Below are 57,671 nucleotides of genomic sequence, written 5' to 3'. Positions count from 1 at the left end.
GTGGCCGAAGGTCACGCTAAACCACTACTTCACGTAGTAGAAAAGCGGGTCGACGGTGACCGGTCGACGTGGTCCAGCCCACTGTCGAGACGGTGACGGTGGTAGTAAGCGCTGTGCTTGGCTCCCGCTCCGGGCATCTGGGTCTTCGCCACAGGGAGTGGGGGCCGGTGGGCGATCCGGCCGTCGAGGGAAGAGGTTCGGCTCGATGAATTACTACGTGGTGCAGTAGATGGCGAGGGCTGGCAGTCTGCAGGACGGTCACGGGCCGGGAGGAGACGGGGCCCCGGTCGCCTCTGGGCATGAGGCGATGGGCCACGGTGGGCACGGCGACCTGTCGATGGCCGCGATGGTCGCCGACATGCGCCGCCGGTTCCTGGTGGCCGCGGTCCTCTCGGTCCCGATCCTGCTGTGGTCGGCGATCGGCAGGGACGTGCTCGGCTTCGACGTCCCTGCCCCGTTCGGGCTGCGCGACGACGTGTTCCAGCTGATCCTGAGCCTGCCAGTGATCTTCTGGGCTTCGTGGATCTTCTTCGGTGGGGCGTTCAGAGCGCTACGTGCGCGGACCCTGGACATGATGGTCCTCGTCGCCGTCGCGATCGGTACCGGCTGGACGTACTCCCTGGTCGTCACCCTCACCGGTGGCGGCGAGGTCTTCTACGAGGCGGCCACCGTGCTCGCCGCCTTCGTGCTGCTGGGCCACTGGTTCGAGATGCGTGCCCGCGGCGGAGCCAACGACGCGATCCGCTCGTTGCTGGAGCTGGCGCCGGAGAAGGCGCTGGTGCTGCGGGACGGCGAGCCTGTCGAGGTGCCGACCGCGCAGGTGGTCGTCGGGGATCTGGTGCTGGTCCGGCCGGGCGGCCGGATCCCGGTCGACGCGGTGGTCGTCGCCGGCGAGTCCGACATCGACGAGTCGATGGTCACCGGCGAGAGCCTGCCCGTCCACAAGGCGCCGGGGTCCGAGGTGATCGGTGCCACCATCAACACCACCGGCATCCTGCGGGTCCGGGCCGTGAAGGTCGGCGCCGACACCGCCCTGGCGCAGATCGTCTCCCTGGTCCAGCAGGCGCAGAACAGCCGCGCTCCCGGCCAGCGGCTGGCCGACCGGGCCGCCTTCTGGCTTGTCCTGGTAGCCCTCGTGGGCGGGCTCGCCACTGGGCTGGTGTGGCTTCTCGCCACCGACCGGCCGACGCAGGAGGCGGTGTTGTTCGCGATCACCGTCGTCGTCATCACCTGCCCGGACGCCCTCGGTCTGGCCACCCCGACAGCGATCATGGTCGGCACCGGCCTGGGTGCCGGCCGGGGCGTCCTGTTCAAGAACGCGACCGCGCTGGAGACCGCTGCCGGTGTCACCACGGTCGTCATGGACAAGACCGGCACGCTGACGAAGGGCGAGCCCGAGGTCACCGGCTTCGAGACACTCAGTCTCCCCGAGGAGGACCTGGTGCCGCTGGTCGCTGCGGTCGAACGGGAATCCGAGCATCCGCTCGCGGCGGCGATCGCCCGCCACGCCGACGTGCGCGGCGTGCCCCGGCGGCCTGCCGAGGCGTTCAGCAACGTCCCGGGGCAGGGCGCGGTGGCCACCGTCGACGGGTATCGGGTCGCGGTCGGCAACAGCCGGCTGATGCGGGCCGAGGGTGTCGCTCTCGGCGAGGCCGCCCGCCGGCTCGACGCCCTCGCCGCTGACGGGCGCACGGCCGTGCTGGTGGCGGTCGACGGGCGGATCGCCGGCCTCGTCGGTCTCGCCGACACGCCGCGGCCGAGCGCCGCGGCGGCGGTCACCGCCCTGCACGACGCGGGCGTCGAGGTCGTGATGCTCACCGGCGACAACGCGGGTACGGCGCAACGGATCGGGAGGGAACTCGGCATCGACACGGTGATCGCCGAGGTCCTGCCAGGTGACAAGGCGGCGGAGATCGCACGGTTGCAGGGCGGCGGCCGGCGGGTGGCGATGGTCGGCGACGGCGTCAACGACGCCCCGGCGCTGGCGCAGGCCGACCTCGGCATCGCGATCGGCGCCGGCACCGATGTGGCGATCGAGACCGCGGACGTCGTGCTCATGCGCTCCGACCCGCTGGACGTGCCCACCGCTCTGCTCGTCGGCCGCGCCACCGTCCGCAAAATGCGCCAGAACCTGGCCTGGGCCGTCGGCTACAACACGGTCGCCCTGCCGATCGCCGCCGGTGTCTTCGCACCCCTCGTCGGCCTCACGCTACGACCTGAGATCGCCGCGCTGACGATGTCCGGGTCCAGCTTCCTGGTCGCGGTGAACGCCCTGCTGCTCAAACGGCAGAAGCTGCCCCGAACGCCGACAGGGCCGCACGCGGACTAGCACCGCAGCGCAGGGGCCGCCGCCAGGGCCGACACCGCGTACCAGGGTGCCGACCTGCCCGAACCGGTCGGCGAGCCCATGGCCCGATAAAAACCTACTACTTCAAATAGTAGGTTCTCGTAGATGCTCGGCGCATGTGCGGCCCTGTCGTCGCCTGCGGGCATGATCCGTTGGTGGTGGGATCCGGAGAAAAGCTGATAAAGCCGTCCTGGATGGCGCGTCGTGTCCGCCCGTGGGCGAAAGGGGCGCGACGTCGAGTACTAGCTTCCGTAGTAGTATCCCGGCTGGCGGAAGCGGAGAGGGTGACGTGACGCGCTGCGAGGCAACGGCACGACACGGCGCACTCTGGGCCCGACTCGTGCTCGTGTCAGCCGTCCTGCTCGGGCTGCTGGCGATGCACGCAGGCCTGGCCGCGCAGGTGCACGCACTCGGCTCGCCGCTCTGCGCCGAGGGAACCGGCCGTGACGTTCACCAGCACTGCTTCCACCCGCACCAGCCCGGCGGTGGAGACCACGGCCACCAGGGCACGCTCTGTTCGGCGGTGCTCCGTGACGACACTGAGCCGGTCGCTCGCCACGGCGAACGGTACGACCTGGCAATCATGCGTGCCACCGCTGACGCTTCCTCCTTCCTCGGGACGCGACGGACGCGGGGCGATCCGCCGCCGACGCCACCACCTCGGTACCTGACCGACCTGTCCGTCTACTGCGTGTGGCGGCTGTGAGCGGCCCGGCGTCGGACGTCGCGCACGCCTGCCGGCGCGCTCGGCGGCTCCGGCCTCAGCTCCGTTGGCACCCCGACACCGAGGACGACCTGTGCGAAGAAGACACCACCTTGGACTCGCCGCGGCAGGACTGGCTCTGGCGGCCACGCTTGTGGCCTGCGGGAGCGGCGACGCCCCCGCGCCATCCTCGTCCACCACGGCAGGAAGCGGCAGCGCCGTCAGCGCCGGCGACCACAACGCCGCGGACGTGATGTTCGCCCAGATGATGATCCCGCACCATCAGCAGGCCGTGGAGATGGCGGAGCTGGCACCCGGGCGGGCCACCGACCCGGCGGTGCTCACGCTGGCCCAGCAGATCGGGACGGCGCAGGCACCGGAGATCGCGACGATGACCGGCTGGCTTGACGCGTGGGGCGAACCCACCGCCATGCCCGGCGGGGGTCACGGCGGTGGGGGGCATGGCACCGAGGGCATGGGAATGATGTCGGAGAGCGACATGGCCGCTCTCCGGGGGGCGTCCGGTCCGGCCTTCGACCGGATGTTCTGCGAGATGATGATCCGGCACCACGAGGGTGCGATCGAGATGGCGCGCACCGAGCAGCGGGACGGGCGGTTCCCCGACGCCGTCGCTCTGGCGGGGACGATCGTGTCCACGCAGACCGCAGAGGTCGCGACCATGAAGGGGCTGCTCGGTACCGGATAGCCGACCAGGTCCCTGGGGTGCCGGCCGCATGCCGGCGCCCCAGGGGCACCTCGGATCCCGGACGCGACGGTCAGGCGCAGTGGTATCCGAGATCATGCAGCGCCGGAACCACGGTCACCGCGAGTGGCAGGAGCAGCAGCGCGGCGGCGAGGAGGCCGCGAGTGGCAACGGCGGAGCGGGGCAGCGGCGGATCCGCGGCCAGCAGGCGCAGTACCCGTTGCCGGACCGCGGTGTTCGCCATGCCCAGCACGGGGGCCGGGGGAGCAGCGAGCCTCAGCACGGCTTCGGCGACGACGTGGGGAGCGCTGCGCCGAGCCGCGCTGTCGTCGGCGGTGAGCTCCAGGAGCCGGCGCAGCTCCTCGTGGCCTGCGACGAAGAGCGGCACGATCGGGAACGCCCTGGCCAGGATGGCCGTCGTGGCGAGGATGAGGTGGTGCCTGCCGGCGAGATGGGCGCGTTCGTGCGCGATGACGGCGTCGAGTTCGGTGGGGCGCAGAGCCCGTAGCGCGCCTTCGGTGATGACGACGCCCCCGCTGCGGCCCGGGAGGCAGAACGCACTGCGACCAGCGTGATCCAGGACGTAGATCCGCAGCGCGGGATGGAACCGCCCCAGCAGGCGGACGTCGTGGCGGTGGCGGACGCGCGACCGACGTCCGCCGACGGCGACAGCGACAGCGACCTGGAGGAGGCGGAGCGCCGCGGCGGCACCCACGACGACGCCGGCCACCCACGGAGCCGTCCATCGGATGGAGACCGTAAGGCTGTGGTCGCCCCAACCACACCACTGGACGAGCAGGACCAGCGTGTCCCCGATCGCGTGCAGCGGTACGAACAGGAGCGCCGCGGCCAACGCCGCCACGGACACCACGGAGATCATCGCGGCGAGCCACATGACGACGGCGAGCCGGGGCGCGCGGGAGGACCAGGAAGCGTCGCGGAGGGAGCAGGGCAGGCCGCAGGCGACGACGGCCGCGTACACCGCGAGAACACCGAAGATCACGGGGCGGGTTCCTCGCCGCCGCGACCACGGCTGGCGGAGTGCCACTGCACCGCCTCGCGCAACGTCTCGTACTCCGTGGCATCCATGGCCTGCACGAAGTGGAGCAGTGCCAGGCCTCGGTCGTCCGCCCCGGAGAGCACCGACCTCATCAGCTGGGCGGTGTAGGCGCTTCGGCTCAACGCGGGCTGGTAGCGGTAGGAACGCCCGGCGCGTTCCCGGGTCAGCCACCCTTTGTGGAACAGCCGGTCCATCACCGTCATCACCGTCGTGTAGGCCAACGGGCGCTCCGGCGCGAGCAGTGCCCGGACATCACGGACGGCCACCGGGCCGCGTGCGGACCACACCCGGTCCATGATGTCGGCCTCCAGATCGCCGAGTTGTTCCACGACTCCCCCTCGCACGGCACCTGACAAGCACCGCATCCATCTCATCCCACGCCGACGAGAGCGGTCCTGCCTGCCTCGGTCGCCGCCATCGGCTGCCTCTGGACATCGCCGCGGCCGGTGACGTGCGTCCAGCTCCGCAGTCTTGCCGGTCGCGGGACGGACTGGTGCGGCCCGACCCGTTCGCCACTGGTATCTACTACCAATCGTAGTTGTTACGGCTGGCTCCGTGGGATGCCATCCATCCCGACCTGGGTGGACGGATCCCATGGTTTCCAGGTGAAGTGTCCCATCTGGTGGCCGTTCCTGTGGAGTCCAGGCGTCGATTGGATGCCGATCTGCTACATGGCATAGTAGATACGTCGTATTGGGGGCACGAAGGGACGTATGGGTGGATCGTGCGAGAAGGCGCGGCTACCGGGTTCGTGAGGAACCTGCACCGCCGCAGGGGCGCCATCCGCGAGCGAGGGTCACGGAACGCACAGGCGGAATGTCGCCCCGTGCATCGGCGTCGCAGCGCCGCGTAGCGACGCTCGCTCTGATGACGACGGGCAGCCTGGCCACCGCGTCGACTGGCTTCGCGCTCGCCACCACCGGCGACGCTGCCACCGCGGCATCGCCGACGCCCCCCGTCCGCACGGCTGGCGTCCTGAACGCGGGTCCTCGGCCCGCGGTGACGGACAGCGCGGCCGCGGCACTGGCCACCGCCGTCGCTGATCCGTCGCGGAACTTCACCGCTGTCGCCTTCTCCTCCGATCGGGCGACCGTCGCGCCCAACGGCGAGGTGATGTTCACCATCCGTGCGGCCGATGCCGATGGTGATCCACTCGTCGGGTCCGCCGTCCGGATCGTGGCTGTCGACGGACCGAGATGGACCACCACGGCCACGCTCCGCACGGACGCCGCCGGCGAGGCGCGGATATCCACTCGACTGCTGTCCACGACCACCCTCACCGCCGTGTTCGACGGCTCCGGTGCGCTGCGCCCCTCGATCGCCGGAGCGGCGACAGTCACGGTCCAGGCCTCACCCTCGGCGGCGAGGCCCGCTCGCACCGGAGGGGGGCAGTCCGGCGCCGCGTCCACACCGGCCTACGACTCGGTCCCGGCAAGCGAGATCGGCGCGAAGGCGGTCTACCTCGCGTCCCTGCAGAACGGCAAACCGTACGTCTACGGCGCCGCGGGACCCTACGCCTTCGACTGCTCGGGATACGCCCAGTACGTCTACCGGCAGCTTGGGCGGAACCTGCCGCGTACCGCCCAGCAGCAGTTCCAGGCCACGACACGTATACCGAAGGCCGGAAAACAGCCCGGAGACCTCATCTTCTTCGGCAGCCCGTCAAACATCACCCACATGGGCATCTACGCCGGAAACGGCTATATGTGGGCGGCGCCAAGGACCGGAAGCAATGTCAGGCTGCAACCCATTTACAGCTCCACTTATTATGTCGGTCGGGTTCGGTAGTGCGGGCTCCCGTGTACACCAGAAGGCCCTGCCGGTGGTGCGTCATCTGAACCGTTCACAGTGGCGACAGGAAAAGCTCTCTCGGTGGCGGGTGGCTTACCCGGCGGTCAACCCGCCGTCACTGGCGAGGATGGCGCCGTTGATGTTCGCGGCCTCGTCGCTGGCCACGAAGGCGAACAGAGCCGCTATCTGCTCCGGGGTGGCCAGGGGCTTCGGCAGGCTGTAGCGCCCGATCAGCTCCCAGTCGGTGTCGGCGGGGAACTCGGCCGTGCGGACGATGTTCGTCTGTGTTCCACCGGGTGCGATGGCATTGACTCGGAGGTCCGTCTTGAGGAACTCCATGGCGAGCGCACGGGTAAGCTGGATGACCGCGCCCTTCGTCATGCAGTAGACCACCGTGTAGGCGCCCCCCATGACTCCGGCGTTGGAGGCGATGTTCACGATGTTTCCGCGGCTGGCGAGAAGATGGGGAATAGCGGCCTGGCACAGAAAGAAATAGCCGTCGGTGTTCACCGCGAACATGGACCGGTACTCCTGCTCGCTGACATCGGCCACGTTGTTGAAACGCAGGATCCCGGCGACGTTTCCGAGTACGTGAAGGCTGCCGAACGCCTCGACGGCGGCCGAGACCGCCGCCCGGCATTCGGCCGGATCACGCACGTCCGTGACGCGGGTGCGCACCGTTCCGTCGCTGTCCGTGGCCAGCTTCTCAGTCTCCGCCAGTCCGGCCGCGTCGACGTCGCAGGCCAGTACCGAGGCGCCCTCCGCGGCGAGGCGGAGAACAACGGAGCGGCCGATTCCGGACGCGGCGCCTGTGACGAGTGCGTTGCGTCCGATGAATCGCCGGCCGGTCAGGGTGGGTGACATCACGATCTCCGTCGTCGAGTCGGGGCGGGCGGGGCGTGCTGGCAGCGGCGGGCCGCCGGCACCGGGAGATCGCCGGTGGGCTCGGCGATCATCTACGCGCCGGCCGAATGCAGCTGATGGAACCGGCTGGACTGGAAGACCAGTGGGGGGATCCGAAGGTCGGCGTTCAGATCGAGCACCCGCATCAGCACGACGTTGTGGTCCCCGACCGGGACCTCCTGCTCGATGGAGCACTCCAACCACGCGCTCGCCTGGTTCATCAGCACCGCGCCGCCGGGAGTGGCCTGCCAGGAGAGGGCGGCGAACCGGTCACCGGCACGGGAACCAAGCTGCCGGCAGGCCTGCTCCTGGCTGGCGCTGAGCACGCTGACACCGAACCGGCCGGCCGTCCGCAGCACCGGCCAGGTGGTGGAGCTGTGTGCGACACAGATCGAGACGTAGGCCGGGCACAGCGACACCGAGGTGAACGAACTGGCGGCGATGCCGACCGGGGACCCGTCCACGAGCGCGGCGACCGCGGTCACCCCGCTGGGGAAGGCGCTGAAGACGCGACGTAGATGATCGGTGTCGTCGACGCGGGCCGTCCCGCGGTTGATGTCGCGCTCCGCCGCGCCGGGCTGCGAGCTCATGGCCTGCCACCCGTCTGCGCCGGCACGTCCGCGACCGGTTCGGGGCCACGCGGGGAACGACGCTGCCGGAAGAGGAAGCCCGCACCATTGCTGATCTTCGCCAGCCTCACTTCCGGGGCCTCGGGCGCTTCCGGCGCGGCCGGGTCGACCTCGATCTCGTAGGCGAGCACCTCGTCCGGCCGCAGGCGCGCGGCACCCACCCTGGCCCGGGCGTCAACGCCGCGTACCAGCGCGGCTATCTGGGCAAGGCTGCCCGCATCGTGGCCCAGGCGGGCGAACCAGGTGCGGCCGTCGGGTTCCGAGGTCACCGGACTCTCCCGAAGGGCGAATCTCACCCGGGTGGCGTCCACGAGTTCGATCCGTGTCCTCACATAGCCGGCGGGCGCCAGCATCGGGTGCAGCCGCAGGACCCTGGCCACGCTTTCCGCGCCGCCCGGCAGACGCATCGAGCGCCGTAGCCGTTCCGAGGTCAGCCCACCGAGGCCGGCGAAGACCCGGGGCACGACCTGGGCCACCCGCTCCGTACCGAAGTGGTCCTCGACGGCGAGCTGGTAGGAGCGGAACAACAGGTGGCTCTGCAGCGCCACCTCGCGCAGCGCGATCACCAGCGCGGAACGGGACAGGTCCTCGAGCGCGAAGTCCGCCGCGAACGGGCCGCTGTAGTCAGCCCACCCCCCGGGCTCGGCGCCAGGCACATCTCGTGGCGCCGGCAGCGTCACCGTCGCCGCGAGTGACGCGGCCACGAGTGCCTCGTTGCGGTGAGGTGCGACGGGCGGGCCGTCGTCGATGTGGACCGTCCAGTGGCAGTGCGGTTCGCGGCCGGCCGGTGTGCGGGGCGGTCGATGCAGCGGCCGAACCCGGGCCCGTGGGTTGCCCGCGCCGGCGGTCGCGTCGAAGGTGGGGTCCTCGATCGTGTGGCACATACCGTGGACGAACTCCTCGCCCATCGGCTCCACATCCAACAGCGCGCCGCAGTGGGCGAGGAAGAACTCTCCGCGGTCGGGCCCGAGGAGGCGGTACCGGACGTCGAGGTACTGGTGCGGAGTGCCGATGTCGAGCTGGAGGTTCTTGAATATCGACTCGACGGTGGGAGCGCCGAACCCGAGCGCCCGCTGAACCCGCCGGGAATAGACCGGGCTGGCCGCCATCCACTGGTCGATGGCGGCCTTCTCCATCGTCTCCCGGTCGCTGTTCTCCAGTACCAGCGGCATTCCTATGCGGTCCTGGAGGTGGCCGTGCAGCAGCCATTCACGGCCGAGGGAGCACAGCTCTCGGCGTTCGAGGCCGCCGAAGGGATCCTCGTCGAGTTCTTCGACGAGGGCCTCGCTGGTCTCTCCTGATTCGGTCATCGCACCGTCTACCGCCTTTGTGAAATGAAACTAGAACCAGTTCTAATCTAGAAAATGTGCTGGTTGGGATCAAGCTGTTCCGGGTTCCGGGTGGGTGATGCACGCGACGACCCCCATCGGGGCGCGTCGGGCGACGGCCCCGACGAGCCCGCCGCGTGACATCGCGGTCGCCGCGACGGCCTGTGGCGGAAGTGGAAGGTCGGTCGAGGCTCCCGCGAGCCGCGCGTAGCGCTCGAAGCGCTCGACCGCCACCGGCACCTGCATGGTCGTGGCGACCCGCATGGTCGAGCCGGTCTCGGCCTGCACGAGTGGTACGAGCTCGCTCGCCTGCCTGGCGAGCAGGAGGGCGATGCGGTCCAGAATCTCGGCGCGGTGTGCCGGCGGGGCGGCCGACCAGTCGTCGAAGGCCGCGCGAGCGGCCGCCGCGGCGGCCTCCACCTGCGCTGATCCAGCCTCCGGTGCCGCACCGACGACCTGCTCCGTCGCGGGATCAAGCACCGGGTAGTGGCCCTGATCGGGCTCCCACCATTCGCCGTGGACGTAGATCTTCGTGTCGGGCTCACTCATGTACCCCGTCCTCTCTCGCAGCGCTTCGGCGTCCCGTGGACTGTGGTGATCGCTGCGCGCCAGACGAGTGATAAGCGGGCAGCACCCTCATACTAGAACCGGTTCTATGATCAGGTATAGATGGCTGGCATTGCTTGCCGGATGGTGTCGGCATGCTACGCTCTAGAACCAGTTCTAGTCCACTGTTGATCGACATCCAGGCGTCCTGCCGTCGACGTCGGAGAGGGGTGGCACCGCCATGGAGTTCGGGCTCTTTAATTCTCTGCACATGCCGAAGAGGGTCACCGGAGGAGGTCCTCCAGACACGGAACATCAGCGCCTGCGAGCCGAGATCGACCTTGTTTGCGCCGCTGATCGGGTTGGCTTCAAATACACCTGGGCGACGGAGCATCACTTCCTCGAGGAGTACTCGCATCTGTCCTCGAACGAGAGCTTCCTCGCCTATCTCGCCGGCGTCACGGAGCGGATCCACCTGGGTAGCGGGATCTTCAACATCACCCCGCCCGTGAACCATCCGGCACGCATCGCCGAACGTGCCGCCATGCTCGACCACCTCTCCAACGGCCGGTTCGAGCTGGGTATGGGCCGGGGTTCGTCCAGCACCGAGCAGCAGGGGTTCGGCATCACCGACCCGGCGCTGACGCGGGAGATGTTCGACGAGGTCGTGGCCGAGCTCCCGAAGATGTGGCGGGAGGGGCTCTACCAGCACGAGGGCCGGTTCTTCTCGCTGCCGCCGCGGAACGTGCTGCCGAAGCCGTACACCGACCCGCATCCGCCGTTGTGGGTTGCCGCCGGAAATCCCGCGACCTTCGAGAAGGCGGCCCGGATGGGGCTGGGTGTGCTGTGCTTCGGTCACGGCACGCCCGACGAGCTCGCGCCACTCATAGAGGTGTACAAGAAGAACATCGAAAAGGCGGAGCCAGTCGGCGGATACGTTAACAACAATGTCATGGTCACCAGTCAGATGATGTGTCTTCCGGACGGGGCCAGGGCGCGCGAGACCGCCCTCGACATGTCGATGAGCCGCCTGCAGAGCTTGGTGTACCGATATCTCGACACGTTCCCGAAGCCGAAGCACGTGCCCGACTGGCCGGAACTGCTACCGGAAGTCACTCCGGACCTGCTCGAACTGGCGATCACCAACGGGTACGTCATCGTCGGCGACCCGGAGGAATGCGCACGCTCGGTCCAGAGCTACGTCGACATCGGTGCCGACCAGCTGGTGTTCGGTGTCCTCTCGAGTGCGCTGACCCGTGAGCTGGCCATCGAGTCCGTGGAGACGTTCGGCCGCCACGTGCTGCCCCGCTTCGACACGGATCCGGTTCACAGCACCACCCGACAGCGGCAGGCGCAGGTCGGTGGGGCCTGACCCGGTCGGCCGGCCTGAGCATCGGGAGGGGAAGGCGGATGTCGTTACCCGACGAGTTCCACGAACTCGCCCGGAAGGTGAACAACTGGGGCCGATGGGGTGACAGCGATGAGCGGGGGACCGTCAATCTGATCACGCCGGAGGCGGTCCGGCGGGCCGCCGCGACGGTACGCAGTGGCCGCCGGCTGGCTCTGGGGCTTCCGCTGTCGTCTGGCGGGCCGCAGACCGGGGCGTTGCCGGGCAGGATCAACCCACTGCGAACCATGGTATCGCTCAACGAGCCCATCACCGGTGATCCGGCGCAGGCATGCTTCTCGGACGACGTCGTCGTGATGGGGCTGCAGGCCGCCACCCACTGGGACGCCCTCGCGCATGCCTCCTACGACAATCGCATCTACAACGGATTCGGCGCGCAGACGATCACCGCGGCGGGGGCGGGGCGTTGCGGGATCGACAAGATCGGGCCGTTGGTGGGGCGCGGGGTGCTTCTCGACGTCGCCCGCGCGCGCGGCGTCGACGTCCTGCCCGGTGGCCATGCGATCACGGTAGAAGATCTTGAATATGCGGTCGACCTGGCCGGGCTACGGATCGAGGCGGGCGACATCCTGCTCGTCCGTACCGGGCAGATCACCGTTCTGCATCGGGGTGACCGGCTCGGCTACATGGCGCCCGCGGCAGGCCTGTCCATGCTGACGGTCGAATGGCTGCATCGCCACGACATCGCCGCGGTCGCCACCGACACGATGACGTTCGAGGTCTTCCCCGGCGAGCGCCCTGATCTGTATCTCCCCGTCCACCTGCTGCACCTGGTCGAGATGGGGCTCACTCAGGGCCAGAACTTCGACCTCGAGGAACTGGCGGCCGACTGCGCCTCGGACGGTCGTTACGACTTCCTGCTCGAGGCCACGCCGCAGCCCTTCAGCGCCGGACTCGGTGCACCTGTCAACCCGGTCGCCGTGAAGTAACCTCCCGAAGAGAGCTGAGCGCAGATGCGATGACGTACATCAGAGGTCGGCGACCTCCGGTGGTGCGAGGCGGCGCGGCCGGGCGCAAGGCCACCTGCCGGTGGCGGGCAGGGCGCGGAGACGGAGGTCGCGAGAATGTCGGCCGACACTGCCGCGCTCAGATCGGACCGGGCATCCGAGCACGGCGCGGTCGTGGCCAACTCGACCCAGCACGCACGGCGGGAGCGCATCCTGACCGTCGCGGTCGGGCTTGCCGCCGGCGGCGGCTACGAAGCGGTGCAGATGCGCACTGTCGCCGAGAAGGCCGGCGTCGCGCTGGGCACGCTGTACCGCTACTTCCCGTCCAAGGAGCTCCTGCTTTCCGCGGCACTCATCCGCCGCCTGCGCGGTGCCGGCGCGGATCTGCGCTCGGCGCCGCGGATCGGCGACGATCCCGCCACCCGGGTCATCGTGGTGATGAACCTGCTCATCGATGGGCTCGACCGCAATCCCCGCCTCGTCGGAGCTTTCATTCAGGCGATGACGTCGAGTGCCGCTGGTGTCGCCATCGACGAGGCCGAAGCGGCGATGAGAACTGTCATCGGTGCCGCGATCTACGGCCCGGATCACGTCGCCGACGAACGAGACAAGGTCGCCACCGAGATAATCGGGAAGGCCTTCCTCACCGACCTGCACTTCTGGCAGGTCGGCCGGCGCAGCGTGGACGAGCTGCGTGCAGCCGTCGCGGCGACGGTCCAGGTGGTCCTCGCCGGCCAGTACGCCTACCGGCCGGTCGAGGGTGCCCGTTCCGCGGATACGAATGTGGAGACGGGCCGCCCCGAGGGCAGCTGATCCTTTCCCGGCAGCGGGTTCACCGCTCGAGCGGTTTCCCGGCCTGACGATCACCTATGCCGAGAGTCAGGTCGGCTGGATGCCGTACCTGCTCGAGCGGATGGATCTGGTGTGGAAAGGGGGCGTTGGCGGAATCGACCTTCCGCGCCCGCCGAGCAGCTACATCGCCGGCAGGGTTTTCGGCTGCCTGTTCGACGACCAGCACGGCCTCGTCTCCCGGCCGTCGGTCGGCATGGACAACATTCTCTTCGAAACAGAGCCGCCGCAGCGGGGCGGTCGACATCCGGAACGCCGGCGCCGCGCCCGCGGCGGTCAGGGGTGTGCGGGGCCCAGCCGCAGGTGGTGGGCGGCTGTGGCGGCACGCATCGTCGGGAAGATCATTTCAGGCTGGATCTTCGCGGTGAGCCCGTAGGCGGTGAGGTCGTCGAGCAGGTCGTGCTTGGCGTGGGCCAGGCCGAAGGCGATGCCACGGCGGGTCACCTCGGCGCGCAGGTCCTCCAGCGCGTCGAGTGCCGTGATGTCGACCTCGACGATGGCCTCCACGTTGAGGACGAACCAGTCGACGTCCTCGCCGCACGCGTCGAGAGCCGCGAGCGCACGGCGGCGGAAGTTCTCGGCGTTGGCGAAGAACAGCGGCGAGTCGTACCGGTAGGCGAACAGGCCCGGGACGGTGCGGGCGTTCGGGTAGTCGTCCACGTCGTGCATCCCGTCCAGGCCGGGAACCTGGCCCAGCACCGCGTCGTGGGGCCGGGCGACCCGGGCCAGCAGATCCAGCAGCGACACGGCGATGGCCACCAGCACCCCGTACAGGATGTCGAAGACCAGGACGCCCACCGCGGCGGTGAGCGCGAGCGCGAGCTCGCTGCGCCGGAACGAGGCAAGCCGACGGAAGCCGGCGACGTCGATCAGCCTGGTCGCGGCGAAAATGATGATCGCGCCGAGGGTCGCCATCGGGAACATCGCCAGCGCGGGACGTCCGAAGGCGAGGACCAGGACGACCGCGCCGAGCGCGACCAGGGAGTACAGCTGGGTGCGCGCGCCGCTGGAGGCGGCGAGCGCGGTACGGCTCCCGCTGCTGCTGACCGGGAAGCCCTGCCCGACTCCCGCTCCCAGGTTCGCCGCGCCGAGCGCGAACAGCTCCCGGTTGGCGTTGATCTGATGGCTGTCGCGTCCGCCGAAGGCACGGGCGGTGAGCATGTTGTCGGCGAAGCCGACGAAGAGAACGCCGAGCGCGGACGGAGCGAGGTCGACGAGGTCGGACCCCGTCGGCAGCGCCAGGTGCGGGAGGCCGGCGTCGACGTGACCGACCACGCGCACGCCGTGCTCGTCGAGGCCGAACGCCCAGACCGCGACCGTCGCGATCATGATCACGATCAGCGGGCTCGGCAGACGGGGCGTCCACCGGTGCAGCGCGACGAGCAGCGCGAGCGAGGCGGCCGAAACCGCGAGGGTCTTCCCGTGCAGGTGGTGCAGTGAGGTGGCGAACGAGTGGAGCTCCCCGTACAGGCTGTCGCCGTCGACCGGGACTCCGGTCACCTTCTCCAACTGCCCGACGACCATGATGATCGCGACCCCGGCGAGGTAGCCGACCAGGATCGGCCGCGACAGCAGGTGGGCGATGACACCGAGCCGCGCGAACCCGGCGGCCACCGCGAACACCCCGACCCCGACGGCGAGTGTGGCCGCGAGAGCGGCATGCCGGGACGGATCACCGTCCGCCAGCGGGGCGACGGCGGCCGCTGTCATCAGCGCGGTGGTTGATTCCGGGCCGACCGACAGCAGCCTCGACGACCCCAGCAGCGCGTACGCGACCATGGCGGGAGCGATCGCCCACAGGCCCGCGACGGGTGCCACGCCCGCGAGCGCGCCGTAGGCCATGACCTGCGGGATCAGATAGGCGGCCACCGTGAGGCCGCTGGCGACGTCCCCCCGAAGCCACCGGCGGGAGTAGCGCGGCGGGCGCGGGAGACGTGGGTGGAACACGGGGAACGGCGCTCCTGTCCGGCGGCGATGGTGACGACGAATGCCACCCTCGGGAAGAACTACACCACCGGAGCCGATCCCGCAGCAGACGGCTCAGCGGCAGCGCGAGCGCCGCCGCCTGGCCATCGTACCGAGGTGGCCGAGCCGTCCGTCCAGGCCCGCCACGACTTCGGTCATCGTGGCGGGCGCACGCTGGTTTCCCGCGGGGGCCGGGCCCGTGCGGCGTCGAGCAGGATGCGGCGTTCGGCGCCGGCGATGGACCACGCCGCCGCCGTGACGGCGTCCGGGTCGACCGACACGGAGGTGATGCCGAGCCGGACGAGCCGTTCGACGTAGTCGGGTCTGGTGGAGGGGGCCTGACCGCACAGAGACGAGGTGAGGCCGTTGTCCTGGCAGGCGCTGATGATGCGGGCGATGGTGTCCAGCACCGCGGGGTCGGTCTCGTCGAACAGCTCTGCGCAGATCTCGGAGTCGCGGTCGACGCCGAGCACGAGCTGGGTCAGGTCGTTGGAACCGATGGAGACGCCGTCGATCCCGAGCCCGGCGTAGGCGGGGATCCAGTAGGCGGCCGAGGGCACCTCGGCCATCACCCAGCGGAGCATGTCCCGATGTCCGCCGAGCGGACTGGTGTCGACTGCCTTCAGACAGGCTTCGAGCTCCCACGCGGTCCGCACGAACGGGATCATGAGGTGCAGGTTGGGGGTGTGTTCCCGCACGGCGGCGAGTACTTCCAGCTCCGCCGCGAACACGGCGGGGTCGTGGATATAGCGGAAGCAGCCCCGGTAGCCGATCATCGGGTTGGCCTCGATCGGCTCGTGGCGCTCGCCGCCGGTGAGCCCGCGGAACTCGTTGCTGCGGAAGTCCGTGGCCCGGTAGATCACCGGCCGGGGGGCGAACGCGCGGGTGATGCGCAGCAGTGACGCCGTCATCCGTGCTGTGAACTCGGCGCGCCGTCCCAGCTCCAGCAGGTGGCGGGGGTGCATGCCGCCGAGAGCGTCGGTGAGGAGGAACTCCGCGCGCAGCAGGCCCACGCCCCCGACGGGCAGGGCCGCGGCCTGCTCCGCGTGGTCGGTGACGGCGAGGTTCACGTAGAGCCTGGTGGCGGTCGGCTCGATGGCACCCACGGCCGGCGGATGCTGGGCCGGGATCATCGCCGTGCCGGGCTCCGCCCGGTCCGCCACCACGGCCGGCGGGGCGACCATCACCACGGTCCGCGTGGGATTGGCCAGTGTCCCCGCGGCGGCTTCTCCCGTGCCCGCGCTTTCGACCACGCCGAGGGCGCCGTCGACGACGACCTGGTCGCCGGTCCGCAAAGTGGACGTCGCCGTGCTCGTTCCAACGACGCAGGGGACACCGAGCTCGCGGGCGACGATCGCTGCGTGGCAGGTGATGCCGCCGCTGTCGGTGACCACGGCGGCGGCACGGCGGATGACGGGCACCCAGTCCGGGGAGGTCATCGCCGCGACCAGGATCTCGCCGGAGGTGAACGCCGCGGCCTCGTCGGGTGAGGCGAGGACGCGGACCCTTCCACCGGCTCGGCCCGGCGAGCCGCCCCGGCCGGTCAGCAACACCGTGCCGGCGGGTGCCACGCCGGGGCGCGGCAGCACAGCCGGGCCCGGCTCACCGGCGGCCGTGGCCGGACCGGCGATGGGCCGTCCGGCCGCGGCCGCCGCACCCGTGGGCGCGCCGGTGGTGACAGGGCGGGCCTGCACGAGGTGGGTGTGGCTGCCCTCGATCGCCCACTCCATGTCCTGCGGCTCGCCGAAATGCTCTTCGACCTGCAGGGCGAGCCTGGCCAGGCCCAGAATCTCGTCCGCGGACAGGACCTGGCGATGGTCCCGCGCCGGCATGTCGACGGTCAGGTCATGACCGTCGCGGCCACGGACTATCTGATGGCCCTGCGCGCCGGTCCGGGCGTCGACCAGCCGCAGACCGTCCTTGTCCACCACGTAGGTGTCCGGGATGATCTCGCCGCCGACGACGACTTCGCCGAGCCCGAAGGCCGCCTCGATCATGATCCGGGTCCTGTCACCGGTCAGTGGGTCGGCTGAGAACATCACGCCCGACCGCTCGGCGTCGACCATCCGCTGGACCACGACCGCGATCCGCGGTTCGGCCGCCAGGTGGTGGCTGGCCCGGTAGGCGACGACCCGCGGCCCGTACAGCGATGCCCAGCACTCGCGCACCCGCGCGAGGAGTTCCTCCTCACCGCAGACGTTGGTGAACGTGCTGTTCATGCCCGCGAACGAGGTATCGGCCGCGTCCTCGGCCGTCGCCGACGACCGTACCGCCACCGGGCCACCGCCCAGCTTTCGGTAGGCCTCCGATATCGCCTGGCGCAGCGGCTCCGGGACGGGCGCCGCCTCGATGCGCGCTCGTAACTCCCCGGCGACCTGTGCGAGCTGCGCGGTGTCGTCAGGGTCGATCCGCGCGGCGCGGGCGGCGATCTCCGATCGTGTCCGGGCCGCGTCGACGACGTCGAGATAGGCGGCCGCCGTGATCACGAAACCGGGCGGCACAGGCAGCCCCGCACGGGTCAGCTCTCCGAGGTTCGCGCCCTTGCCCCCGACCTGCCCGACGTCGTCCGCACCGATCTCCTCGAACCATGCGATCCACCGACGCTCGCTCACCGGTCCGCCCTCCCTGCCGCTCGCTCCCGTCACGATGCGGACCAGCTCACCCACCGCCGCGGTGGCCTTCGTACCGGTGGTGGCAGGCATCAGGTCCTCCTCGATCGGGATGACCATCAGCATGTCGCCGGACGAACGTCGCTCCGAGTGAGCTACCTCCCGCCACCTATGGGCGGATGGTCCTGGCCCGGACGGGACCGCTGGGCATCGCTGGACCCGCTCGGAGCCAGGGCTGCGCACGGCTGGGCCGACATCCCGCCATCGTCAGCGCCGCGGAGGAGCCAGACCGTCGCGTGCGACGGCGTTCGTCGTCAGATCTCGATGTGCGCGCCCATGATGACGGTGCGGTCCACGAGCTTCGTCAGGTTGGCCGCGCGAACCTGACCCCACCCCTCCCCGCCACTTCACCACCGAACCGGGGATGGGCTACCGCTACCAGCCATAACCGCACCTACCGGCGGACAGCACCCCACGAACCGGTGCGGGCCGCGCGGAGTCCTGCTCTCAGCAGGCCGCGGCGGGCTCTGGCGGGCTGGCGGCCCGCTGTCGCGACACCGGCGAGGGCTGCTGCTGCCGCGGCGCCGCAGGCGATTGTGTAGGGCAGGTTGCCGATGCGCGTTCCCTCGCTGGTCACACCGCCCTTGGCCGCGCGGAACGCAGGCAGGGCCTTTCCCCACAACACACCGAAGGCGGCGAGATAGGCACTGCCGTAGGTGACTCCGAACCACGAGGAGCCTTCGGCCCCGGTTGTCGCGGCGTCAGCGCTGACCGTCGTGGCGCGGGACCGTCGCCAGGCCGCGGCAAGGGTGGGCACGGCGACCACCCAGGGCAGGGCGGAGGACCCGCCCAGTGCGGCGCGCGGCGAGAACCGCTCACCGAGCTTGCCGATGGGCGTGCTGACCAGCGCCACCGCTGCCGGCACCAACGCCCCGATGGCCAGCGACCGGCCGGCGAGGCTTCGGCCGCTGATCGTCTCACCGCGGTCGACCTTGCGGCCGACGATGAGGTGCGCGAGCAGGACGAGTGCAGCCGGCCCGAGCGTGGCGAACTGGAAGACGCTGGTCATGGGTACCGAGCCGAGCGACGGGCTGTTCGTCGGCGCGTCCGTGTTCCAGATCCACCACTTCAGCTGCGGGCCGATGTGGTCGAAGATCTCATAGAAAATCTGGTGGACGAAACCGACGCACACCGCACCGAGCAGGACGTTGTCCGAGAAAACGCCGAACGAATCGACGATCTCGTAGGCCAGCGATGCCACCGCCGGGTACAGAGCGATGATGTAGAGCGGAAGATGTTCGTGCAGGAACTGAACGGAGAAGACGTTGTGGGCGAAAACATCCCGCAGGTACTCGGGCATGTGGAACGCGTCGGGAAAATACAGCGGTGGTTCGATGGCCATCAGGTAGGCGACCGAGCCGGCCCAGACCGCGAGCAGATTCGGGTCGGCGTCGCGGCGCCACCGTTCCAGGGCCCGGAGCAGGCCGAGTCCCGCACCGCCGATCATCACGCCTTCGACGACAGGCAGGGTCCAGTTGGCCAGCTCACCCGGGTGGCGCAGGTGCACCAGACCTTTGATCGGGTCGTCGGCAAACCCGAGCTCCTGCGCGAGGCGACGGAACGCCTCACTGTAGGTGTATGTCATTCGGCAACCTCACAGGGCAGAGTTCGTTGACGAAACGGCGTGGCACGGCGCCCCCGGCCGTCTGTGATCGCCGCGCTCGTCCGGAGCGCGGCACCGGCGTGGGGGCGCGGATCCCGGGCCACCGGGCCTCGAGGTGAAAAGGTCGTCAGCTGCTCGGTGCAGACGACGAATACCAGGCGGCGACGGGCGCTCCGGCGTCGTAACGGCTCAGCCAGGTGTCCACGAAGGCCGGAAGCGGCTGGTGCTCGGGATCGTGGCCAGGCAGTTGGGCCCGCAGAACACGGAAAGCGGCGGCTCGGAGCTCCTGCCTGGGTACGCAGTCGAGGCCACCGGTGCGTCGCTGTGGAGCGTGCCCGCGCTGGAAGGGCCGGCGAACCGCCTGCCGCAGGCCTTCGACCGGGATCAAAGTACGAGCGTCGACCTTCCGGGCGTCGAACGGGACATGCTCGTTGAAGCCGTTCGCCACGGTCGTTATCAGCTGGTTGAGATGGCGCAGCACCGAGGGAAGCGCGCGGAGGCGGTAGGACTCGCTGCCGAACGTACGGTAGACACGCAGGCCGGAGCTGCGATGTTCGACCTCCTCGGTGAAATGCCAGAGGAAGAGCGACGCGACACGCTCGTCGCCGGGCCGGAACAACCTGTCCTCGTTGTCGAGGAAGAGCTTGAAAGTCGGCGTGAACGCGGATTCGAGGTCCGCGATGTAGGCCAGGTGAAATTTCAACGGCCTGGATTCCAGTAGCCCGTCGTACAGGGCTGACGCCGCATCGAGGGTGTTCTGGAGACCAGGATGGGCCCGGATCAGTGCCCTCATGTGCTGGCGGTGGGCACGGGCGTGCTGTGCCTCCTGACGGAGGAACGCGTCTGCCTCGGCGGCGACCTCGGGATCGGTGATCTGGGGAATCGCCTCTTTCATCGCGGCCACGATGTACTTCTCGAACGCGATCGCGATGACGCCGGTGGCGTTCATCTGCAGCGAGAAGTCCGGGTCCAGCGGGTTCCACAGGAAGGGTACGTCGCCGTCGAAATCGAAGGAGACACGCCGGACCTGCAGGGTCGTCATGAGGCCCCCAAGATCGCACGATTTCATACAAGATTTATGATGTTGTATGACTCGCACAGGTCGTTAGGATGCTCGACATCTCAGGTCAGGTCAAGGGAAGCAGCGGCGCCGAGGGGTCGGCCATCGAGGGCCGGGGATGAGCAGGCGTGGTTGGGGTGGCGCGCCGCCCGCTGACGACGACGAGGCCCGCAGGATGATCGTCGACGCGGCGATCCGGTGCATGGACCGCGTCGGCCCGGCCAGGACCCATCGTCGGTCCGGCTTCGGGCCGGTTCGATGCGGGCCATGGCCGAGTCGGGGAACTACGTGACGCTGCTCAAGGACGTCGCGTTGACCGCAGACCTGCTCGGCGACGCGCCCGGCGGTGAACTCGTCGAGGCCGCACTGCGCTTCGCCGCCGCCCTGCGCCGAGCCTGACCGCCATCGGGGCGTCGTTGCCCGCTCCGTCCGAGCCGCTACCGGCTCAGCTCCATCAGCCGGGCGAGCTCCTCGTCCCGGAATCTCGTGCCGGCCATGCTCAGGACCTGGCGGATCGGCATCGAGGAGATCGATTCGAGCAGGTCCGGGTTCTGTTCGAGGGCTTTCCGCGACTGTTCGGTCATTCCCCCACCGAGGGAGCGCCGCAGCTGTGGGCCGACGACCGGGTGGTGCAGCCAGTCGCCGAACGGGGAGTCGAGGCTCAGCGGCCGGTGACCGGAGTCGCCGGTCAGGGCGACCGACTGTTCGGCGACGATGTGCGCGGAGTTCTCGCCGACCTGGATCGTGTAGTCGCCCGGGGCGACCACCCACCGGTGCAGCTCGATGTCGTAGTAGGCGAAGGCACGCCGATCCAGATCGAGGTCGACGGTGCGGGTCTCACCCGGCCGCAGGGTGATCTTCGTGAAGGTGCGAAGCTCCCGGGCGGGGCGGCGGACGGGCCCCGCGGCGGTGGCGACGTAGACCTGGATGACGTGTCTGCCGGTCCGTCCACCGGTGTTCGTCACGGTCACGTGGGCGGTGGCGGTGTCGTCTCCGGTCAGGCTGACCTCGAGAGCATCGGTGGTGAAGGTGGTGTAGCTCAGCCCGTGCCCGAACGGATAGCGGACGGTGCGCTCGACGGTCTGGTAGTAGCGGTAGCCGACCATCACGCCTTCGCCGTAGCGGACATGACCCGCCTCGCCCGGGAAGTTGAGATAGCTGGGAGTGTCCGCGAGACGCAGCGGGATGGTCTCCGCGAGATGCCCGGACGGATTGACCACGCCGAACAGGACATCGGCGATCGCCCCGCCGGCGGCCTGGCCGAGCAGCCAGCCGGCGAGGATCGCGTCGACCTCGTCGTGCCAGCCCTCCAGCGACATGACGCCGCCGCCGGCCAGCACGACGACGGTGCGCGGTGCCGCCGCGGCGACCGCGCGGATGAGTGCCACCTGCTCGGCGGGCAGGGCGATGTGCTCGCGGTCGACGCCCTCGGTCTCCTTGTCGACCCCTGCGAACACGATCGCCACGTCGGCCGCCGCGGCGGTCCGCACGGCTCGTGCGAGCAGGGCCTCCCGATCGTCGCCGGGGCCGTCCGTCCTGTAACCCTGCGCGTAGGTCACGGATTCACCCAGCGCGCGGATGGCGTCCAGCGGGACGTCGACCCTGGTGGGGTTGATGCGGGAGCTGCCGCCGCCCTGGAACCGGGGGCTGGTGGCAAGGTCGCCGATGACCGCGATGCGTGACGGCCGGGCGAGGGGAAGAACACCGTCGGCGTTCCTGAGCAGGACGACGCAGTCAGCGGCCAGCTCCCGGGCCAGGGCATGGTGCTCGTCGACAGGAAGCTCGCCGCCCGCCTCGGTCACCAGGCCGGAGAGGGCGGCTACGCGGCGTGCGCTGGCGTCCACGTGGGCCTCGTCGAGGGCGCCGGCGCGGACCGCGCGCACGATCTCCGCGTCGCTGGCGCCGCCCGTGCCGGGCATCTGCAGGTCCAGCCCCGCCGCCAGGGCGGCGACGCGGTCGTTGACGCCGCCCCAGTCGGACACGACGACCCCCGCGAAGCCCCATTCGCCGCGCAGGACGTCGGTGAGCAGCCAGCGGTGCTGGGACGCGGGCGTCCCGTTGATCCGGTTGTAGGACGTCATCACGGTCGCCGGCCGCGCCTCGGTGACAATCCGTTCGAAGGCGGCGAGGTAGATCTCCCGCAGGGTCCGCTCGTCGACGTCCGCGCTGATCCGCATCCGGTCGGTCTCCTGGTTGTTGGCCGCGAAGTGCTTCACCGACGCGCCCACCCCCTGAGCCTGCAGCCCGCGGACATGCGCGGCGCCGAGCATGCCGGCCAGCAGCGGGTCCTCCGAGTAGTACTCGAAGTTCCGCCCGCACAGCGGCGAGCGTTTGATGTTGACGCCGGGCCCGAGGACGACCGTGACACCGAGAGCGCGGGCCTCGCGGCCGACCGCCGCGCCGAGCCGCCGCGCCACCTCGACGTCCCAGCTCGACCCCACGGCGACCGCCGGCGGCAGGCAGGTGGCGGGCAGGCTGTCGTAGAAGTCCAGATGATCGGTGCCGTCGCGTTGGAGCCGGATGCCGTGCGGGCCGTCGGTGAGCACGATCGGCGCAATCCCGGCCGCCTCGACTGGTTTGGTCGTCCAGAAGTCACGGCCCGACAGCAGCGACACCTTCTGTTCCAGGGGCAGGCCGGCGGGATCGATCGACGGCATCATCTGACCTCTCGAGGATGTCTCGGCGACGGAGTCGCAGGCCCGTGACCTACGGCGACTGATGGGACTGTAAGCGGTCGAGGAGGAAATCCCGCTTCGTCGGCCGGTGGTCGTTACCAGCGGTCCGGAATGTCGCCGTGGCGCCGGTTTCTAGGCGGGGTCCCGGAAGAGCGGGGGGCGCTTCTCGAAGGAGGCTGTCACCGCCTCGATCTGGTTGGCGGTGCCGACCAGCGCGCTGCTCTCCTGACGTTCGAGGGCCATCTGCTCGTCCGGCGTGCGGCCGACGGCGTCGGTCAGGAGCCGCTTGCCCGCGCGCACGGCGTCGGGGCTGCGGGCCGCGATCCGCGCGGCCAGTTCGAGGGACGCGGCGAGTGGGTCGGCCTCCTGCCTCGTCGCCAGCCCGAGGTGGACGGCCTCCGCTCCGGACACCGTGCGCCCGGTCCAGACGAGCTCCTTGGCGACGTCGGGACGGACCAGGCGGGCGAGAGCGAGACTTCCTCCCATGTCCGGCACGAGCCCCCAGCGGACCTCCATGGCCGACAGCGAGGCGTCGGGCGCGACGAGGCGGATGTCGGCGCCGAGCGCGAGCTGCAGGCCGCCGCCGAGGCAGGGCCCGTGGATCGCCGCGATGACCGGAACGGCCAGCTCGGACCAGCCCGCGACGGCCCGCTGGCCGATGTTCGCGCCTTCTTTCGAGGCGACGTTCTCGGCCATCGCCGAGCTGGCCGCACGGTCTCCCGCCATGGTCTGGAACGCCGCGAAGTCGAGGCCCGCACAGAAACCTCGGCCTTCGCCCGACAGCACGACGACGCGTACGGCCGGCTGCTTCCGGATCTCCTCGCACGTGTCGACAAGGGCCCGATACATGGGCCCGTCGAGCGCGTTGAGCTTCTCCGGGCGGTTCAGGCGGACGTCGGCGACACCGTCCCGGATCTCGACCACAACGCGCTCAGCCACAGACGACTCCAGGATGCGATGTTGACGTCGATTTCAGTTATACCCCCGCTGTACCCCGCGATGCCCCGGACAGGAGCCGGTCAGGAGACAGGTATGCCGGTGCCGGGGATCGGACCGGTCCGCGCGCCGCCGTCGACCGGTTCGTCCGGCCGCGTGGGCTCTTCCCCCGGCGTGGGCCGCTCGGGCCGCGCGGGTTCGTCCGGCTGCGCCGTGGTGTCTCCGACGACGCTGCCCCCGCGCCCGACCAGCCCGACCAGTCGGACCAGGCAGAGGCCGGCGGCGACCGCCGCCGCTCCGAGAAACGGAAACGCGGGTGGGACGTAGCGATAGTCGAAACCGGCGGTGGCGGGCGGTAACAGCAGAGTCAGGGTGGCCAGGCCGCTGAGGAGCAGGAGCGGGGCGGCAAGCGACCGGACCCGGAGAAACGCGCAGGCCGTCCCGACCAGGCCGAGGGCGAGCAGCAGGCCCAGGGCGGGCGCGGGCAGCGCCGCATGACGCTGGTAGGTCACCAGCCAGCCTGCCATCGGCTCGTGCGCGGTCGTCGCGAACTCGCCGTGCTCATAGGCTCGCAGGTCCGCCGCCTCGCGGTCCTTGCGCGTCATCGACGGGGTCGGGGAGCCGAAAAGGTACCGCTCGGCGACCGAACGGCTGGGGTAGTCCTCAAGCCGGGACTCGAACGTCCGCATGAAATCCCGCCCGACCACATCCAGGTAGTCCAGCGGCTGGGCGAGAACGGCGTGGACGGCGAAATCCCTGGCGAGTTCCTCCTTCGCCGGGTCGAAGATGGGGCCGGGGACGCCGGCCAGCGGGCTGTCGCCATGCCAGATGTAGTCCGACGGGGGATTTCGCTGGTCGGTCGGCTCGGTGGGGCATAACGGCCGGAGCTCGGCGGGAGGCTTCATCACGGCACAGTCGGCAAAGGTGGCGGTCCGGCTGTAGAGGAAAACACCGGTGCTACCCGAGGTCGCGAAACCCCCGTGCTCGGCCCGATGCCAGGAGCAGTAGGCGAGCACCGGCACGGCGAGCGTCAGCCCGAACGCGGCCATGCTTCTCCAGGCAGGTCGTCGGGCGAGCAGCCAGATTGTGGCGGCCAGGGCGAGCGGAAGGCCCACCGACCGAGTCACCGCTGCCAGGGCCAGCGCGATCCCCGCCACCGCCGCGGCCGGCACGCTGATCGATCGCCGCCAGAGCAGGCAGAGCACCGCCGTCATCAGGAGCGCCGTGAAGACCGTCTCCGAGAGCACGAGATGCTCGAGCTCGATCTGATAGGCGTCCAGCAGCTGGGGAGCGGCCCCGATCGCCGCGGCCCAGGCGGGCGCGCCCAGCCTGAGCAGGAGCGCATAGACCGCGACGCCGATGGCGAGGCCAAGGGCATGCTGGAGGAGGACCACCAGCTCGAAGCTGTGAAAGGGCTCGAGGACGCGGAGGAAGAAGCTGTAGCCCGACGGCCGGACCACATAGGGCTCCGGGCGCAGTGCGCCTGCCACGTACTCGTAGCTGTCGTTGAACCAGAGCGCCGGGCGACACCCCGTCATCGCGGCGAGCCGGACTGCCGTTGCGGCCACCAGTAAGACGAGAAACGGAACATGCCCCCGGGCAGCGCGCACGTTCCACAGCCCTGCGAAGCGCCCGCGGAGACCGGGCATATTCCGTCGCCGGCTTCGCCCTTCGCACCGGCTTCGCCCTTCGGTATCCCTCACCATGCACCGTGGGATGGAAAAGGATCGCTGTTCCCGCCGACCGCGAGGGCGGTTGGAGAGGCGGCACCGGTTACAGCTGGGGTCGAACGTGACCGGCCGGTGAGTCGCGGAGTGCGTGAAAGCAGGCCGACCATCAGGCAGTCCCTTATGGGTGCGGTCGCGTGGCCTCTCGCCGCAGAACAGCCGGCCTCAGGTCCCGAATGGCGGAGTATCCGACCGAGGCGCGATCGAACACCGGGAACATATCTGTGTGCTGTTCCTTACGCAAGTGAGGGAACGTGCGCCATTCCGTCGATGTAGGTAACGGGCCGTATAGGTGCGGCGGTGGGCTTTGCCGGGGCGATCCATCCGGGCTGGTCTGGTGTGGATGGTCGCTGACCTGCGTATGTCTACCTGTGAGTGGGCTGTGAGGCTCGTCCGGCGCAATGGCGCGGGATTAACGGAGAGCTACGAGTTGAATGGCGTGTGATGGTGATCACAATTTTTGCTAAGGTTGGTGTCGCCGGCCGGTGTGGGGGTGGCGGGACCTTCCGGAAATGGTGGGGGTCGAGGTCGCCCACCAACGCGAGCCTCATCCCGTGGGTATCGGTGGGCGCGCATGTCACGTCGTCGCCTCCATGCCGGAAAGCGCGGCACATGTGGCTGGCTGGTCGCGGTGGCCGTGAACGTTTCCCTGGTGGTTCCGTTCGTCGGGTGGTCGGCGTGCGGCCCGGCCTGCCCGCGACCCGTGGGTGCCGGGCAGGCCGTTATGGTCGGGGCGGGTCCCCGAGGACGAGGAGAACCGAGCGCCCGTGACTGTCGCCCGCTCCGTCGCCCTGTTCGTCGTCGCCGCGCTGTTCGAGATCGGTGGTGCCTGGCTCGTGTGGCAGGGGATGCGCGAGCATCGTGGCCTGCTGTGGGTGGGCGCCGGCGTCATCGCGCTCGGGCTCTACGGGTTCGTTGCCACGCTGCAGCCGGACGGCGAGTTCGGCCGCATCCTCGCCGCCTACGGAGGGATCTTCGTCGCCGGTTCGATCGGGTGGGGGATCGTCGCTGACGGCTACCGCCCGGACCGTTTTGATCTCGCCGGCGCCGCCGTCTGCCTCGCCGGTATGGCGATCATCATGTACGCGCCGCGCGGCGGCTGAGCGCGGTGGCCCGGTTGGGAGAGCCCGAGGAGTGAAGGATTCTGGTCGTCCTGACGACCGCAATCCTCACCCCTTGCTCATCGTCAGGTGACTCTGCGCGCCCTCCGCCCTCCTTGTGGCGAATTGCTGGCGCTGTGCGGCGGTATGGGCCACACCAGTGACCGGGTGGGTGCGCGACGAACCTGCCTACCTTCGTCGGGTGCCCACCTCCTCACGTTCAACCGATATTCCTGGGTCGGGTCGGTGACCGCAAACACATTCCGGGCCGACACAGCTTTGTCAAAGGTTCGCCATCGAGGGCACACAGAATCGAAAACTAGCGTGACGACCGTCGCGGGACGGAAAGGCCGGGCCCTGAATAACGGGACGATTCGGCGCCGTCGGCGACATGATTTCCGGCAGTCGGTCGGAATTCGTTCCAGACAATGGAGGTCTGAAGTCGATGCGAGTTTCGATGAATGTGCGCCGTAGCATTGCCGTCGCGATGGCCGGCTCGGCGGCCGCCGTCTCCCTTGCGCTGCCGGCGAGCGCCGCCACGACGGCGCCCCCGGCCAAGGCGGCCGTGACCGCGCAGGCCGCACCGGCCAAGGCCAACGTCCGGCTCGACATCACCATCGCGCAGAGCGCCGTGCCGGCCGGCGCCCGGGCGATTCTGGTCAAGAACGTGACCACCGGTGCCAACGTGGGCGTCTACACGCTGAACCAGAAGACCGCCACCCACATCGTGGTGACGGTTCCGGTCGGCACCACGCTGGACGTCTCCGCACTGAGCGCGGCGAACGCGAAGAAGCCGGCCAACCTCGGCACGGTTCGAGTGGTCGTGGGCGGGAAGGGTTCGACGGTGTCCGGCAACAGCGTCACCATCACCTTCCGGAAGGGCGTCAAGCCGGTCGCCGCTCCGAGCGCGCAGCTCAGGAACCTGGGCGCGAAGATCAGCGTGCGCTGACCGCTGCCCACCACGCCGCCGGGCCCGGCCTCCAGGAGGGGGGAGCCGGGCCCGGCGGCCGGCATCTCCGCAGAAGCCGGCCGGGCCTGCTCATCGTGCGCCGCCCGCCCGCCCACCGGACCACCGGACCACCGGACCGTCCGACCCGCTGAGTTGCCTGCTGCGCGACGCCGCCACCGTGGAGACCATCGGGGCTGGTGAGAGCGCTGAAAGCCCGGGAGCGAGGACGTCAGGCGGTGCTGCCGCCCACCACCCGCCTCTCCCGGCTCTGTCTGCCGCGCGCCCGGCCCTGCTCCGTCGAGGAGCCGGCGTCCGGGCTGCCTGAGGCTGCCCGCTGAGGCGTCAGAACGTGGCCGGAGCGTTGAACCCGGTGAGGCTCGCCGTGGCGACGGCGGCATCCTCGCCGTCGAGCGAGCGCCAGAAGTCCGGGCCTGGGACGGCCTCGACGACCATCCGGCGGCCACCATCCCAGCCCGCGTCGAAGGCGAGGCGCCAGGCGTGCAGGAAGGTGCGGGTCGTCGGCGCGCGCTCGAAGAGCGGGTCTCCCTCGATGGGATGCCCGACCCAGGCGAGGTGGACGCGGATCTGATGCCGCCGGCCGCTGACCGGATGCGCCGCGACCAACGTGTGCTCGGTGCCCTCCCACAGCCGCGCGAGGTGGGTGACCGACGGATAGGTCCGCACGTGCGGGAACGTCTTGGCCGCCGGCACCGTCCACAGCCAGGGGGCGGCCTCGGGGCCGGGTGCCGCCGCCGCTGTGCTGGCCCCGGCGGCGTCGGCTGGACCGGCGTCGGCTGGACCGGCGTCCGCCGTGACGGTGACGATGTCGGCGCGGTTGGCGGCGATCCGCACCCGGTTCTTGCGGCCGACGCTGAGCGGCAGGTCGATCGTCGCCGCGGCCGGGATGCCATGGGTCCGGGTCAGCGCGAGGTAGGTCTTGTCCACCGTGCGCCGGTTGAACTGCCGGGTGAGGTCGCCGTGGTGGCGCAGCTGCTTGGCGAACAGGACGACGCCCGAGGTGACCTTGTCGATGCGGTGGGCGGGGAACAGTTCCTCGCCGGCATCCCGGGCCATGGACACCAGGTCCGTGTCGTGGCGCTCACCCATGACGGCCACACCGACCGGCTTGTCCAGCGCGAGCACGGCCTCGTCCTCGAAGATCTTGTGCTCCTCCCGGATCGTTGTCCACTCCGTCACGCGACCGCCCATCCCCACAGTGCTGATGCTCACAATTCAAGTATTCGCCACACGGCAACTCGACGAACGGGAACCTGCTGGAAGGAGGAGTTCCACTCTGGCTGGCATGGGCTGCCCATGTTTCCCAAGCGAGCGGAGGGCTGGGCGACTACGCCGAGCATGGAGCTGGAGTGGGGCCGGGCCCGACACTCCGGGCCGACTGCGCGTGACCTGATGTCGGAAATCGTTGGCCGATTCGTGTAGTAAGCCCAGTACCAGCTAGTTCGCCCGTAGCGGCAGAAGGGACCATCATGACTGCCGGCTCCCGCCAAGCAGACGACTCGTCACCTTCGGTGAGTGCTTCGCGTGCGCCGGGGTTGACCGCCTCGGTGCCCTACCAGCCGGTGGCGTCGTCCGCGGAGATCGAGGGACGCGCGCCTGCCACCAGGCCGAGCCGCGTCCCGACGGCGGGTGCCCGCAACGCTGCCGGCGACGCCGCGCCGTCGATGGATGCCGCGCCGTCGATGGACGCGCCGTCGGTCGAGGTCGTGCCCCCGATCGAGGTCGTTCCTTCGGCCGAGGTCGTGGCGCCCGCCGAGAGTGTCGACTGGTTCGCGGCCGGCGAGAACGAGAGCGTCGGCCCGCCGATGGCCCGGCCGCGGGCGGCCGCCGGCGCGCTCTTCTTCGACGAGGAGGGCCGCGTGTTGCTGGTGGAACCCTCCTACAAGCCCGGGTGGGACATCCCCGGGGGGTTCATCGAGCCCGGTGAATCGCCGTACGCGGCCTGTGTCCGCGAGGTCGAGGAGGAGATCGGCATTGTGCCGCCGATCGGTTCACTGCTCGTGGTGGACTGGGCCTCGGACGAGCACACCGGGGACATGCTGCTTTTCGTCTTTGACGGAGGTCTGCTTCCGTCCGACTGGCGGGAGCGGATCCGGCTGGACATGAACGAGATCATCAACTGCGCCTTCACGCCGCTGTCGGACGTGGGGGAGAAGCTTCCCGTCCTGCATGCGCGCCGGGTGCGGGCGGCGGCCGGTCTGCGGGCGGGGCACGGCGGAGCCGGCTACCTCGAACACGGCTATCTGACGCCCGCTGCACCCGCGGTCTCCTCGGCTCCGGCGGGTGCCGCGCAGCGCACCGAAGCGACCGACTGAGCGGTTCTCGGCGGGCCGTCGAGTCGAGCGGACGCCGCCCGCACGCCGCCCGGGTGCTTTCGGGAGACTGAGCCATTTCCATTCGGTGCGTGCGGAGGGGCGGGCTCGATGGGAAGACGTCTTGCGGCGGGAGTCGCCGCCGCGCTGGTCGCCGCGGTCCTGATCGCTGCCTGCGGGCCGGACCGTGCCAGCCGGCAGGGCAAGGGTGGTCAGGGCAGCGGGAACGGCGAGGGCGTCGCCGGCGGTCTCACCCATGTGCGCCTGCAGTTGCAGTGGTTCACCCAGGCGCAGTTCGCCGGGTACATCGCGGCCCGGGACAAGGGCTTCTACACGGATGTCGGCCTGGCCGTCGAGATCCTCCAGGGCGGCACCGAGATCGTTCCGCAGACGGTGCTGGCCGAAGGCAGGGCCGACTTCGCGGTGGCCTGGGTCCCCAAGGCCCTCGCCTCGCGGGAGCAGGGCGCGCGGATCACCGAAGTCGGCCAGATCTTCCAGCGTTCGGGAAGCTGGCAGGTGAGCTTCGCCGACGCGGGGATCGAGAAACCGGCGGACCTGCGCGGCCGCCGTGTCGGGACCTGGGGTTTCGGTAACGAGTACGAGCTGTTCGCCGGTATCACCGGTGCCGGCCTCGACCCGGGGGCGGACGTCACCCTGGTGCAGCAGGATTTCGACGTGAAGGCGTTGCTCTCCGGTGCCATCGATGCCGGCGCGGCGATGAGCTACAACGAGTACGCCCAGATTCTCGAGGCGGTGAACCCGAAGACCGGCAAGCTTTACACCTCCCGGGATCTCAGCGTCATCGACTGGAACGAGGTCGGCACGGCCATGCTGCAGGACGCCGTCTGGGCTTCCACCTCGCGGCTGGAAAGCGACGCCGCCTACCGCCTGACGACCACGAGATTCCTGGAAGCCTCGATGCGCGGCTGGGCGTACTGCCGGGACAACGCCGAGGAATGCCGGGACCTGGTCGTCGCGGCCGGCTCCCAGCTTGGCGCGAGCCATCAGCTGTGGCAGATGAACGAGGTCAACAAGCTCATCTGGCCGTCGCCGGAGGGAATCGGCGTCGTCGACGAGGCGGCCTGGGCGCGCACGGTCGAGATCGCCCGCGGCACCCGCAACGCGCACGGGCAGACGGTCCTGCGTGGCGACCCCGTCGGGCTGGCCTACACCAACGAGTTCACCCAGGCCGCGTTGGCGAACCTGCGGGCCGCCGACGTCGATGTGACCGGCGAGAGCTTCGAGCCGGTCGAGGTGCCACTGAACCCGGGCGGCGCCTGACCCGCCGGGCCCAGCCAGGCCTGGTTGACCCGCGCGGTCCGCTGATCCGCGCGGGTCAGCCAGGCGGTTGTCAGCCGCGGTCGAGCAGCGTGGCGTTCACCGACGGCATGCTCGCCCAGTCGGACGACGCCACGCTCGCGTGCAGGCCCGCGACCTGCGTCACCCGTGCCTGGGCGGCGGCGAGGTCACCGGCGGCGACGGCCGGTGCGATGCTCTGGGCGTCCGTCATGACCAGCAGATAGTGGTTGGTGTCGGCGCATTGTGCGGTGTCGATTCCGTGTGCGGTGTCGATTCCGGCCGCCGTGCGCCGTGCACCGCCCACTCCTCGGGAAGCCCGCCTCTGGACAGGACCGCTTCCTGGATGTCCGCCCGGCCGGTGGCCCGCCCGTTCTGCTGACCGGCCGCACACCCCGGCCCAGGGCGGCCCAGGGCGGCCCAGGGCGGGCCAGTCTCCCGGGCGCGTCGCGGTGGAGCGCTGTCAACCTGTGTGGCCCCAAGTGGGCTCTGTAGGGGGGAGGGAGGCAGGATGGACGAAGAACTACAGGCCGAGTTCCGGGCGTATTTCACCGCGCGGCTTCCGGAGCTGCTGCGGCTGGCGTATCTGCTGACCGGCGATCCGGCCGAGGCGGAGGACCTGGCACAGACGGCACTGGCCCGAACTCTGGTGGCCTGGCGGCGGGTCCGCGAAAGTGACTCCCCGGACGCCTACGTGCGCCGCATTCTGGTGAACGCCAATCGGCGCCGCTTCCGGCGCCGCGTTCCCGAGTCGCCGATGGCGGCTGTGCCGGAGCAGGAGGCCAGGTCCTCCGCCGCCGAACTGGCGGCGGTCGAGGACAGGGCCGGGCTCGCTCGGGCACTCGCCGTGTTGCCGGCCCGGCAACGCGCCGTCGTCGTGCTGCGCTACTGCGAGGACCTGCCGGAGGCGCGGGTCGCGGAGATTCTCGGCTGCTCCACCGGAACGGTGAAGACGCACGCCTCCCGGGGGCTCGCGCGCCTGCGTGCGGATCCGTCTCTGGCCGCGGCGGCAGCCAGCTGGGTCCCGGCAGCCAGCGGCGCGTCCGGTGCGGTCGCGGGGAGCGCGGAGTCGAACGGCAGGGGCTGGGTCGAGACGAGCCCGGCGGATGGAGGCGGGGCCGATCGGGCTCAGCTCAGCAGTCTCGAAGTCGGGCAACCCGACGAGGTACGAGGGGGTGCCGCATGACCACCGACGAGCAGATCGCCGGACATCTTCGTGACCTGGCGCAGGCGGTGACCGTCGCACCGTCGGGCGACCTGTGGCCCGCGGTACACGGCAGGCTTCCCCGGGAGCGGTTCCGCCGGGTCGCTCGCTGGGCCGCGCCCGCGGTGGCGTGCGCCGTCGCCGTGGCGGCGGTCGCCGCCGGGCTGACCTTGGGCCCAGGCCAGTCACGGGCGTCGATCACCCCGGCCGACCTGCAGGGAAGTCCCGCGGTGACCCGCCTGCAGTCGATGACCTTCACCGACGCCGAGGAGACGCGGGTCGTGTCCGCGTGCCGGCAGACCTATTCGTCGACGGAGGGCCAGCCGGCGCCGCGGGTGGAGGCTCTGCGGGTGTGGGCGGGGGTGCGGGACTCACTCGGCGCGAGCATCGTCCTGACTGACGGCTCGATGTTCGTGGAATGCGATGTTCCAGCGGATTCGTCCGGTGGGCTCTTCTACGGCCTGGCCGGCCTGTTCGACCAGACCGCTGAACCGAAGACCGTGAGCCCCGACCTCACGTTGACCAGTTTTCTGTCGACCCATCCTGTGGGTGATGGGCTGACTGCGGACGGGCTGGAAAACAATTCCCAGGTCAGCGTCAGCGTGGCACAGGTCTCCGCGCGGGTCAGCCGCGTCACCGCGACGGTCTCCGACCGGGTGATCGAGGTTCCCGTCAAAGATGGCCGGGCCGTGATCAGGGTTTCGGCGGAAATGCCGCCCGCCCTGAAGGAACTGGAGGACAAGGTTGTATGGCCGGAACCAGAATGGGTGCCAGGCACGGAGCCCGGCGATGCCGAGCTGAGCGCCCAGTACAACACGCCTGAGATGAGGGCATGGGAGAAGGCCTGGCAGGAGTGGATTATCGGGAATCTCGCGGTGCTCCGGGCCTACGACAGTGACGGCAGGGTTCTGGGTACCTGGGACGAGCATTCACAGCTCGGCCCGGAGATCAGCCCGGCACCGAGCTGATCCGCGGCGCGCCCGGTCTCTCGGCCAGGCGCGCTCCGGCGAGCGTCAGCCAGTGACCGGGCCGCGCGATGGCGTGGGCCCGGTCACCGGCCAGGTCGACGAGCGCGAGCGCGTCGCTGACGGCCGCCGGCACCGGCCCGTCGACCTGGCCCGCGACGAGCAGCACGGGAACACCGGCCGCCTGCGCCATCGTGACCACTCCGCCGACGACCTTGCCGCCCAGCGACGTCCGGTCGAACCGCCCCTCCCCGGTGATCACCAGGTCGGCCTCGGCCAGCGCGGCCGGCAGCCCGGTGTGCTCGGCGATGCTGCGGGCACCGGGCACGAGTGTCGCTCCGAGGGCGGCGGCCAGACCGTAGGCCGTGCCACCGGCCGCGCCGGTGCCGGGCTGCTCGGCGAGAACGGGGCCAGCGCTGCCCGACCCGACACTGCCCGACCCGACACTGCCCGACCCGACATCGGCCGCCCCGGAGGTGCCCGACCTGGAGCTCCCCTGGCCGGCAGCGCCGAGGCCTGGCATGAGCGCGGCCAGCCGGGCGAGACCGGCCTCCAGCCGATCGATCTCGGCGGGCCCGGCGCCCTTCTGCGGCCCGAAGACCGTCGCCGCCCCGCGAGGGCCGAGCAGCGGCGCCGTGACGTCGACCAGGCAGCGGATGCCCTCCGGCGGCCCGGGCCGCAGGCCGTGCAGGTCGACGGCCGCGAGGTCGGCCAGCGCTCCGCCACCCAGCGCAAGTGGCCGCCCGGCGGCGTTCAGGAAGCGGGCTCCGAGGGCAGCCAGCAGGCCGGTCCCACCGTCCGTCGACGCCGATCCGCCGAGCGCCACGAGAACGCTGCGGACACCGGTGTCCAGGGCGGCGCCGACCAGCTCTCCAAGTCCGAAGGTGTGCGCGTTGAGCGGGTCCGGTGCGCTCATCAGCGGCAGACCGCTGGCCTGGGCCAGCTCGACGAGCGCTGATCCGTCGGGGAGCTCCAGCCACGCGGCGCCGGTGACGGGACGCCCGTCCGGCCCGGTGACGTCCAGCTCGTGGCGGCGCGTGCCCGGCACGGCGGCGGCGAAGCTGTCCAGCGTTCCCTCGCCGCCGTCGGCGATCGGGATGGTCACCACGACGTCGTCCGGGCGGGTCGCCGACCACCCGGAAGCCAGGGCTGCCGCGGCCTCGGTCGCCGAGACCGATCCCTTGAACGAATCGGGCGCGATCACCACGCGCAGCGGACGTCCGGGGACCCGGACGGGCCCTGGAACGGGAGCGGACATCGGAACCCCTGTCCTCGCGTCGTCGCCTCGTAGCCTCCTCGCGTCGCTGACGGGGGGCCTGTCACCGACCGTATCGGGCTGCCCGCGAGCCCTGAGGGTGGCTGGCCGGAAACGACCACGCCCGGCCGGTGGCCCGCTGTGGGGCTGCCGGCCGGGCGTCGAGCTCCAGCGGTCGATCGTCAGCGGTCGATGACCGCGTGGCTCAGTGGGTCCGCTCGGACTCCGCCGGTTCGTGCGGCTGCGCCGGCACGCCGTCGCGGAAGTCGCCGGCCGGAACCGGCACCTGGTGGGCTTCGGCGAGATCGTCGGAGGTTTCGACCGAGACCCGCGGCAGGACCCGGTCCAGACCACGCGGCAGCCACCAGTTCGCGCGCCCGAACAGGTGCATGAGCGCCGGCACCAGGATCGTGCGGATCACGAAGGCGTCGATGGCGATGGCGAGGGCCAGGCCAAGCCCGAAGAGCTTGATCACCCGTTCGTCGCCCAGGATGAACGCGGCGAACACCAGGGTCATGATGGCGCCCGCGGCGGAGATCACCCGGCCGGTCTCGGCCTGGCCGAGCGACACCGCGATGCGGTTGTCCCGCCTGGCGGTCCACTCCTCGTGCATGCGGCTGACCAGGAAGACCTCGTAGTCCATGGACAGGCCGAACAGGATCGCGAACAGCATGACCGGCAGGAACGCCTCGATCGGCCCGGGGCTGAGGCCGAACAGGTCGGACAGCCAGCCCCACTGGAACACCGCCACCACCGCACCGAACGCGGCACCGACTGCCAGCAGGTTCATCACCGAGGCCGTCAGGGGGATGAGCAGGCTGCGGAAGACCACGACCAGCAGGATGAACGCGAGGACCACGACGATCCCGATGAACAGCGGCAGCTTGTCCGACAGGACGCCGGCGAAGTCCTCGAAGATCGCGGTGATGCCGCCGACGTACACCGGTGCGGCGGCGCCCGCGGTCGCGGTCGGGATGACGTCGTCGCGTAGGCGGTCGAGCAGCTCGGCCGTCTCCGGCGACTGCGGGCTAGACGTCGGGTAGAGGGTGGCGATCGCCGCCCGGCCGTTCGGGCTCTGCCGCGGCTCGGTCACGGAGGCGACGCCGGGGGTGTCGCGTGCCGCGGCGACCGCCTGGTTCAGCGCCTGCAGGCCCGCACCGGAGGAAAGGTCGGTGATCAGGGAGAACGGCCCGTTGAAGCCGGGGCCGAAGCCTTCGGCGAGCAGGTCGTAGCCACGCTTCGTGGTCTTGTCCTCCGAACCGTTGCCCAGGTCGGACGAACCGAGTCGCAGCGAGAAGAACGGGATCGCGATCACGGCGATCGCGACGGCACTGAGCACGGCGAGGACGGCCGGGCGGCGTTCGACGCCCTTGGCCCACCGCCACCAGAAGCCGGACGGCGCCTCCGGCTCGGGCCCGTGGTCGGCGATCCGGCGGCGTTCGCGGCGGCTCAGTACCTTCTGCCCGTAGAAGCCGAGCAGCGCGGGCAGCAGGGTGACCGACGACAGCATGGTCATCGCGACCGTCAACGCCGCGGCGAGCGCGACGCCGTAGAGGAAGGTCACGCCGAGGGCGAACAGGCCGAGCAGGGCGATGCAGACCGTCGCCCCGGCGAAGAGGACGGCGCGGCCGGAGGTGTTGACCGCGTTGACCGCGGCCTCCTCGGGGGAGCGCCCGGCCCGCAGGCCGATGCGGTGGCGGTTCACGATGAACAGCGCGTAGTCGATGCCGACGCCCAGACCGATCAGCGTCGCCAGCATGGTGCTGAACTCGGCCACCGAGGTCAGGTGGGAGACCTGGATGATGAGGCTGAGGCCCACGCCGAGCGCGGCCAGCGCGGTGATCAGCGGCAGCGTGACCGCGAGCAGTGAACCGAACGCGACGAACAGAATGATCGCCGCCGCGATGATGCCGATGAGCTCGGTGGAGCTGGTCGTCTGCTCGGTGTTCGCGACGACCTGCCCGGTCGCCTCGACCTGGAGCGCGCCCTTGTCGTAGCCGCGGGCGGTGTCGACGACGTGCTCGATGTCGGAGATCTGCAGCTCGTTACCGGGCAGGTCGAGGGCGATGGTGGCGAACGCGGTGGTGCCGGCCTCGTTGATCTGGCCCTTGCCGTCGGCGCTGAACGGGCTGATCACCTCGGCGACGTGCGGCAGCTTGGCGAGCTGCCCCACCATGTCGGTGACCTGTGCCTTGATCGCCGGGTCGGTGAGCGTGCCGGTACGGGCGTGCAGGACGACGGTCGCGCTGTCGCCCGACTGCGCCGGGAAGTCACGTTCGAGGATGTCGATTGCCTTCTGGGAGTCCGTCCCAGGCAGGGAGAAGGTGTCCTTGTAGTCGTCGCCCGTGGCCCGGCCGAGCGCTGCCAGCCCGACAAGAGCCGCGACCCAAAGGCCCAGGACGAGCCAGCGGTGCTGGAAGCACCAGCGAGCGAGCTTTGCCATCGTTTCCCCTCGGAGGTGCTGGTTGGTCGTCTGTCACTGTTCCGTGACCTGCTGACGGCCCTACGGATCGGCACTGATCAACGTCACCGCCGGTGACCGTGGTACCGCCGGCAGGCCTCCCGCCAGGCGCTTCGCTTACCGATCGCCCAATCTGCTTACCGATCGTTCAGTAAGTGAGTGCAAGAGTAGCATTCGCGGCTGACCGTCCTGTGGGGGTGAGTGCTGGTGGTCATAGGACGCACGCGCGCGCAGGGAGCCGACACCCGCACGCGGATCCTCGAGGCGGCCGTGCAGCTCTTCGTGGAACGAGGGTATGCGGGCACCTCGGTCCGTGACATCGCCGAACGACTCGGCGTGACGAAGGCCGCGCTCTACTATCACTTCTCGTCCAAGGAGATGATTCTCGAAGCGCTGATTTCGCCCTTCGAGTCCGGGTTCGCACAGTTGGTCGAGTTGGCCCGTCGTGACCCTCCGCCGCCACCGCGGGCGATCCTCGAGGCACTCACGTCACTGCTGGTGGAGACCGGTGCCGTCCTCTGCGCCTTCGCGAACGATCCCTCGGTGCTGCACCATCGGATCGGCAAGGAGGACATCATTTCCCAGTACGAGGTGATCATCCGCGCTCTTGCCGGGCCGCGGCCCACTGTGGCCCGGATCATGCGGGCCCGCTGCGCGGTCGGCTGTGTCCAGAGCGGCGTAATGGGCGATGCGATGGGCCGCGCGCGCTGGCGGAATGTTGCCGCGAGCGACGAAAGCGAGGCGGGCGAATCCGAGGCCGGCGGAGCATCGGCTGTCGGATCGGCGTCGGTCGGGGTGACGGCCGGCGGATCGGCGTCGGTAGCCGGGCGGCCTGGCGGCGGTGCCGCGCACCCGGCTGACAGCGGTCGGTACGGCACGGCTGGCGGCGGGCATCCCGGGGCGGCCGACCGTGGTGGCACGGCGACCTGGATCACCACCACTCGCGTGGGGAGTCCAACGGGCATTCGGAGCCTGACCGGATTTACTGGAGACAGCGGTGCGGATGGCACCGCCGACGCGGTGGGCACCGCCGCGGCGGCGGGTGTCGGGGCGGCCGACGATGCTCGCCCGGCGTACCTGGCGGTGGGTGCTGATGCGACCGCCGCGGGTGACTGCGCGTCGGCGGCTGCCGGCACGCTGTCTCCGTTCGCGCCGCTGTTGTCCGAAGAACTTCAGTGTCTGATCGTGGAGGCCGCCCTTGCCGCGCTCGGACCAGATCAGGCCGTGGAGCCGTTGGCGCAGTAGCCGCTGGTACAGCAGCTGTTGGCCCGACGATGGTTGGCGCAGTGGCGGCTGGCGTAGTCGGGGGCTGTGTCCGGGTGGCCCGCCGAGGGACTGCCCGGTACCGGGTTGTGCGGTGTGAGCCCGTCCGTCCCTCGACTGGCCGGCGCCCTGGGCGCTGCCGCCGTGACGGTGTTCGTCGCGGCCTGTAGTGGCATTGCGGGTTCCGGAGGAAATGCGGGTTCGGGTGATGGTGCGACTGTCACCGTCCGGGTTCGCGGCCTGACTATCGTGGCCGAGGTTGCCGACAGTGACATCGAGCGGCGCCGAGGCCTGATGTATCGGACCGACCTTCCTCCGGGGCGCGGGATGATCTTCGAATTTGCCGGCGAGACGACGTCCGGCTTCTACATGTTCCGCACGTTGCTGCCCCTTTCGATCATGTTTGTCCGGGACGGTAGGGTTGTCGGCGTGCGGGAGATGACGCCGTGCCCGAGTGATGATCCGTCGAGCTGTCCCGTCTACTACCCGGATGGGGCATACACCCATGCGGTGGAGGCGCCGGCGCGCACCTTCGTCGAGGTCGCCGCCGGTGATCCGGTGGCGATTGGTTCGGACTGACGGCAGGGTGTAGCCGATGGTCGGCAGGTGCGGTGACTCGCGCGGGCGTGAGCTACGTCTCGATGTCCGGTAGATGTCAATGTTGTGTCATTCCGTTCGGAAAACACGAAGGCAATTCCGCTGAAGCTTCGGCGGGGTGAATACGGATCTGGTCCTCCGTTCGCCTCTCCGAATGTGTGGTAAGGGAGCAGGGTCCGATGTCGTACATCTGACGATGGACGACCTGGCCTCTGGACGATGAAATGGTGGAGCCGCTCGAAGCGAGCCGGCGGTGGGCGGGAGTGCAGGTCTGATCCCGTCGCACGTGGAACGCCGATGGTGGAGGGCGACATAAACGGAAGCAGTAGGTGACGTGAAACCTGTGCCGGAACGGGACCACGGGGGGGACCGTGTGACCCGAGGTGGTGGGCCGTGATCGTTCGGCCTCGCGCGGCTGCCCGCGAAGGGAGCCTGCCTGTCGCGTCCAGCGGCGCGCGAACCGCTTCGACGGGCGGATGGCCGCCACGCACTGCCGTGGTGACCGGAGCCAGCTCCGGTATCGGTCGGGAGGCGGCCCTCCTGCTCGCTGATCAGAACTGTCGTTCGCTGTTGGTGGGCCGCAATGGCGCGGCTCTTGACGAGGTCGCCGCGGCGACGCAGGGCCACCGGATCGCGGTGGACCTGGCGCGCCCCGGTGGCGAGGTCGCGGTGGCATCCCGTGCCGCGGAGCTGCTCGGCGAGGTGGATCTGCTGATCTGCTCGGCGGGCCTCGGCGCGGCCGGGCCGTTCGACGTGATGCCTCCGTCAACCATCAATGATCTCATCGCGGTCAACGTCCTGGCCCCGATGTTGCTCGTCCGGGCCATGCTGCCGGCGATGCTGGAGCGCGGCCAGGGTCGAATCCTGCTGGTCGGCAGCGTCGCGGGCGCGTTGGGCGTTCGTGGCGAGGTCGCGTACTCGGCTTCGAAGGCCGCGATGGTGGGGTTCGCCGACGCGCTTCGCTCCGAAGTCGCAGGACGTGGCATTAGCGTTACGTTGTGTTTACCGGGAGCTGTGGACACCCCCTTCTTCCACCGGCGTGGTGCACCGTACGTGCGCCGGTGGCCGCGTCCCATCCCTGCGGGTCTGGTGGCGCAGCGGATGCTCGCCGGCACCGGCCGGGGAGACGCCGAAGTGTGGGTGCCCCGATGGCTGTCCGCCGCCGCGCGCGTTCACGGCGCGGCTCCGTCGCTGTACCGCCGCCTGGCCGGTGTCTTCGGATGAGTTCAGGATCCGACCGCCGGCCCGGGAGGTGAGTGCGCGCAGCGGACTACTCCAGTGAGCCTTTTCCATCTCACGGCGAACGGCCAGGGATGTCGCAGGCCCGAGTCGGCGATGGGAAAGGCTTCAGTCGTCACCGGTGGCAGCACCGGTGACGAGGTGGCTGCGGGGGGCACGGCCTGATCGGCGGTGTCCCCGGCCGTGCCAGGCAGTGAACGTGCGGCACGGCGCTTGTGATCCCATGGCGTGACGCTCGGGCGGTCCCACCGCCGCCTGGGCGTCACGCACCGCCTGCCCCTGACCGACCTGACCCCTGCTGACCGGATGGCCCGGACGTTGCCCACGACCAGGCCAACCAGTGCCGGACCGGCGCCTGCCGCGGTGGGCCCGGCGGAGATCTGGCCAGCACCCTCCGGCCAGCGGTAGCGGTTCCGGCGATCTGGCACGCACCATGACCGGCACCATCGCGGTCGGCGACGCATCGCGCTCGCCCGGCCGGACGACGCACAGGACGCACACCGCACCGCGCACCCGGAGCGCGCAGCGCCACGTTAAGGAGAGGCGTATGACCGCAATCGACGCCCGAACCGGCCCACCGCGTCCGTCTGCCCCTCTCGGCGCGACCGACCTGACCACACCCACCGACCAGGTGCTGCTGGCCGCGTCCGCGGAGAACTTCCCGGTTGCGTCGAGGCTGCTTCCGGCACGCCTGCGGGAGCACCTGAACGCCCTCTACGTCTTCGGGCGGCTTGTCGACGACATCGGCGACGAAGCCCCCGGCGACCGCCTGGCACTGCTGGACGAGCTCGGCGAGGACCTCGAGCTGATCTGGTCGGGCGGGCAGCCGAGGCTGCCGGTGCACCAGACGCTCGCTCGGACCGTGCGGGCCTGTGACCTGCCCGCCGAGCCGTTCCGCCGGCTCGTGCAGGCGAACCGGCAGGACCAGGTGGTCACCCGCTACGACACCTACGACGACCTGGTGCGTTACTGCACGCTCTCGGCTGATCCGATCGGCCGGATGGTCCTCGGCGTCTTCGGCCTGGCGACCCCGGCCCGGGTCGCGCTGTCGGACCGGATCTGCACCGCGCTGCAGCTGGCCGAGCACTTCCAGGACGTGGCGGAGGATCTCGCCGCCGGCCGGATCTACGTGCCGCTGGAGGACATGGAGGCCTTCGGGGTGACCGAGGCCGACCTGGCGGCGCCGAGCGCGTCGCCGGCGGTGCGGCACCTGATGGCGTTCGAGGTGGCTCGGGCCAGGACCCTGCTCGACTCGGGCGCACCGCTGGTGGGTCTGGTCGGGGGCCGGCTGCGGCTGGCGATGGCCGGTTTCGTCGGCGGCGGCCGGGCCGCCCTCGACGCCATCCGGCGCGCCGACTACGACATGCTCGGCGGCGCGCCGAAGGCTCCCAAGCCCCGGGTCGCGGCCTTCGCCGCGACCGCGTGGGCGCGTTGGTGGCTGCCCGGCGCGGCAGCCACCGCCAGGGCTGCCGGGAACGCGGCCACCGAGGTCACCGGGCCAGGGGCCACCGGGCTCGGCGTCGCCCGGGCCGGTGGGGCCGCTCCCGGTGCCGCCAGGCCCGGTGCCACCGGGCCAGCAGTCACCGGATCGGGTGAGGTCACCGGAACGGACAGCATGGGTGCTCCGGCGTCCGCCGTAACAGATGTTGACGGCACCGAGGGGGTCAGATGAGCGCGGGTGCACCGGGCAGTTCCACAGTTGCCGAGGCCTACGCCTCCTGCGAGGCACTGACGCGGGAGGCGGCGCGGAACTTCAGCTACGGCATCCGCCTGCTGCCCGCGGAGAAGCGCGGCGCGCTGTCGGCGGTCTACGCCCTCGCCCGCCGGCTCGACGACATCGGCGACGGCGATCTGCCGGCCGAGGAGAAGCTCGCCGGCCTGGCGAAGGTGCGCGCCGACATCCGCGCACTGGACACGAACAGCTCCGACCCGGTGATGGTCGCCCTCGCGGACACCGCGCGGCGCTTCCCCATCCCGATCGAGGCCTTCATCGAGCTCACGGACGGCGTCGAGAGCGACGTCCATGGCGCGACGTACGAGACGTTCGAGGACATGGTCGGCTACTGCCGCCTGGTCGCGGGCACGATCGGCCGGCTTTCGCTGGGGATCTTCGGCGTGGAGGGCTCGGCCGGTGACGCCCGGGCGGCCGAGATCGCCGACGCCCTCGGCGTGGCGCTGCAGCAGACCAACATCCTGCGCGATGTTCGCGAAGACCTGCTCAACGGGCGGATCTACCTGCCGTCGACCGAGCTGGAGAAGGCCGGTGTCACGCTGACGGTGGACGCCGCCGGGCGGCTCGGGGCCCCGGAGGACGCGCTGGTGGACTATCTGCGCGACTGTGCGGTCCGGGCCGACGAGTGGTACACGCGTGGCCTGGCCCTGCTCGGCCTGCTGGACCGCCGCAGCGCGGCCTGCTGCGGTGCGATGGCCGGCATCTACCTGCGGCTCAACCGGCGCATCCGGCAGGACCCGACGGCGGTCCTGGAACGCCGGCTGTCGCTGCCCGGCTGGGAGAAGGCCGTCGTGGCGGCCCGAAGCCTCGCGGGCCGATCGGAAGCCAGGGCGGCATGAGCGCACAGGGGGACACGCCACCGGCCCACTGGTCGGAGGACGCGGGCTCGCTCGGCGCCCACGCCGGCACCGAGCAGGGCCGGTCGGAGGGGCAGGGCCGGTCGGAGGGGCAGAGCCGGGACGCGGGGCGGGGCCGGGTCGTCGTCATCGGCGGCGGGCTCGCCGGTATCGCGGCGGCGCTGGTCGCCGCGGACGAGGGCGCCCGGCCGGTGCTGCTGGAGGGCCGGCCGCGCCTGGGCGGCCAGACCACGTCGTTCCAGCGCAAGTTCCAGGACGGCTCGCTGTGGATCGACACCGGCCAGCACGTCTTCATGCGGTGCTGCACCGCCTATCGCGGGCTGCTGGCCCGGCTCGGCGTCACCCACCTGACCACCCTGCAGCAGCGGCTGGACGTCGAGGTGCTGATCGCGGGCTCGCTGACCCGGACCAGGCTGCGCCGGACGCGGGTGCCGCTGCCCGCGCCGCTGCACCTCGCGCCGGCGCTGCTGGGATACCGGGCGCTGCCGCTCGCCGACCGCCTCCGGGCCGCGCTGGCCGCGTTCCAGATCGGTCGGTTGAACCAGCGCGACCCGAAGGTGGACGGAGACTCGTTCGGCGGATGGCTTCAGCGGCACGGCCAGAGCGCCGCGGCCACCGAGGCGCTGTGGGAGCTGCTCACTGTCGCGACCCTGAACGCCCCGGCCGCCGAGGCGTCGCTTGGCCTGGCCGCCAAGGTGGTCCGCACCGGTCTGCTCGACGGGGCCGATGCGGGTGACCTGGGCTGGCCTGAAGCCCCGTTGCAGCAGCTCCACGGCGACGCGGCCGTGCGCGCGCTGACGGCCGCGGGCGGCACCGTGCGGACGGGCACCAAGGCCAGGGCCATCGTCCGCACCTCCACCGGCTGGGAGGTCACCCTCGACGGGGGAGAGGTCCTGCGGGCGGACGGGGTGGTGCTCGCCGTGCCGCCGCCGGCCGCCGCCGATCTGCTCCCGGAGGGCTCGGGCGTCGACCGGGCCCGGCTGCGTGAGCTGGGTGTCTCGCCCATCATCAACATTCACATGATCTACGACCGGCCGGTGCTGGACAGTCCGATGCTCGCCGTGGTCGGCTCACCCATCCAGTGGATCTTCGACCGGACGGTCTCCTCCGGGCTGGCGAAGGTGGGGCCGCCCGGGGCGCAGTACCTGGCGCTGTCCCAGTCGGCGGCGCAGGAGTGGATCGACCAGCCCGCCAATGATCTGCGGGCGCTGTTCGTCGAGGAGATGCGCCGGCTGTTCCCGGCCGCGCGCGAGGCGGAGCTGCTCGAGGTCTTCGTGACCAGGGAACGCACCGCGACCTTCGACCAGGCGCCCGGCTCGCTGCGGTTGCGCCCGGATCAGGCGACCGCTCTGCCCGGATTCGCGCTCGCGGGCACCTGGACGGACACCGGCTGGCCGGCGACCATGGAAGGTGCCGTGCGTAGCGGAATCGCTGCTGCCCGTGAGACGCTCGCCGGCATGGGGGTATCGGGGAGCACACTGCCCGCGGCCGATCACGTTCCGCCCACGGCGAGGAGTGAGTCGCAGGGCAGTGAGTCGCAGGGCGGCGAGTCGCACGACAGTGCGTCGCAGGGCGAGGTGCCGACCCAGTCCATGGCAGCAGCTGACTCGTCGACAGCACACACAGCGACGACCCAGAAAGTGACATCCAAGTCCACGGGGGGATTCCCGGTATGACCACAACGGTTCCGGAAGCGATCGAGCGCGGGCGCGCCCTGACGGTGCCCGCCTTGCGCGCCACGGTGGACCGGCTCCACCCCCGGCTGCGCCACGTCGTCGCCTACCACCGCGGCTGGGTTGACGCCGCAGGCGACCCGGTGCCCGGCAACGGCGGCAAGCTCGTCCGGCCCGCACTCGCCCTGCTCTCCGCCGAGGCCGCCGGTGCGCCGGCCGAGGTCGGCCTGCCGGCCGCGGTCGCGGTCGAGCTGGTGCACGACTTCTCGCTGCTGCACGACGACCTGATGGACGGCGACACCGAACGCCGCCACCGCGCCACGGCGTGGACGGTCTTTGGCGCCGACGGCGCGATCCTCGCCGGTGACGCGCTGCTCGGCCTGGCCACCCAGGTCCTGCTGGAGGTCGAGGGCGAACCGGGCCGCCGCGCCGCGGTCATCCTCGGCGCCGGCGTCCAGGACCTCGTTCGCGGGCAGGCGGAGGACCTCCTGTTCGAATCCCGCTCGGACGTCTCGGTGGCCGAGACGCTGCACATGGAGGACGGGAAGACCGGCGCGCTGCTCGCCTGCTCCGCCTCCCTCGGTGCGGTGCTCGCCGGTGCCCCCGGTGAGGTGGTGGACGGGCTGGCCGAGTACGGCTCCCGGCTCGGCACCGCGTTCCAGCTCATCGACGACCTGCTGGGCATCTGGGGCGACCCCGCGGTGACCGGCAAGCCGGTGCTGAACGACCTGCGTTCGCGCAAGAAGTCGGTGCCGGTCGTGGTGGCGCTGGAGGCCGGTGGAAACGATGCCGAAGAGCTTCGTGCCTTCCTCACCGGTGAGGGCGAGTCGTCCGAGGCCGAGCTGCAGCACATCGCCGCTCTCGTGGAGCGCGCCGGCGGCCGCGACTGGACGACGGCCGAGGCGGACCGTCAGCTCAAGGCGTGTGAGAACGCGCTGCGTTCGATCTCGATCCCGGCGTCGGCCGAGGCGGAGCTGCTGGCCATGGCGCGTTTCGTGACCGAACGAGATCGCTGAGGGGGAGCGAGGTGGCAGTACCCGCCCGCCGGTCGCCCGGCGGTCATTCGCACGACCTGTACCTGCATCTGTACGACGAGGGGAGTCGTCGATGAGCCTGACTTCGGACCAGTCCTCGGCTGCCCCAACGGCCGCGCACCCGACCCCGCAGGTTCCGGCCCCGCAGGTTCCGGCCCCGTCGGCGGCGGCGCCGATGGAGGAGGCCGGGCCGTTCGAGGCCGGCACCGCGGTGCTGACCGGCGCACCACAGCCACAGCCACAGCCCGCCGACGCCCACCGTGACCCGGTGGTCGACACCCTGGCGCGCGGACGCGACCACCTGCTCTCCCTCCAGGCCGACGAAGGCTGGTGGAAGGGCGAGCTGGAAACCAACGTCACCATGGACGCCGAGGACCTCATGCTTCGGCAGTTCCTCGGCATCCTCACGCCGGCCACGGCGCAGGAGACCGGACGCTGGATCCGTTCCCAGCAGCTCCCCGACGGCGGCTGGGCCACCTTCTACGGCGGCCCGTCCGACATCTCGACGACCATCGAGGCCTACGTCGCGCTCCGGCTCGCCGGTGACGATCCGCAGGCCCCGCACATGCGGTCCGCGGCCGAGTGGGTGCGTGCCGCCGGCGGCATCGCCGCGTCCCGGGTGTTCACCCGGATCTGGCTGGCCCTGTTCGGCGAATGGTCCTGGGACGACATCCCGGTGCTGCCCGCGGAGCTGTCCTTCCTGCCGCCCTGGTTCCCGCTGAACATCTACGACTTCGCCTGTTGGGCCCGCCAGACCGTGGTCGCGCTGACGATCGTCGGCTCGCTGCGGCCGGTGCGCTCGCTCGGCTTCACGCTGGACGAGCTGCGGGTCCCGGCTCCGAAGCCGGTGAAGTCCCCGCTGCGCAGCTGGGCCGGGGCGTTCGAGCGGCTCGACGTGGTGCTGCACCGCTACGAGAAGCGGCCCTTCCAGCCGCTGCGCCGCCTCGCGCTGCGCCGCGCGGCCGAGTGGGTGATCGCCCGGCAGGAGGCGGACGGCTGCTGGGGCGGGATCCAGCCGCCCATGGTCTACTCGATCATGGCCCTGCACCTCATGGGCTACCCGCTCAACCACCCGGTGATCTCGATGGCGTTCCGCGCCCTCGACCGGTTCACGATCCGTGAGCAGACCCCGGACGGGATGGTCCGCCGCATCGAGGCGTGCCAGTCACCGGTCTGGGACACCGCGCTCGCGGTCGTCGCGCTGTCCGACGCCGGCCTGCCCGGCGACGACCCGGCCATGGTGCGGGCTGGTCGCTGGCTCGCGGACGAGGAGGTCCGGGTCGCCGGTGACTGGGCGGTGCGCCGCCCCACCCTCGCCCCGGGCGGCTGGGCCTTCGAGTTCGACAACGACTTCTACCCGGACGTCGACGACACCGCCGAGGTGGTCATCGCCATCCACCGCCTGCTCGGGGACGGGCACGGCCCGGTGGATCACTCCGACGGCTCCGGGCCCGGATCGGCGGCAGCGGCCGCGGCCGCCGCGGCGGCGGCTTCGGCCGAGTCCGCCGCGGCCGGCACCATCGCCGCCGCCGACCCGGGGCTCGCCCGTGAGCTGCGTGCCGCCGCGGAGCGGGGCGTCGACTGGTCGGTGGGGATGCGCTCGTCGAACGGAGCCTGGGGCGCCTTCGACGCGGACAACGTCCGCACCCTGGTCACGAAGATCCCGTTCTGTGACTTCGGTGAGGTCGTCGACCCGCCGTCGGCGGACGTCACGGCGCACATGGTCGAGATGCTCGCGCTGCTCGGCCGGGCCGATCACCCGATGACCCAGCGGGCCGTCCGGTGGCTGCTGGACAACCAGGAGGCCGGCGGATCCTGGTTCGGCCGCTGGGGCGTCAACCACGTGTACGGCACGGGTGCCGTGGTGCCGGCGCTGATCTCCGCGGGAGTCAGCGCGAGCCACCCGGCGATCCTCGCGGCCGCGCACTGGCTGGTCGAGCACCAGACATCCGACGGTGGCTGGGGCGAGGACCTGCGCTCCTACCGCGAGGACTCGTGGATCGGACGCGGCGAGCCGACCGCCTCGCAGACCGCCTGGGCGCTGCTGGCGCTGCTGGCCATGGAGCCGGAGCGCGGCAGCGTCGAGTGGGAGTCGATCGAGCGTGGCGTCCGCTGGCTGTGCGACACGCAGCGCGCGGACGGCACCTGGGACGAGCCGCAGTTCACCGGGACGGGCTTCCCCTGGGACTTCTCCATCAACTACCACCTGTACCGGCTGGTCTTCCCGGTGACAGCCCTCGGCCGGTACGTGAGCCTCACCGGGAGGGCGACGCGATGAGCATCCCGGCAGCGGACAACGGCGGCGCGGCCGAGCACGGCGGCGGCGCGCGTTCCTCGAGCTCACGTGACCGTGACAGCCAGGTGACGAACCCGGGGCCGACCACGGTCACGCCGCGGGCGTCGATCCCCGAGCAGGCCGGTGCCGTTCCGCCGGCGGGCGGCCCGTCGCGGGCCGGCGTCGCCTCACCGCTGGCGCTCGCCCGCTGGGTCGAGGCACCGGACACCGTCTCGGAGCTGTCGCTTCCGGCGGATCCCGACGCGCCTGGATCGGGCCCGGCGGGCGCGGCGGGTGCCAAGGGGTCGCCAGTACAGCCGGCTCCGCGCGCGCAACGGCTCGTGGTCGCGGCCGCGCTCCGGCTGGAGGCCTTCGCGATCAGCCGCGCTGACCTGCCCGAGGGAACCACCATCGTGCGGACCGGGATGGGGCCGGACCGCGCGCACCGCGCGAACCGGGTGGTGCGCGAGGCTCGGCCGGACGCACTGGCGATCGTCGGTCTCGCCGGCGGGCTGACCGCCGAGACCCGGCCCGGCGACGTTGTCGTCGCCAGCGAGCTGCGCCTGGCTGACGGAACGGTGGTCGCCACCTGCCCGACAGCGCCGCTGCTCGCCGGTGAGCTGCGGCGCGGTGGCCTGCGGGTTCACGTCGGCCCGATGGTCTCGGTCGAGAAGGTGGCGACCGGCGCGGCCCGGACCGAGCTGGCCGCGACCGGGGCCATCGCGGTGGATATGGAATCCGCGACTCTCGCGCCCGGCGCGGGAGACCGGCCGATCGCGGCGGTCCGCGTGATCGTGGACACTCCCGCCGAACCGCTGGGCAAGCTGGACCTGTTCCGGCGTGGGGTGACCGGTCTGCGCACGATCAGCGCGCTCGGCCCGGCCCTGCGGGCCTGGGTCGACGCCGTGGCCAACCGCCGCCTGCTGCTCGCCGAGCCGCGCGCGTTCTGCGCCGGGGTCGAGCGGGCCATCGAGGTCGTGGAACGCGCGCTGGAACTGCACGGCGCGCCGGTCTACGTGCGCAAGCAGATCGTGCACAACACCCATGTGGTCGCCGACCTGGCCAGCCGGGGTGCGATCTTCGTCGAGGAACTGGACGAGGTCCCGGCCGGGGCCACCGTCGTGTTCTCCGCGCACGGTGTGGCACCCGCGGTCTGGGACCAGGCCGGTGACCGTGGGCTCGACGTCATCGACGCGACCTGCCCGCTGGTGGAGAAGGTGCACGCGGAGGCACGCCGGTTCACCGCCCGCGGCGACACGGTGCTGCTCATCGGGCATTCCGGCCATGAGGAGGTCGAGGGCACCCTCGGCGAGGTGCCGGGCCGGATCCAGCTGGTCGAGTCACCCGAGTCGGTCAAGGACCTGCAGGTCGAGGACCCCGAGCGGGTCACCTACCTGATGCAGACCACGCTGGCCGTGGACGAGGCGGAGGAGGTCGTGGACGCCCTGCGGGTCCGCTTCCCCGCGGTGGTCGGCCCGGGCTCGGCGGACATCTGCTACGCCACGTCCAACCGGCAGAACGCGGTGCGCCGGGTCGCGGCCGAGGCCGATCTCGTCCTGGTCGTGGGTTCGGAGAACAGCTCGAACTCCAAGCGGCTGGTCGAGGTCAGCGAGCGCGACGGGGTGGCGGCCCATCTGGTGGAGAGCGTCGGTGACGTCCAGCTGGAATGGCTGCGCGGGGCGCGCACCATCGGCATCTCGGCCGGGGCGTCGGCTCCGCCGCTGCTCGTCGAGGAGCTGACGGCCGCGTTGTCCGGGCTCGGCTCGGCCTCGGTGACGGTCCGTTCGGTGGGGACGGAGTCGATCTCCTTCCACCTGCCGAAGGAGGTCCGCCGACCGCTTTCAGAACGGAAGTGACGTCGGCGCGCGGAGTTGCGGCTCCCGCGCGCCGTTGGCACCGTTACCGAAGCGTCATCGGCTACCGAAGCACCATCGGCGGCCCGGGTACGAACCTGTACCCGGGCCGCCGACGTGTTCTCCCGCCTGACTGGCGCCCGGGTGGGCCACGGGCCACAGTGTGTTCTCGCGAGATGCGTTCACGAAGGTGCCGCAGATGTCTGTGTCATGAATTTGTCAGGCCGCGCCGGATGCTCCGCGTCACTCGGATCCGAATAGCGCAGGGTGACCATCGTGATTCAAAACGCCGGCGGTTGACTACCCCGAGTGACCTTGCGTCGTTCCGGCATTGCCGATGGACTGTCAAAGTGGCTGGTCGGGCCTTCCGGTGTCCCCGTGAGCGGCTGCGACAGCTTTTGCCCACGTGTGTGCCGGGCCTCATTCCGTGATCGACATGCAGGCTGTACGTACAACCTGTATGGTCGTTCCAAGACCTCGGGTCGCTACTGATGCGGCCGATGAAAGGGGGGCGTGAGCCGTGGCTGTCGCCTGGCGGTACTCACTCCGCGTTGGAACGTATCTGGCGAAGCAGAAGCTGCTCCGCCGGAAGCACTTTCCGCTCGTTCTGGAGCTCGAACCACTGTTCGCCTGCAACCTGTCCTGCACGGGTTGTGGCAAGATCCAGCACCCCGCATCCGTCCTGAAGCAGCGCATGAGCGTTGAGGACGCGCTGGCGGCGGTCGAGGAGTGCGGCGCTCCGGTCGTCGCCATCGCCGGCGGCGAGCCGCTGATGCACCCGCAGATGCACGAGATCGTCAACGAGCTCGTGAAGCGGAAGAAGTTCGTCATCCTCTGCACCAACGGGTTGCTGTTGCAGAAGAAGCTGAAGAACTTCACTCCGTCGCCGTACTTCACCTTCGTGCTGCACATCGACGGCCTGAAGGACCGGCACGACGCGATCGTCGAGAAGCCCGGCACTTTCGACGAGTGCGTCGCTGCCTTCAAGGCCGCGAAGGCCGCCGGCTTCCAGGTCGGCAGCAACTCGACCTTCTTCAACAACGACAGCCCGCAGGACGTCATCGACGTCATCAACTTCCTGAACGACGAGCTCAAGGTCGACCAGATCCAGCTCTCGCCGGGCTACGCCTACGAGAAGGCGCCGGACCAGGAGCACTTCCTGGCGGTCGAGGAGACCCGCCAGATGTTCTCCAAGGTCTTCGGTGACGGCCGTCGCAAGCGGTGGCGTCTGAACCACTCACCGGTGTTCCTGGACTTCCTTGAGGGGAAGAAGGAACTGTCCTGCACCGCGTGGGGAATTCCGAGCTACTCGCTCTTCGGCTGGCAGAAGCCGTGCTACCTCATGTCGGATGGCTACGTGAGCTCCTACAAGGAGCTCGTCGAGACGACCGACTGGGAGGCCTACGGCCGGGGTAAGGACCCGCGTTGCGCCAACTGCATGGCGCACTGTGGCTACGAGACCTCCGCCGTGCTGGCGACCATGGGCTCGCTCAAGGAGTCGATCCGCGCCGCGCGGATGGGCGCCTGACCCTCGAACGAAACGGCGTGGCGTACTGCGCCGGTGCGCCGCAGACCGTGAAGTGACGATGCCGCCTCGACCCGTCCAGGGTCGGGGCGGCATCGCTCTTTTCGGGCGGCGGGGGCTAGGCGACGGCTTTGCCCGCGAAGTACATGCCGAGCAACCCGGCCGCCATGAGCACCACCCACAGATCGGTGAGCCGGCACAGCAGGCGCGGCGCGTGCCGGACCTCCATGAACTCACGCATGATGATGCGAACCTTGACCAGGGCGAGGACGATCGCGCCGACCGTGGCCGAGGTGCTCGCGATCGGGGTGCCGTGATCGTCCGCGGAATGATCGATCCACAGGTAGGCGGCCGTGATGGCCGACAGGACGATCCAGGCGGCGAAAAGCCTCTTGTTCGATGCGCTGAGCACGGATCACCTCGCGACGTAGAGCAGTGCGAAGATCAGGACCCAGAGGAAGTCGACCGTGTGCCAGTAGGTGGCGCAGGTCTCGACCACCTGCTGGTCGCGTCGCCGGGGATCGGCGAGCTGACGGACCACGATGCCGACGACGACGAGTCCGACCATCAGGTGGACGGCGTGGATCGCGGTGAGGAAGAAGTAGTGCGTGAAGAACTCGCCGCTGGTCAGGGTGTGGCCCGCGGTTATGTGCCCGGCCCACTCCGCGATCTTGAGGGCGAGGAAGAGCAGACCCAGCGCGGCGGTGACGCAGGCGTCCCGCACGGCCGCCCGGTAACGGCCCGCGCGTGCGTTCTGGACGCAGCGGGCGACCGACCACGAGCTCGTCAGCAGGACGATGGTGTCGATGATCCCGAGCCAGAGGTCGAGGTGTGCCTGCTCCTGGAGAAAGGCCGCCTCGTGCTGGGCACGGTAGAAGAGGTACACGCCGAAGTAGGACGTGAAGATGAGGGACTCGACGAGAACGAGGACCCACATGTCCGGCTGGCCGGGCACCCGCCGGGCCTTCGCCGCCTCGACGGGCGGCGCCTGCGTGGTCGTCATGAGGCCGCCTCCGCCGCCGCCGTGTTCCGGCGGGTCTGCCTGGGCGGGAGGTCGGGCAGCGGGCCGGTACCGAAGTCCTCGCGGATGATCACGTTTCGCAGCAGGTTGATGAAGACGCCGGTGTAGATCCCGAAGACGACCACATTGATCCACCAGGCGATCAGACCGTTCCAGGCGAAGACGCCGCGGTCGAAGATCCAGGCCGGTGCGACGACGACCTCGGTGACGGCGTTGCAGAGGTTCAGGTAGCCGAACCACTTCGGGAAGACCCGGTTGCGGTCGAGGAGAATCGCGGCCATCCACACCAGGGAGCCGACGAGGAAGACGCCCATGGTGCCGGAGAACGACAGGAATCCGAGGTCGTAGAGCCACTGCTGCAACCGTGGGTCGCGTTCCGGCCGCATGGCTCCGGCGGTCAGCGCCACGCAGATGAACAGGAAGCCCGGGACCGCGCTCACCGAGTAGAGAATCAGGTAGGAGTAGGCGAACGCGCGGCTGACCGACATCCGCCGGATCGTGTAGGTGATCAGGGCGATGGACGTCGCCGAGAGGCCGCCGAGAACGAAGATCAGCGCGAGTCCCACGAGCAGCCCGTCATGATGGCTCGCGAACCATCCGGGGACCTCGGCCGCGGTGTACGACGGGCTGCCGGGTGGCTGGGTGCGGGTGAGCACGAAGAAGACGACCGTGTACAGCTGGTAGAACGCGAGTACCGCGAACCACATCAGCCAGAGCTCACGCTTCGGGTTGTCGCCCCGGGCGAAGGGCCTCATGCGGTGGCCTCGGCCGCGGCGCCGTCACGCGGTACCGCCCGCGCCAGAACGATCGACATCACGATGATCCAGAGTGCAATGGCACTGTTCCGGACCCAGAACGCCAGGAATCCGTCCCAGGCGAAAACGCCGTTGTGCGCCAGGCCCGCGAAACCGGCCGGAACAAGCGCGACCGCGACCGCGACGTTGAAATGCGCGATCCATGTCCGGAAGACCGGGGTCTCCTGCCGATCCAGGTAGATGGCGACCGCCAGGAAAAGGCTCTGCGCCACCAGAAAAGGAACTCCGCAGGTCAGTGTGATCCAGGCGAGGTCGTTGTAGAGCTGGGTGAGCTCCGGTGCGCGCTCGGGCCGGAAGGCCGCCAGGAGCCAGAACACGCTCGCGGTGAGAAAGGCGATGGGTGCTGCGCCGGCGCAGCCGATCATGCAGTAGCGCAGGACCGGGGTTCGCTGTGTCATACCGCGCATCCGCTCCACGATCAGCATCAGGATCGGGATCAGCGCCACGCAGAACCAGTTGAAAACAATCATGCTGTAGCGGACGCGGGCGGTGTTTTCGCGGTAGAAGGCCGCGACCTCGTCGGCTGAGGAGCGCGGCGACATCGGTGGTAGAAAACCGGGGAAGAGGAAAAACGCGGCGACCCACAGGACCGCGGCTGCGGGCAGCGTCCATAAGATGATCCGCTCGCCGTTCACAGGTCTCATGGGGCGGCAGAGTAGTCGATCGGCTATCCAGCTGTCTAGCTGATCGGCTATCCGGCCCGGGCGGCCGGCAACAAATGCAGGTCACCGGGCCTGGGGCGGTCGACTAGCTGACCGGCTATCCAGCTGTTTCGCCGGGCAACTAGCCTGGGGCGATGCGCCCGACGACCACGGCCCGGCCTGCCGTCCGCCTGGCTGAGATCAGCTACAGCCCGGCGCAGGTCCGCGTCCTCACCGCCGCCCTCGACCTCTTTGCCGACAACGGGGTCGCCGGCACCACGCTGCAGATGATCGCCGACCGGATGGGGGTCACGAAGGCGGCGATCTACCACCAGTTCAGGACCAAGGAAGAGATCGTCATCGCCACGGCCGACTACCATTCGGTCCCGCTTGAGGCCGCCGTCGAGCGGGCCGAGGCGGCGCAGGACCGGGTCGAGGCGCGTCGAGTGCTGCTACAGCAGCTGATCGACTTCGCGGTGCGAAACCGCGCGGGGGTCAGCGCGTGGCGCGGTGACCCGGTGATGACGCGGATCCTCATGAAGCATGAGCCGTTCCGCGGGCTGACGGAGCGCATCTACACGCTGCTCGTCAACGAGGACGCCGGCGCGGTCGGCGTGGACGCCGGCGCCGTCCGCGCCGACCGCCTCGGCGAGGAGCGCGAGAACGACTCGCGCATCCCCGCCGCGATACTGGTCGGGGTCATCACCGCGGTCGGCCAGCCCGGCCTCGCCGCGATCGATCCGCAGATCCTGCGGGAACAGGTCTTCCGCTACGCCTGCCGCCTGCTGAACCTGCCCGACTGAGCCGCTCGGCGGACGGAGGCACCCGACCGACTGAACCGCCCGGGTGGGGGGTCAGTCGTCGGTGGGGAGTCAGTCGTCAGGCATCAGACGTGGCCATGTGGGGCGCCGGCGCTGACCGCTGGCTGGTCGGCCAGGTCGCCGCCACGGCGACCGAGACCGCGCAGCAGGCGGTCCAGCACGATCCCGACCTCGGTCCGGGCCCGGTCGGGATCCGCGGCCCGCGCGGTGTAGAGGCTCGCCTCGGACAGCAGCGCCGCGACCAGCCGGGTGAGCGGAGCGACCGGCAGCGGATCGATGCGGCCCTCGGCCGCCGCCCGCTCGAGCCACTCGGAGAGCAGCCGGTAGCCGTGCTGCTCGACCAACTGGTCCCAGGCGTCGTTACCGAGGACCGCCGGGCCGTCGATGAGCACGATGCGCTGGAAGTCACTGTCCGTGGTCGAGATGTCGAGCAGGGACTGGAAGCCCGTGCGCAGCTGCGTCCAGGCGTCGCTGGGCAGCTCGGCACCGCGGGCGAGCTCACCCGCGACAAGCTGCTCGGCGACCTCCATGGCGACCTGTTCCATCACGGTCCGGAACAGGTCGGCCTTGTCCCGGAAGTGGTGGTACAGCGCTCCTCGGGTGACCCGTGCGTCCGCGACTATCTCTTCGGTGCCGGTGGCGGCATAGCCCTGTTCGGCGAACCTGCGGCGGGCCGCAGCCAGCAGTACCTGACGGGTATCGCCCGTCTGTTCGGGCCGACGGCTGCGTGTCACCCCTTGATTATGGTGCAGGTTCTGGCGATGCACCGGCCGTCGGCCGCCAGGCGGCCAGTTCCACATCCGGATCGAGACCGTCGTCGTGGCGGTCGCGGGCCGGCAGCTTCGTCATTACACGTTCGACCGTCTCAACCCCCGCGCCGGACCTCAGCTGCACCTCGGGGATGAACAGGACCGTGAGCAGCGCCAACACAGCCAGCGGGACGCAGATCAGGAAGACATCCGCGACGCCCAGGCCGTAGGCGTGATGCACGACCGAGGCCACCGCGTCGGGCAGCCTGGACGGGTCGGGTACGGAGCGTCCGTCCCCAAGAGTGTCGGCGGGAAGACCGTTTGCGCGCAGCCCGGAGATCGTGGCGTTGCTGACGTGGGTGCTGAGCACCGCGCCGAGGGCCGCCACACCGGCCGAGCCGCCGAGGCTGCGGAAGAACGCCACGGCCGAGCTCGTGGACCCCAGATCCGCCGCGGAGGCGGAGTTCTGGGCGGCGAGCACCAGGTTCTGCTGCACCATTCCGAGCCCCGCGCCCATCAGGCAGGCGAACAGCGACACCGTCACCAGCGGCGTGTGGTCGCTGACGGTGCCGAGCAGGCCCAGGCCCGCGCCGATGAGGATCGTTCCCAGGACCAGGAAGCGCTTCCAGCGGCCCGTCTCGGTGATGATGCGCCCCGCGATCAGGGAGGCGATCGCCAGGCCGCCGACCATCGGGATGGTGAGCAGGCCCGACAGCGTCGGGCTCTTGCCCCGGCCCAGCTGGTAGTACTGGCTGAACAGCAGGTTGGCGCTGTACATCACGGTGCCGACGCAGGCGCTGGCGATGATCGTGAGAACGATGGTCCGGTCGCGGAAGAGTCGCAGCGGGACGATCGGCTCCTTCGCTCGCGCCTCGACCGCCACGGCGACCGCGAGCAGGGCCAGACCGCCGCCGAGCAGGAGCGCGGACTGACCCGAGACCCAGCCGAAGCTCGACCCCGCGAGGGACGTCCAGATGAGCAGGCAGCTGACGCCGGCGGCGATCAGCGTCGCGCCGAGGTAGTCGATGGAGACGTCGCGGCGCACGGACGGCAGCTGCAGCGTGCGCTGGAGCACCACGAACGCGACCACGGCGATGGGCAGGCCCAGGTAGAAGCAGGCACGCCAGCCCAGCCCGGGGACGTCGACGATCACGCCGCCGATCAGCGGGCCGCTGATGGTGGCGACGGCGAACGTCGCGCCCAGGTAGCCGCTGTAGCGGCCCCGCTCCCGCGGAGCGATCATGCCGGCCATCGCGATCTGCACCAGAGCGGACAGCCCGCCGACGCCGATGCCCTGCACCACCCGGAAGGAGATGAGCATGGTGGTGGACGTCGAGATCCCGGCGAGCACCGAGCCCAGGACGAAGATCGTGAGCGCGGTCTGGACGAGGAGCTTGCGGTTGAACAGATCCGCCAGCTTGCCCCAGATCGGTGTGGTGGCGGTCATCGCGAGCAGCGTCGCCGTGACCACCCAGGTGTAGCTGGTCGAGCTGCCGTGCAGATCAGAGATGATCTTTGGTAGGGCGTTCGTCACGACCGTCGACGAGATCATGGCGACGAACAGGGCGAGCAGCAGGCCGGTGAGGGCCAGCATGGTCTCCCGGTGCGTCAGCCCGGCCGGGCTGGCTTTCCGCTGGCGCAGCTCCTCCGGTGTGTCCCTGCGGGTCTTCGGCGCGCGCTCGGCCGCGCTGGGTCTGTGGCCGCCCGGCAGGTCGGGCGAAGTCGTCGAGGTCGACGTGACGAACCTCCCTTGGTTGGTTCATACAACTAAATTTAGTAAAGCATCTGTCTGAGTCGATAGCGAGCCCAAAACCGAAAATCAGGGCCCTTCTCGGTGTGAGCTTGCGCTCGCGCAACCCCGTTCGGAGCCCGTTCGGAGCCCAGGCGGACTGGGGGAAGGCGGGTGTAACAGCGCCGTGGCGCACCAGCCGGGACGGTGCGGGATTGATCCGTCCTGGCGAGTTCGGGGGTCGTGGCCGTGTGGCATCCTGCCTGGCGTGCTTCCACTGCTGGTGATCGCGCTGATCTCGCTCGCTTCGTGGGTCTTTCTGGCGCTGGGCTGGGGGTTCTTCTGGCGCACGGATCAGCGGCTGCCGCGTGTCGACGGGGCGGAACCGTCCGGCGAGTGGCCGTCGGTCGTCGCGGTGGTCCCCGCCCGGGACGAGGC

At 70.4% G+C, this 57,671-nt stretch carries 50 protein-coding genes (1 of these 50 only partly in view); 26 read left to right on the top strand and 24 right to left on the bottom strand.

Going from position 1 to position 57,671, the window contains the following annotated elements:
* Positions 1-229 precede the first annotated feature (229 nt).
* From AWX74_RS22275 to AWX74_RS22265, 3 genes are all read left to right on the top strand, one after another.
* A complete protein-coding gene (locus AWX74_RS22275) occupies positions 230-2,329 on the top strand; it encodes a copper-translocating P-type ATPase (protein ID WP_226931031.1) in 2,100 nt (699 codons plus the stop codon).
* Positions 2,330-2,636: 307 nt separating this feature from the next.
* Complete coding sequence (locus AWX74_RS22270) at positions 2,637-3,053, top strand: hypothetical protein (RefSeq protein ID WP_131799515.1); 417 nt, start codon at positions 2,637-2,639, stop codon at positions 3,051-3,053.
* Positions 3,054-3,144: 91 nt separating this feature from the next.
* Positions 3,145-3,756, top strand: a complete 612-nt coding sequence (locus AWX74_RS22265) for a DUF305 domain-containing protein (protein ID WP_091280251.1) — start codon at positions 3,145-3,147, stop codon at positions 3,754-3,756.
* A gap of 70 nt (positions 3,757-3,826) precedes the next feature.
* On the opposite strand, the gene AWX74_RS22260 is transcribed toward AWX74_RS22265, so the two are convergent.
* The gene (locus AWX74_RS22260) at positions 3,827-4,756 is read right to left on the bottom strand and encodes a M56 family metallopeptidase (protein WP_091280248.1); all 930 of its coding nucleotides are present in this window, start codon (positions 4,754-4,756) and stop codon (positions 3,827-3,829) included.
* Complete coding sequence (locus AWX74_RS22255) at positions 4,753-5,142, bottom strand: BlaI/MecI/CopY family transcriptional regulator (RefSeq protein ID WP_091280245.1); 390 nt, start codon at positions 5,140-5,142, stop codon at positions 4,753-4,755. Before AWX74_RS22255 ends, AWX74_RS22260 begins: the two co-directional genes overlap by 4 nt.
* Before the next feature lie 538 nt (positions 5,143-5,680).
* Between AWX74_RS22255 and AWX74_RS22250 the strand changes: the two genes are divergently transcribed.
* Positions 5,681-6,601: a C40 family peptidase gene (locus AWX74_RS22250; RefSeq protein ID WP_226931029.1), complete on the top strand. Its 921-nt coding sequence runs from the start codon at positions 5,681-5,683 to the stop codon at positions 6,599-6,601.
* Positions 6,602-6,697: 96 nt separating this feature from the next.
* On the opposite strand, the gene AWX74_RS22245 is transcribed toward AWX74_RS22250, so the two are convergent.
* From AWX74_RS22245 to AWX74_RS22230, 4 genes are all read right to left on the bottom strand, one after another.
* Entirely contained in the window at positions 6,698-7,468 is a 771-nt protein-coding gene (locus AWX74_RS22245; RefSeq protein ID WP_091280240.1) for an SDR family NAD(P)-dependent oxidoreductase, read from the bottom strand.
* 92 nt (positions 7,469-7,560) lie between these two features.
* The gene (locus AWX74_RS22240) at positions 7,561-8,097 is read right to left on the bottom strand and encodes a flavin reductase family protein (protein WP_091280238.1); all 537 of its coding nucleotides are present in this window, start codon (positions 8,095-8,097) and stop codon (positions 7,561-7,563) included.
* A complete protein-coding gene (locus tag AWX74_RS22235) occupies positions 8,094-9,446 on the bottom strand; it encodes a hypothetical protein (protein ID WP_193209743.1) in 1,353 nt (450 codons plus the stop codon). The genes AWX74_RS22240 and AWX74_RS22235 overlap by 4 nt, the downstream gene beginning before the upstream one ends.
* A 69-nt stretch (positions 9,447-9,515) precedes the next feature.
* Entirely contained in the window at positions 9,516-10,013 is a 498-nt protein-coding gene (locus AWX74_RS22230) for an aldehyde dehydrogenase family protein (protein ID WP_091280235.1), read from the bottom strand.
* A gap of 238 nt (positions 10,014-10,251) precedes the next feature.
* On the opposite strand from AWX74_RS22230, the gene AWX74_RS22225 reads away from it, so the two are divergent.
* From AWX74_RS22225 to AWX74_RS22215, 3 genes are all read left to right on the top strand, one after another.
* The gene (locus AWX74_RS22225; protein ID WP_091280233.1) at positions 10,252-11,382 is read left to right on the top strand and encodes an LLM class flavin-dependent oxidoreductase; all 1,131 of its coding nucleotides are present in this window, start codon (positions 10,252-10,254) and stop codon (positions 11,380-11,382) included.
* 38 nt (positions 11,383-11,420) lie between these two features.
* Complete coding sequence (locus tag AWX74_RS22220) at positions 11,421-12,347, top strand: cyclase family protein (RefSeq protein ID WP_091280230.1); 927 nt, start codon at positions 11,421-11,423, stop codon at positions 12,345-12,347.
* A 135-nt stretch (positions 12,348-12,482) separates the two neighbouring features.
* Positions 12,483-13,178 (top strand): TetR family transcriptional regulator, encoded by a 696-nt coding sequence (locus AWX74_RS22215; protein ID WP_091280228.1) that lies wholly within the window; start codon positions 12,483-12,485, stop codon positions 13,176-13,178.
* 19 nt (positions 13,179-13,197) lie between these two features.
* Here AWX74_RS22215 and AWX74_RS40165 read toward each other — a convergent pair whose 3' ends face one another.
* From AWX74_RS40165 to AWX74_RS22190, 5 genes are all read right to left on the bottom strand, one after another.
* Positions 13,198-13,461 (bottom strand): hypothetical protein, encoded by a 264-nt coding sequence (locus tag AWX74_RS40165; protein ID WP_165615728.1) that lies wholly within the window; start codon positions 13,459-13,461, stop codon positions 13,198-13,200.
* Positions 13,462-13,490: 29 nt separating this feature from the next.
* Entirely contained in the window at positions 13,491-15,161 is a 1,671-nt protein-coding gene (locus AWX74_RS22205) for a SulP family inorganic anion transporter (protein WP_091280226.1), read from the bottom strand.
* 173 nt (positions 15,162-15,334) lie between these two features.
* On the bottom strand, positions 15,335-17,881 hold the full coding sequence (gene ppsA / locus AWX74_RS22200) for a phosphoenolpyruvate synthase (protein ID WP_091280302.1): 2,547 nt from the start codon (positions 17,879-17,881) through the stop codon (positions 15,335-15,337).
* A gap of 361 nt (positions 17,882-18,242) precedes the next feature.
* Entirely contained in the window at positions 18,243-19,433 is a 1,191-nt protein-coding gene (locus tag AWX74_RS22195; protein WP_193209741.1) for a hypothetical protein, read from the bottom strand.
* A 145-nt stretch (positions 19,434-19,578) separates the two neighbouring features.
* Complete coding sequence (locus AWX74_RS22190; protein WP_091280223.1) at positions 19,579-20,493, bottom strand: metal-dependent hydrolase; 915 nt, start codon at positions 20,491-20,493, stop codon at positions 19,579-19,581.
* Positions 20,494-20,778: 285 nt separating this feature from the next.
* On the opposite strand from AWX74_RS22190, the gene AWX74_RS42095 reads away from it, so the two are divergent.
* On the top strand, positions 20,779-20,910 hold the full coding sequence (locus AWX74_RS42095) for a hypothetical protein (RefSeq protein WP_278184645.1): 132 nt from the start codon (positions 20,779-20,781) through the stop codon (positions 20,908-20,910).
* Positions 20,911-20,948: 38 nt separating this feature from the next.
* Here AWX74_RS42095 and AWX74_RS22180 read toward each other — a convergent pair whose 3' ends face one another.
* The 3 genes from AWX74_RS22180 to AWX74_RS22170 form a co-directional block, all read right to left on the bottom strand.
* A complete protein-coding gene (locus AWX74_RS22180) occupies positions 20,949-23,168 on the bottom strand; it encodes a glycoside hydrolase family 3 C-terminal domain-containing protein (protein WP_091280299.1) in 2,220 nt (739 codons plus the stop codon).
* A gap of 150 nt (positions 23,169-23,318) precedes the next feature.
* Positions 23,319-24,125 (bottom strand): crotonase/enoyl-CoA hydratase family protein, encoded by an 807-nt coding sequence (locus tag AWX74_RS22175; protein WP_091280220.1) that lies wholly within the window; start codon positions 24,123-24,125, stop codon positions 23,319-23,321.
* Positions 24,126-24,205: 80 nt separating this feature from the next.
* Positions 24,206-25,690 (bottom strand): hypothetical protein, encoded by a 1,485-nt coding sequence (locus AWX74_RS22170; protein ID WP_242666352.1) that lies wholly within the window; start codon positions 25,688-25,690, stop codon positions 24,206-24,208.
* A 926-nt stretch (positions 25,691-26,616) separates the two neighbouring features.
* On the opposite strand from AWX74_RS22170, the gene AWX74_RS22165 reads away from it, so the two are divergent.
* Both AWX74_RS22165 and AWX74_RS40160 read left to right on the top strand, forming a co-directional pair.
* Positions 26,617-26,952 carry a YnfA family protein gene (locus tag AWX74_RS22165; protein ID WP_091280218.1) on the top strand — a complete coding sequence of 112 codons (336 nt, stop codon included), beginning with the start codon at positions 26,617-26,619 and terminating at the stop codon, positions 26,950-26,952.
* Between the two features lie 454 nt (positions 26,953-27,406).
* The gene (locus AWX74_RS40160) at positions 27,407-27,898 is read left to right on the top strand and encodes a transcriptional regulator (protein ID WP_193209740.1); all 492 of its coding nucleotides are present in this window, start codon (positions 27,407-27,409) and stop codon (positions 27,896-27,898) included.
* 342 nt (positions 27,899-28,240) lie between these two features.
* Here AWX74_RS40160 and AWX74_RS22155 read toward each other — a convergent pair whose 3' ends face one another.
* The gene (locus AWX74_RS22155; protein WP_091280211.1) at positions 28,241-29,095 is read right to left on the bottom strand and encodes an RluA family pseudouridine synthase; all 855 of its coding nucleotides are present in this window, start codon (positions 29,093-29,095) and stop codon (positions 28,241-28,243) included.
* A gap of 332 nt (positions 29,096-29,427) precedes the next feature.
* Here AWX74_RS22155 and AWX74_RS22150 point away from each other — a divergent pair, with 332 nt between their 5' ends.
* Both AWX74_RS22150 and AWX74_RS22145 read left to right on the top strand, forming a co-directional pair.
* Positions 29,428-30,231 (top strand): NUDIX domain-containing protein, encoded by an 804-nt coding sequence (locus AWX74_RS22150; protein WP_242666351.1) that lies wholly within the window; start codon positions 29,428-29,430, stop codon positions 30,229-30,231.
* Positions 30,232-30,339: 108 nt separating this feature from the next.
* Entirely contained in the window at positions 30,340-31,509 is a 1,170-nt protein-coding gene (locus AWX74_RS22145) for an ABC transporter substrate-binding protein (RefSeq protein ID WP_091280204.1), read from the top strand.
* Positions 31,510-31,579: 70 nt separating this feature from the next.
* Here the strand turns inward: AWX74_RS22145 and AWX74_RS22140 are convergent, their stop codons facing one another.
* Positions 31,580-31,831 carry a hypothetical protein gene (locus tag AWX74_RS22140; RefSeq protein ID WP_091280200.1) on the bottom strand — a complete coding sequence of 84 codons (252 nt, stop codon included), beginning with the start codon at positions 31,829-31,831 and terminating at the stop codon, positions 31,580-31,582.
* Positions 31,832-32,035: 204 nt separating this feature from the next.
* Between AWX74_RS22140 and AWX74_RS22135 the strand changes: the two genes are divergently transcribed.
* Both AWX74_RS22135 and AWX74_RS22130 read left to right on the top strand, forming a co-directional pair.
* A complete protein-coding gene (locus tag AWX74_RS22135) occupies positions 32,036-32,710 on the top strand; it encodes a SigE family RNA polymerase sigma factor (RefSeq protein WP_091280197.1) in 675 nt (224 codons plus the stop codon).
* A complete protein-coding gene (locus tag AWX74_RS22130) occupies positions 32,707-33,696 on the top strand; it encodes a hypothetical protein (RefSeq protein WP_091280194.1) in 990 nt (329 codons plus the stop codon). The genes AWX74_RS22135 and AWX74_RS22130 overlap by 4 nt, the downstream gene beginning before the upstream one ends.
* Here AWX74_RS22130 and AWX74_RS22125 read toward each other — a convergent pair.
* Together AWX74_RS22125 and AWX74_RS22120 are read right to left on the bottom strand one after the other, a co-directional pair.
* Positions 33,677-34,951, bottom strand: coding sequence for a glycerate kinase (locus tag AWX74_RS22125; protein WP_091280190.1), 1,275 nt, complete (start codon positions 34,949-34,951; stop codon positions 33,677-33,679). The two genes, AWX74_RS22130 and AWX74_RS22125, sit on opposite strands and share 20 nt — an antisense overlap.
* A gap of 202 nt (positions 34,952-35,153) precedes the next feature.
* On the bottom strand, positions 35,154-37,391 hold the full coding sequence (locus AWX74_RS22120) for an MMPL family transporter (RefSeq protein WP_091280188.1): 2,238 nt from the start codon (positions 37,389-37,391) through the stop codon (positions 35,154-35,156).
* A 225-nt stretch (positions 37,392-37,616) separates the two neighbouring features.
* On the opposite strand from AWX74_RS22120, the gene AWX74_RS22115 reads away from it, so the two are divergent.
* The 10 genes from AWX74_RS22115 to hpnH all read left to right on the top strand — a co-directional run bounded on the left by AWX74_RS22115 (position 37,617) and on the right by hpnH (position 51,460).
* Positions 37,617-38,654: a TetR/AcrR family transcriptional regulator gene (locus AWX74_RS22115; RefSeq protein WP_091280294.1), complete on the top strand. Its 1,038-nt coding sequence runs from the start codon at positions 37,617-37,619 to the stop codon at positions 38,652-38,654.
* 162 nt (positions 38,655-38,816) lie between these two features.
* The gene (locus tag AWX74_RS22110; RefSeq protein ID WP_242666350.1) at positions 38,817-39,251 is read left to right on the top strand and encodes a DUF192 domain-containing protein; all 435 of its coding nucleotides are present in this window, start codon (positions 38,817-38,819) and stop codon (positions 39,249-39,251) included.
* Positions 39,252-39,764: 513 nt separating this feature from the next.
* Positions 39,765-40,493, top strand: a complete 729-nt coding sequence (locus tag AWX74_RS22105) for an SDR family NAD(P)-dependent oxidoreductase (RefSeq protein WP_054564613.1) — start codon at positions 39,765-39,767, stop codon at positions 40,491-40,493.
* A gap of 562 nt (positions 40,494-41,055) precedes the next feature.
* Positions 41,056-42,180, top strand: a complete 1,125-nt coding sequence (gene hpnC, locus AWX74_RS22100) for a squalene synthase HpnC (RefSeq protein ID WP_091280185.1) — start codon at positions 41,056-41,058, stop codon at positions 42,178-42,180.
* On the top strand, positions 42,177-43,079 hold the full coding sequence (gene hpnD, locus AWX74_RS22095) for a presqualene diphosphate synthase HpnD (RefSeq protein WP_054564611.1): 903 nt from the start codon (positions 42,177-42,179) through the stop codon (positions 43,077-43,079). Before hpnC ends, hpnD begins: the two co-directional genes overlap by 4 nt.
* A complete protein-coding gene (gene hpnE / locus AWX74_RS22090; RefSeq protein WP_091280183.1) occupies positions 43,076-44,773 on the top strand; it encodes a hydroxysqualene dehydroxylase HpnE in 1,698 nt (565 codons plus the stop codon). The genes hpnD and hpnE overlap by 4 nt, the downstream gene beginning before the upstream one ends.
* The gene (locus AWX74_RS22085; protein WP_054564610.1) at positions 44,770-45,786 is read left to right on the top strand and encodes a polyprenyl synthetase family protein; all 1,017 of its coding nucleotides are present in this window, start codon (positions 44,770-44,772) and stop codon (positions 45,784-45,786) included. Before hpnE ends, AWX74_RS22085 begins: the two co-directional genes overlap by 4 nt.
* Positions 45,787-45,877: 91 nt before the next feature.
* Positions 45,878-48,082, top strand: a complete 2,205-nt coding sequence (locus AWX74_RS22080) for a terpene cyclase/mutase family protein (protein ID WP_091280180.1) — start codon at positions 45,878-45,880, stop codon at positions 48,080-48,082.
* Positions 48,079-49,935 (top strand): 4-hydroxy-3-methylbut-2-enyl diphosphate reductase, encoded by a 1,857-nt coding sequence (gene ispH, locus AWX74_RS22075; protein ID WP_091280177.1) that lies wholly within the window; start codon positions 48,079-48,081, stop codon positions 49,933-49,935. The genes AWX74_RS22080 and ispH overlap by 4 nt, the downstream gene beginning before the upstream one ends.
* Positions 49,936-50,452: 517 nt before the next feature.
* Positions 50,453-51,460, top strand: a complete 1,008-nt coding sequence (gene hpnH, locus AWX74_RS22070; protein ID WP_054564607.1) for an adenosyl-hopene transferase HpnH — start codon at positions 50,453-50,455, stop codon at positions 51,458-51,460.
* Positions 51,461-51,575: 115 nt separating this feature from the next.
* On the opposite strand, the gene AWX74_RS22065 is transcribed toward hpnH, so the two are convergent.
* The 4 genes from AWX74_RS22065 to AWX74_RS22050 are packed head-to-tail and all read right to left on the bottom strand — an operon-like array spanning position 51,576 to position 53,937.
* On the bottom strand, positions 51,576-51,869 hold the full coding sequence (locus tag AWX74_RS22065; RefSeq protein WP_091280174.1) for a cytochrome C oxidase subunit IV family protein: 294 nt from the start codon (positions 51,867-51,869) through the stop codon (positions 51,576-51,578).
* Between the two features lie 3 nt (positions 51,870-51,872).
* Complete coding sequence (locus tag AWX74_RS22060) at positions 51,873-52,460, bottom strand: cytochrome c oxidase subunit 3 (RefSeq protein ID WP_091280171.1); 588 nt, start codon at positions 52,458-52,460, stop codon at positions 51,873-51,875.
* Positions 52,457-53,233, bottom strand: coding sequence for a hypothetical protein (locus tag AWX74_RS22055; RefSeq protein ID WP_091280167.1), 777 nt, complete (start codon positions 53,231-53,233; stop codon positions 52,457-52,459). Before AWX74_RS22055 ends, AWX74_RS22060 begins: the two co-directional genes overlap by 4 nt.
* Positions 53,230-53,937 (bottom strand): hypothetical protein, encoded by a 708-nt coding sequence (locus AWX74_RS22050; protein WP_091280162.1) that lies wholly within the window; start codon positions 53,935-53,937, stop codon positions 53,230-53,232. The genes AWX74_RS22055 and AWX74_RS22050 overlap by 4 nt, the downstream gene beginning before the upstream one ends.
* A 152-nt stretch (positions 53,938-54,089) precedes the next feature.
* Between AWX74_RS22050 and AWX74_RS22045 the strand changes: the two genes are divergently transcribed.
* The gene (locus AWX74_RS22045; RefSeq protein WP_091280159.1) at positions 54,090-54,737 is read left to right on the top strand and encodes a TetR/AcrR family transcriptional regulator; all 648 of its coding nucleotides are present in this window, start codon (positions 54,090-54,092) and stop codon (positions 54,735-54,737) included.
* Positions 54,738-54,820: 83 nt separating this feature from the next.
* On the opposite strand, the gene AWX74_RS22040 is transcribed toward AWX74_RS22045, so the two are convergent.
* Entirely contained in the window at positions 54,821-55,489 is a 669-nt protein-coding gene (locus AWX74_RS22040) for a TetR/AcrR family transcriptional regulator (RefSeq protein WP_054564601.1), read from the bottom strand.
* A 7-nt stretch (positions 55,490-55,496) separates the two neighbouring features.
* The gene (locus tag AWX74_RS22035; protein ID WP_091280156.1) at positions 55,497-57,098 is read right to left on the bottom strand and encodes an MDR family MFS transporter; all 1,602 of its coding nucleotides are present in this window, start codon (positions 57,096-57,098) and stop codon (positions 55,497-55,499) included.
* A 403-nt stretch (positions 57,099-57,501) separates the two neighbouring features.
* On the opposite strand from AWX74_RS22035, the gene AWX74_RS22030 reads away from it, so the two are divergent.
* On the top strand, positions 57,502-57,671 hold the beginning of the coding sequence (locus tag AWX74_RS22030) for a glycosyltransferase (RefSeq protein WP_091280153.1). Its footprint extends 1,303 nt past the window's final position; only the first 170 of its 1,473 coding nucleotides appear in the window; its start codon is at positions 57,502-57,504; its stop codon lies off the right edge, out of view.

Origin of the sequence: Parafrankia irregularis, assembly GCF_001536285.1 — a bacterium.
Lineage (GTDB): Bacteria > Actinomycetota > Actinomycetes > Frankiales > Frankiaceae > Parafrankia > Parafrankia irregularis.
This window is presented reverse-complemented; position numbering and strand designations above follow the sequence as displayed.

Excerpts from the sequence above, each read along its gene's own strand:
- AWX74_RS22080 (WP_091280180.1), top strand. The coding sequence starts at position 45,878 with ATGAGCCTGACTTCGGACCAGTCCTCGGCTGCCCCAACGGCCGCGCAC.
- AWX74_RS22250 (WP_226931029.1), top strand. The coding sequence starts at position 5,681 with ATGACGACGGGCAGCCTGGCCACCGCGTCGACTGGCTTCGCGCTCGCC.
- AWX74_RS22215 (WP_091280228.1), top strand. The coding sequence starts at position 12,483 with ATGTCGGCCGACACTGCCGCGCTCAGATCGGACCGGGCATCCGAGCAC.
- hpnD (WP_054564611.1), top strand. The coding sequence starts at position 42,177 with ATGAGCGCGGGTGCACCGGGCAGTTCCACAGTTGCCGAGGCCTACGCC.
- AWX74_RS22085 (WP_054564610.1), top strand. The coding sequence starts at position 44,770 with ATGACCACAACGGTTCCGGAAGCGATCGAGCGCGGGCGCGCCCTGACG.
- AWX74_RS22275 (WP_226931031.1), top strand. The coding sequence starts at position 230 with ATGGCGAGGGCTGGCAGTCTGCAGGACGGTCACGGGCCGGGAGGAGAC.
- ppsA (WP_091280302.1), bottom strand. The coding sequence starts at position 17,881 with ATGCCTGCCACCACCGGTACGAAGGCCACCGCGGCGGTGGGTGAGCTG.
- AWX74_RS22135 (WP_091280197.1), top strand. The coding sequence starts at position 32,036 with ATGGACGAAGAACTACAGGCCGAGTTCCGGGCGTATTTCACCGCGCGG.
- AWX74_RS22190 (WP_091280223.1), bottom strand. The coding sequence starts at position 20,493 with ATGACGACCCTGCAGGTCCGGCGTGTCTCCTTCGATTTCGACGGCGAC.
- AWX74_RS22180 (WP_091280299.1), bottom strand. The coding sequence starts at position 23,168 with ATGCCGTCGATCGATCCCGCCGGCCTGCCCCTGGAACAGAAGGTGTCG.
- AWX74_RS22130 (WP_091280194.1), top strand. The coding sequence starts at position 32,707 with ATGACCACCGACGAGCAGATCGCCGGACATCTTCGTGACCTGGCGCAG.
- AWX74_RS40160 (WP_193209740.1), top strand. The coding sequence starts at position 27,407 with ATGAATGTGCGCCGTAGCATTGCCGTCGCGATGGCCGGCTCGGCGGCC.
- AWX74_RS22230 (WP_091280235.1), bottom strand. The coding sequence starts at position 10,013 with ATGAGTGAGCCCGACACGAAGATCTACGTCCACGGCGAATGGTGGGAG.
- AWX74_RS22060 (WP_091280171.1), bottom strand. The coding sequence starts at position 52,460 with ATGACGACCACGCAGGCGCCGCCCGTCGAGGCGGCGAAGGCCCGGCGG.
- AWX74_RS22055 (WP_091280167.1), bottom strand. The coding sequence starts at position 53,233 with ATGAGGCCCTTCGCCCGGGGCGACAACCCGAAGCGTGAGCTCTGGCTG.
- hpnE (WP_091280183.1), top strand. The coding sequence starts at position 43,076 with ATGAGCGCACAGGGGGACACGCCACCGGCCCACTGGTCGGAGGACGCG.
- AWX74_RS22225 (WP_091280233.1), top strand. The coding sequence starts at position 10,252 with ATGGAGTTCGGGCTCTTTAATTCTCTGCACATGCCGAAGAGGGTCACC.
- AWX74_RS22195 (WP_193209741.1), bottom strand. The coding sequence starts at position 19,433 with ATGACATACACCTACAGTGAGGCGTTCCGTCGCCTCGCGCAGGAGCTC.
- AWX74_RS22045 (WP_091280159.1), top strand. The coding sequence starts at position 54,090 with ATGCGCCCGACGACCACGGCCCGGCCTGCCGTCCGCCTGGCTGAGATC.
- AWX74_RS22240 (WP_091280238.1), bottom strand. The coding sequence starts at position 8,097 with ATGAGCTCGCAGCCCGGCGCGGCGGAGCGCGACATCAACCGCGGGACG.
- AWX74_RS22245 (WP_091280240.1), bottom strand. The coding sequence starts at position 7,468 with ATGTCACCCACCCTGACCGGCCGGCGATTCATCGGACGCAACGCACTC.
- AWX74_RS22035 (WP_091280156.1), bottom strand. The coding sequence starts at position 57,098 with ATGCTGGCCCTCACCGGCCTGCTGCTCGCCCTGTTCGTCGCCATGATC.
- hpnC (WP_091280185.1), top strand. The coding sequence starts at position 41,056 with ATGACCGCAATCGACGCCCGAACCGGCCCACCGCGTCCGTCTGCCCCT.
- AWX74_RS22050 (WP_091280162.1), bottom strand. The coding sequence starts at position 53,937 with ATGAGACCTGTGAACGGCGAGCGGATCATCTTATGGACGCTGCCCGCA.
- AWX74_RS22145 (WP_091280204.1), top strand. The coding sequence starts at position 30,340 with ATGGGAAGACGTCTTGCGGCGGGAGTCGCCGCCGCGCTGGTCGCCGCG.
- AWX74_RS40165 (WP_165615728.1), bottom strand. The coding sequence starts at position 13,461 with ATGTCGACCGCCCCGCTGCGGCGGCTCTGTTTCGAAGAGAATGTTGTC.
- AWX74_RS22120 (WP_091280188.1), bottom strand. The coding sequence starts at position 37,391 with ATGGCAAAGCTCGCTCGCTGGTGCTTCCAGCACCGCTGGCTCGTCCTG.
- AWX74_RS22125 (WP_091280190.1), bottom strand. The coding sequence starts at position 34,951 with ATGTCCGCTCCCGTTCCAGGGCCCGTCCGGGTCCCCGGACGTCCGCTG.
- ispH (WP_091280177.1), top strand. The coding sequence starts at position 48,079 with ATGAGCATCCCGGCAGCGGACAACGGCGGCGCGGCCGAGCACGGCGGC.
- AWX74_RS42095 (WP_278184645.1), top strand. The coding sequence starts at position 20,779 with ATGGCCGAGTCGGGGAACTACGTGACGCTGCTCAAGGACGTCGCGTTG.
- AWX74_RS22235 (WP_193209743.1), bottom strand. The coding sequence starts at position 9,446 with ATGACCGAATCAGGAGAGACCAGCGAGGCCCTCGTCGAAGAACTCGAC.
- AWX74_RS22220 (WP_091280230.1), top strand. The coding sequence starts at position 11,421 with ATGTCGTTACCCGACGAGTTCCACGAACTCGCCCGGAAGGTGAACAAC.